Source organism: Loktanella sp. R86503 (assembly GCF_042466455.1).
Lineage (GTDB): Bacteria > Pseudomonadota > Alphaproteobacteria > Rhodobacterales > Rhodobacteraceae > Loktanella.
Map to the genome: position 1 here is coordinate 2,370,551 of NZ_JAXHCI010000002.1, position 55,044 is coordinate 2,425,594.

56 protein-coding genes and 1 pseudogene (2 of these 57 only partly in view) are annotated in these 55,044 nt (G+C 60.2%); 30 read left to right on the forward strand and 27 right to left on the reverse strand.

Going from position 1 to position 55,044, the window contains the following annotated elements; genetic code table 11:
• Positions 1 to 132 carry the final stretch of an adenosylcobinamide-GDP ribazoletransferase gene (gene cobS / locus SJY10_RS12590; RefSeq protein WP_386683102.1) on the forward strand. The gene continues 630 nt to the left of window position 1, outside the view, so only the last 132 of its 762 coding nucleotides appear in the window; the start codon falls outside the window, past its left edge; its stop codon occupies positions 130 to 132.
• Between the two features lie 64 nt (positions 133 to 196).
• Here cobS and SJY10_RS12595 read toward each other — a convergent pair whose 3' ends face one another.
• Both SJY10_RS12595 and SJY10_RS12600 read right to left on the reverse strand, forming a co-directional pair.
• A complete protein-coding gene (locus SJY10_RS12595) occupies positions 197 to 967 on the reverse strand; it encodes an FG-GAP repeat domain-containing protein (RefSeq protein ID WP_386683104.1) in 771 nt (256 codons plus the stop codon).
• Positions 967 to 1,290 carry a 2Fe-2S iron-sulfur cluster-binding protein gene (locus SJY10_RS12600; protein ID WP_386683107.1) on the reverse strand — a complete coding sequence of 108 codons (324 nt, stop codon included), beginning with the start codon at positions 1,288 to 1,290 and terminating at the stop codon, positions 967 to 969. Before SJY10_RS12600 ends, SJY10_RS12595 begins: the two co-directional genes overlap by 1 nt.
• A 154-nt stretch (positions 1,291 to 1,444) precedes the next feature.
• Between SJY10_RS12600 and SJY10_RS12605 the strand changes: the two genes are divergently transcribed.
• On the forward strand, positions 1,445 to 1,951 hold the full coding sequence (locus SJY10_RS12605; RefSeq protein WP_386683109.1) for a peptidoglycan-binding domain-containing protein: 507 nt from the start codon (positions 1,445 to 1,447) through the stop codon (positions 1,949 to 1,951).
• A gap of 60 nt (positions 1,952 to 2,011) precedes the next feature.
• Here SJY10_RS12605 and SJY10_RS12610 read toward each other — a convergent pair whose 3' ends face one another.
• From SJY10_RS12610 to SJY10_RS12630, 5 genes are all read right to left on the reverse strand, one after another.
• Positions 2,012 to 3,469 (reverse strand): Do family serine endopeptidase, encoded by a 1,458-nt coding sequence (locus SJY10_RS12610; protein ID WP_386684671.1) that lies wholly within the window; start codon positions 3,467 to 3,469, stop codon positions 2,012 to 2,014.
• A 198-nt stretch (positions 3,470 to 3,667) separates the two neighbouring features.
• A complete protein-coding gene (locus SJY10_RS12615; protein ID WP_386683112.1) occupies positions 3,668 to 3,865 on the reverse strand; it encodes a DUF2065 family protein in 198 nt (65 codons plus the stop codon).
• Between the two features lie 7 nt (positions 3,866 to 3,872).
• Positions 3,873 to 4,808, reverse strand: coding sequence for a protease modulator HflC (hflC, locus tag SJY10_RS12620; RefSeq protein WP_386683114.1), 936 nt, complete (start codon positions 4,806 to 4,808; stop codon positions 3,873 to 3,875).
• Positions 4,808 to 5,977, reverse strand: coding sequence for an FtsH protease activity modulator HflK (gene hflK / locus SJY10_RS12625; RefSeq protein ID WP_386683117.1), 1,170 nt, complete (start codon positions 5,975 to 5,977; stop codon positions 4,808 to 4,810). The genes hflC and hflK overlap by 1 nt, the downstream gene beginning before the upstream one ends.
• A gap of 76 nt (positions 5,978 to 6,053) precedes the next feature.
• The gene (locus SJY10_RS12630) at positions 6,054 to 7,514 is read right to left on the reverse strand and encodes an FAD-dependent oxidoreductase (RefSeq protein WP_386683119.1); all 1,461 of its coding nucleotides are present in this window, start codon (positions 7,512 to 7,514) and stop codon (positions 6,054 to 6,056) included.
• 311 nt (positions 7,515 to 7,825) lie between these two features.
• Between SJY10_RS12630 and SJY10_RS12635 the strand changes: the two genes are divergently transcribed.
• Both SJY10_RS12635 and SJY10_RS12640 read left to right on the forward strand, forming a co-directional pair.
• A complete protein-coding gene (locus SJY10_RS12635) occupies positions 7,826 to 8,920 on the forward strand; it encodes a carboxynorspermidine decarboxylase (protein ID WP_386683121.1) in 1,095 nt (364 codons plus the stop codon).
• A 38-nt stretch (positions 8,921 to 8,958) separates the two neighbouring features.
• Entirely contained in the window at positions 8,959 to 10,197 is a 1,239-nt protein-coding gene (locus tag SJY10_RS12640) for a saccharopine dehydrogenase NADP-binding domain-containing protein (RefSeq protein ID WP_386683123.1), read from the forward strand.
• Positions 10,198 to 10,346: 149 nt separating this feature from the next.
• Here the strand turns inward: SJY10_RS12640 and rpiA are convergent, their stop codons facing one another.
• Positions 10,347 to 11,135 (reverse strand): ribose-5-phosphate isomerase RpiA, encoded by a 789-nt coding sequence (rpiA, locus tag SJY10_RS12645; protein WP_386683125.1) that lies wholly within the window; start codon positions 11,133 to 11,135, stop codon positions 10,347 to 10,349.
• A gap of 166 nt (positions 11,136 to 11,301) precedes the next feature.
• Between rpiA and SJY10_RS12650 the strand changes: the two genes are divergently transcribed.
• Genes SJY10_RS12650 through SJY10_RS12665 form a run of 4 tightly spaced genes read left to right on the forward strand, consistent with a single transcriptional unit; the run spans position 11,302 to position 15,009 of the window.
• Positions 11,302 to 12,402, forward strand: coding sequence for a type III polyketide synthase (locus SJY10_RS12650; protein ID WP_386683128.1), 1,101 nt, complete (start codon positions 11,302 to 11,304; stop codon positions 12,400 to 12,402).
• Complete coding sequence (locus SJY10_RS12655; protein WP_386683130.1) at positions 12,399 to 12,917, forward strand: isoprenylcysteine carboxyl methyltransferase family protein; 519 nt, start codon at positions 12,399 to 12,401, stop codon at positions 12,915 to 12,917. Before SJY10_RS12650 ends, SJY10_RS12655 begins: the two co-directional genes overlap by 4 nt.
• A 50-nt stretch (positions 12,918 to 12,967) precedes the next feature.
• Positions 12,968 to 13,636, forward strand: coding sequence for a glutathione S-transferase family protein (locus SJY10_RS12660; protein ID WP_386683133.1), 669 nt, complete (start codon positions 12,968 to 12,970; stop codon positions 13,634 to 13,636).
• Positions 13,636 to 15,009: an L-serine ammonia-lyase gene (locus SJY10_RS12665; protein ID WP_386683136.1), complete on the forward strand. Its 1,374-nt coding sequence runs from the start codon at positions 13,636 to 13,638 to the stop codon at positions 15,007 to 15,009. Before SJY10_RS12660 ends, SJY10_RS12665 begins: the two co-directional genes overlap by 1 nt.
• Here the strand turns inward: SJY10_RS12665 and SJY10_RS12670 are convergent.
• Positions 14,990 to 15,670, reverse strand: coding sequence for a thiamine diphosphokinase (locus tag SJY10_RS12670; protein ID WP_386683138.1), 681 nt, complete (start codon positions 15,668 to 15,670; stop codon positions 14,990 to 14,992). The two genes, SJY10_RS12665 and SJY10_RS12670, sit on opposite strands and share 20 nt — an antisense overlap.
• A gap of 139 nt (positions 15,671 to 15,809) precedes the next feature.
• Between SJY10_RS12670 and SJY10_RS12675 the strand changes: the two genes are divergently transcribed.
• Complete coding sequence (locus SJY10_RS12675) at positions 15,810 to 18,053, forward strand: hypothetical protein (protein ID WP_386683141.1); 2,244 nt, start codon at positions 15,810 to 15,812, stop codon at positions 18,051 to 18,053.
• 78 nt (positions 18,054 to 18,131) lie between these two features.
• On the opposite strand, the gene SJY10_RS12680 is transcribed toward SJY10_RS12675, so the two are convergent.
• Both SJY10_RS12680 and SJY10_RS12685 read right to left on the reverse strand, forming a co-directional pair.
• Positions 18,132 to 18,368, reverse strand: coding sequence for a DUF2842 domain-containing protein (locus SJY10_RS12680; RefSeq protein WP_386683143.1), 237 nt, complete (start codon positions 18,366 to 18,368; stop codon positions 18,132 to 18,134).
• Entirely contained in the window at positions 18,365 to 19,660 is a 1,296-nt protein-coding gene (locus SJY10_RS12685) for an adenylosuccinate synthase (RefSeq protein ID WP_386683145.1), read from the reverse strand. The genes SJY10_RS12680 and SJY10_RS12685 overlap by 4 nt, the downstream gene beginning before the upstream one ends.
• A 181-nt stretch (positions 19,661 to 19,841) precedes the next feature.
• Here SJY10_RS12685 and secG point away from each other — a divergent pair, with 181 nt between their 5' ends.
• Both secG and SJY10_RS12695 read left to right on the forward strand, forming a co-directional pair.
• Positions 19,842 to 20,195, forward strand: a complete 354-nt coding sequence (gene secG, locus SJY10_RS12690; protein WP_386683147.1) for a preprotein translocase subunit SecG — start codon at positions 19,842 to 19,844, stop codon at positions 20,193 to 20,195.
• Positions 20,196 to 20,359: 164 nt separating this feature from the next.
• Positions 20,360 to 22,003, forward strand: coding sequence for a CTP synthase (locus SJY10_RS12695; protein ID WP_386683149.1), 1,644 nt, complete (start codon positions 20,360 to 20,362; stop codon positions 22,001 to 22,003).
• Positions 22,004 to 22,195: 192 nt separating this feature from the next.
• Here the strand turns inward: SJY10_RS12695 and SJY10_RS12700 are convergent, their stop codons facing one another.
• On the reverse strand, positions 22,196 to 22,948 hold the full coding sequence (locus tag SJY10_RS12700; protein WP_386683151.1) for a MipA/OmpV family protein: 753 nt from the start codon (positions 22,946 to 22,948) through the stop codon (positions 22,196 to 22,198).
• Positions 22,949 to 23,050: 102 nt separating this feature from the next.
• Between SJY10_RS12700 and rlmJ the strand changes: the two genes are divergently transcribed.
• The 9 genes from rlmJ (at position 23,051) to SJY10_RS12745 (ending at position 31,266) form a co-directional block, all read left to right on the forward strand.
• Positions 23,051 to 23,833 (forward strand): 23S rRNA (adenine(2030)-N(6))-methyltransferase RlmJ, encoded by a 783-nt coding sequence (gene rlmJ, locus SJY10_RS12705; protein ID WP_386683153.1) that lies wholly within the window; start codon positions 23,051 to 23,053, stop codon positions 23,831 to 23,833.
• Between the two features lie 45 nt (positions 23,834 to 23,878).
• Positions 23,879 to 24,313, forward strand: a complete 435-nt coding sequence (locus SJY10_RS12710; protein WP_386683155.1) for a TerB family tellurite resistance protein — start codon at positions 23,879 to 23,881, stop codon at positions 24,311 to 24,313.
• A gap of 43 nt (positions 24,314 to 24,356) precedes the next feature.
• The gene (locus SJY10_RS12715; RefSeq protein ID WP_386683157.1) at positions 24,357 to 25,136 is read left to right on the forward strand and encodes an ABC transporter ATP-binding protein; all 780 of its coding nucleotides are present in this window, start codon (positions 24,357 to 24,359) and stop codon (positions 25,134 to 25,136) included.
• 108 nt (positions 25,137 to 25,244) lie between these two features.
• Positions 25,245 to 25,970 carry a transporter substrate-binding domain-containing protein gene (locus SJY10_RS12720; RefSeq protein WP_386683159.1) on the forward strand — a complete coding sequence of 242 codons (726 nt, stop codon included), beginning with the start codon at positions 25,245 to 25,247 and terminating at the stop codon, positions 25,968 to 25,970.
• 90 nt (positions 25,971 to 26,060) lie between these two features.
• Entirely contained in the window at positions 26,061 to 26,945 is an 885-nt protein-coding gene (locus SJY10_RS12725) for an ABC transporter permease (RefSeq protein ID WP_386684674.1), read from the forward strand.
• Positions 26,942 to 27,748, forward strand: coding sequence for an ABC transporter permease (locus SJY10_RS12730; protein ID WP_386683161.1), 807 nt, complete (start codon positions 26,942 to 26,944; stop codon positions 27,746 to 27,748). Before SJY10_RS12725 ends, SJY10_RS12730 begins: the two co-directional genes overlap by 4 nt.
• 66 nt (positions 27,749 to 27,814) lie before the next feature.
• A complete protein-coding gene (locus SJY10_RS12735; protein ID WP_386683163.1) occupies positions 27,815 to 28,498 on the forward strand; it encodes a type 1 glutamine amidotransferase in 684 nt (227 codons plus the stop codon).
• The gene (locus tag SJY10_RS12740; RefSeq protein WP_386683165.1) at positions 28,495 to 29,847 is read left to right on the forward strand and encodes a glutamine synthetase family protein; all 1,353 of its coding nucleotides are present in this window, start codon (positions 28,495 to 28,497) and stop codon (positions 29,845 to 29,847) included. Before SJY10_RS12735 ends, SJY10_RS12740 begins: the two co-directional genes overlap by 4 nt.
• Positions 29,848 to 29,961: 114 nt before the next feature.
• Positions 29,962 to 31,266, forward strand: a complete 1,305-nt coding sequence (locus tag SJY10_RS12745) for an NAD(P)/FAD-dependent oxidoreductase (protein WP_386683167.1) — start codon at positions 29,962 to 29,964, stop codon at positions 31,264 to 31,266.
• Between the two features lie 20 nt (positions 31,267 to 31,286).
• Here SJY10_RS12745 and phaR read toward each other — a convergent pair whose 3' ends face one another.
• The 3 genes and pseudogenes from phaR to SJY10_RS12760 form a co-directional block, all read right to left on the reverse strand.
• Complete coding sequence (gene phaR / locus SJY10_RS12750; protein ID WP_386683169.1) at positions 31,287 to 31,832, reverse strand: polyhydroxyalkanoate synthesis repressor PhaR; 546 nt, start codon at positions 31,830 to 31,832, stop codon at positions 31,287 to 31,289.
• A 129-nt stretch (positions 31,833 to 31,961) separates the two neighbouring features.
• A complete protein-coding gene (locus SJY10_RS12755) occupies positions 31,962 to 32,408 on the reverse strand; it encodes a Phasin (RefSeq protein WP_386683171.1) in 447 nt (148 codons plus the stop codon).
• Between the two features lie 176 nt (positions 32,409 to 32,584).
• A pseudogene (locus SJY10_RS12760) lies at positions 32,585 to 34,374 on the reverse strand (PHA/PHB synthase family protein).
• A 68-nt stretch (positions 34,375 to 34,442) separates the two neighbouring features.
• On the opposite strand from SJY10_RS12760, the gene phaZ reads away from it, so the two are divergent.
• Positions 34,443 to 35,762, forward strand: coding sequence for a polyhydroxyalkanoate depolymerase (gene phaZ, locus SJY10_RS12765; RefSeq protein WP_386683173.1), 1,320 nt, complete (start codon positions 34,443 to 34,445; stop codon positions 35,760 to 35,762).
• Positions 35,763 to 35,817: 55 nt separating this feature from the next.
• On the opposite strand, the gene SJY10_RS12770 is transcribed toward phaZ, so the two are convergent.
• Both SJY10_RS12770 and SJY10_RS12775 read right to left on the reverse strand, forming a co-directional pair.
• Positions 35,818 to 36,531 carry an alpha/beta fold hydrolase gene (locus SJY10_RS12770; protein ID WP_386683175.1) on the reverse strand — a complete coding sequence of 238 codons (714 nt, stop codon included), beginning with the start codon at positions 36,529 to 36,531 and terminating at the stop codon, positions 35,818 to 35,820.
• Positions 36,532 to 36,662: 131 nt separating this feature from the next.
• A complete protein-coding gene (locus SJY10_RS12775) occupies positions 36,663 to 37,409 on the reverse strand; it encodes an alpha/beta fold hydrolase (RefSeq protein WP_386683177.1) in 747 nt (248 codons plus the stop codon).
• Between the two features lie 199 nt (positions 37,410 to 37,608).
• On the opposite strand from SJY10_RS12775, the gene thrS reads away from it, so the two are divergent.
• Complete coding sequence (gene thrS / locus SJY10_RS12780) at positions 37,609 to 39,555, forward strand: threonine--tRNA ligase (RefSeq protein ID WP_386683179.1); 1,947 nt, start codon at positions 37,609 to 37,611, stop codon at positions 39,553 to 39,555.
• Between the two features lie 33 nt (positions 39,556 to 39,588).
• On the opposite strand, the gene SJY10_RS12785 is transcribed toward thrS, so the two are convergent.
• The 3 genes from SJY10_RS12785 to thyX all read right to left on the reverse strand — a co-directional run bounded on the left by SJY10_RS12785 (position 39,589) and on the right by thyX (position 41,601).
• Positions 39,589 to 39,912 (reverse strand): arsenate reductase family protein, encoded by a 324-nt coding sequence (locus SJY10_RS12785; protein ID WP_386683181.1) that lies wholly within the window; start codon positions 39,910 to 39,912, stop codon positions 39,589 to 39,591.
• A gap of 242 nt (positions 39,913 to 40,154) precedes the next feature.
• The gene (locus SJY10_RS12790) at positions 40,155 to 40,313 is read right to left on the reverse strand and encodes a hypothetical protein (protein WP_386683183.1); all 159 of its coding nucleotides are present in this window, start codon (positions 40,311 to 40,313) and stop codon (positions 40,155 to 40,157) included.
• Between the two features lie 361 nt (positions 40,314 to 40,674).
• Positions 40,675 to 41,601, reverse strand: coding sequence for an FAD-dependent thymidylate synthase (gene thyX, locus SJY10_RS12795; protein WP_386683185.1), 927 nt, complete (start codon positions 41,599 to 41,601; stop codon positions 40,675 to 40,677).
• A gap of 163 nt (positions 41,602 to 41,764) precedes the next feature.
• Here thyX and SJY10_RS12800 point away from each other — a divergent pair, with 163 nt between their 5' ends.
• The 4 genes from SJY10_RS12800 (at position 41,765) to SJY10_RS12815 (ending at position 45,600) form a co-directional block, all read left to right on the forward strand.
• Positions 41,765 to 42,820 (forward strand): hypothetical protein, encoded by a 1,056-nt coding sequence (locus SJY10_RS12800; protein WP_386683187.1) that lies wholly within the window; start codon positions 41,765 to 41,767, stop codon positions 42,818 to 42,820.
• Positions 42,817 to 44,280, forward strand: a complete 1,464-nt coding sequence (locus tag SJY10_RS12805) for a tetratricopeptide repeat protein (protein WP_386683189.1) — start codon at positions 42,817 to 42,819, stop codon at positions 44,278 to 44,280. The genes SJY10_RS12800 and SJY10_RS12805 overlap by 4 nt, the downstream gene beginning before the upstream one ends.
• A gap of 71 nt (positions 44,281 to 44,351) precedes the next feature.
• Positions 44,352 to 44,780, forward strand: a complete 429-nt coding sequence (locus SJY10_RS12810; RefSeq protein ID WP_386683191.1) for a VOC family protein — start codon at positions 44,352 to 44,354, stop codon at positions 44,778 to 44,780.
• A 124-nt stretch (positions 44,781 to 44,904) separates the two neighbouring features.
• Complete coding sequence (locus SJY10_RS12815) at positions 44,905 to 45,600, forward strand: DUF1194 domain-containing protein (RefSeq protein WP_386683193.1); 696 nt, start codon at positions 44,905 to 44,907, stop codon at positions 45,598 to 45,600.
• Here SJY10_RS12815 and SJY10_RS12820 read toward each other — a convergent pair.
• The 3 genes from SJY10_RS12820 to SJY10_RS12830 are packed head-to-tail and all read right to left on the reverse strand — an operon-like array spanning position 45,594 to position 46,838.
• Complete coding sequence (locus SJY10_RS12820) at positions 45,594 to 46,115, reverse strand: MarR family winged helix-turn-helix transcriptional regulator (protein WP_386683195.1); 522 nt, start codon at positions 46,113 to 46,115, stop codon at positions 45,594 to 45,596. The two genes, SJY10_RS12815 and SJY10_RS12820, sit on opposite strands and share 7 nt — an antisense overlap.
• Positions 46,116 to 46,173: 58 nt before the next feature.
• Positions 46,174 to 46,452: a succinate dehydrogenase assembly factor 2 gene (locus SJY10_RS12825; protein ID WP_386683197.1), complete on the reverse strand. Its 279-nt coding sequence runs from the start codon at positions 46,450 to 46,452 to the stop codon at positions 46,174 to 46,176.
• Positions 46,449 to 46,838, reverse strand: coding sequence for a helix-turn-helix domain-containing protein (locus tag SJY10_RS12830; RefSeq protein WP_386683199.1), 390 nt, complete (start codon positions 46,836 to 46,838; stop codon positions 46,449 to 46,451). The genes SJY10_RS12825 and SJY10_RS12830 overlap by 4 nt, the downstream gene beginning before the upstream one ends.
• A gap of 81 nt (positions 46,839 to 46,919) precedes the next feature.
• Here SJY10_RS12830 and SJY10_RS12835 point away from each other — a divergent pair, with 81 nt between their 5' ends.
• Positions 46,920 to 48,122 (forward strand): pyridoxal phosphate-dependent aminotransferase, encoded by a 1,203-nt coding sequence (locus SJY10_RS12835; protein WP_386683201.1) that lies wholly within the window; start codon positions 46,920 to 46,922, stop codon positions 48,120 to 48,122.
• Between the two features lie 72 nt (positions 48,123 to 48,194).
• Positions 48,195 to 48,620 (forward strand): hypothetical protein, encoded by a 426-nt coding sequence (locus tag SJY10_RS12840; RefSeq protein ID WP_386683203.1) that lies wholly within the window; start codon positions 48,195 to 48,197, stop codon positions 48,618 to 48,620.
• Here the strand turns inward: SJY10_RS12840 and SJY10_RS12845 are convergent.
• From SJY10_RS12845 to SJY10_RS12860, 4 genes are all read right to left on the reverse strand, one after another.
• The gene (locus SJY10_RS12845) at positions 48,617 to 49,225 is read right to left on the reverse strand and encodes a DedA family protein (RefSeq protein ID WP_386683205.1); all 609 of its coding nucleotides are present in this window, start codon (positions 49,223 to 49,225) and stop codon (positions 48,617 to 48,619) included. The two genes, SJY10_RS12840 and SJY10_RS12845, sit on opposite strands and share 4 nt — an antisense overlap.
• A gap of 15 nt (positions 49,226 to 49,240) precedes the next feature.
• Positions 49,241 to 50,617 carry an MATE family efflux transporter gene (locus tag SJY10_RS12850; protein ID WP_386683207.1) on the reverse strand — a complete coding sequence of 459 codons (1,377 nt, stop codon included), beginning with the start codon at positions 50,615 to 50,617 and terminating at the stop codon, positions 49,241 to 49,243.
• Between the two features lie 131 nt (positions 50,618 to 50,748).
• Complete coding sequence (locus SJY10_RS12855; protein ID WP_386683209.1) at positions 50,749 to 51,633, reverse strand: NAD-dependent epimerase/dehydratase family protein; 885 nt, start codon at positions 51,631 to 51,633, stop codon at positions 50,749 to 50,751.
• A 14-nt stretch (positions 51,634 to 51,647) separates the two neighbouring features.
• Positions 51,648 to 52,598, reverse strand: a complete 951-nt coding sequence (locus SJY10_RS12860) for a D-2-hydroxyacid dehydrogenase family protein (RefSeq protein ID WP_386683211.1) — start codon at positions 52,596 to 52,598, stop codon at positions 51,648 to 51,650.
• Between the two features lie 83 nt (positions 52,599 to 52,681).
• Here SJY10_RS12860 and SJY10_RS12865 point away from each other — a divergent pair, with 83 nt between their 5' ends.
• Both SJY10_RS12865 and SJY10_RS12870 read left to right on the forward strand, forming a co-directional pair.
• Positions 52,682 to 53,962, forward strand: coding sequence for an alpha/beta hydrolase family protein (locus SJY10_RS12865; protein WP_386683213.1), 1,281 nt, complete (start codon positions 52,682 to 52,684; stop codon positions 53,960 to 53,962).
• 82 nt (positions 53,963 to 54,044) lie between these two features.
• Positions 54,045 to 55,044, forward strand: partial view of a type IIA DNA topoisomerase subunit B gene (locus SJY10_RS12870; protein WP_386683215.1) — the 5' portion only. The gene runs 956 nt beyond the window's last position; 1,000 of the gene's 1,956 nt are visible here — the first part of the coding sequence; the start codon lies at positions 54,045 to 54,047; the stop codon falls past the right edge of the window.

The following is a 55,044-nucleotide window of genomic DNA, read 5'->3' on the forward strand; positions in this document are numbered from 1 at the left end:
ATCGCCCCAGCAACGGCTGCCTGGGCCATCATTGCGCGGCGCAAGATTGGCGGGCAAACCGGCGATATCCTTGGCGCATCCCAGCAAATCGCCGAAATCGCGGCGCTTTTGTCTCTCGCCGCTTTGGCCTGACCACTTCTTCTGGTTAAAAATATCCCGGGGGACGGCACAGCCGGGGGGCAGCGCCCCCTACGCCCTATCGCTTACAGGCAAGGGCTTGCTGGAACGCACCGGGGCCTACCGGGCCCAGATCACGCATCAACGCCTTGCCTGCCTCTATGCGCACCGCCAGCACACGCGACCAGTCAGGCGCAGCGACGATCGCTTCTGTGACACTGTCACATGTGCGAAATCCACCGCTGATTTCTTGCTCGCCAATGCGGTGGTTGGTTAGATCCGGGACGCGGTAAGCCTCGGTCAAGGCCGCACCGTCAAAGCGCCAGATCCGCAAGATCCGTGCCAGATGGGGGCGGTCAATATAGGCCACTTCCATCCGCCCATCGCCGTCGATATCACCTGCGCCAATCGGCGAAAGCCAGCGGTGGGTCTGACCGATATAGGGGGTCTGGTCCAGCAGGACCAAGGCACCGTCCCGTAGGCCATAGACCACCAGTTGCGCGCCTTGCGTTAGGCTGCTGCGCACCGCGATGACCTCACTGCTACCGTCACCGTCCAGATCGGCCAGTCGCGGGGCGGTGTCTTCGAACACATGGCCCGCGCCTGCCGAAACACGGATGTTGCAATCGGCGGCAGTGGCGATACGCAGGGTGGCCGCTTCGATTGCATCGCCAAGAATGCCGTGGTCGTAAATGGTCGTCGGATCGTCATACCACGCATGGCTGATAACGCCGCCGCTTGCCACGACAAGACTGCCTGCAAGCGCTGCAGGCGGGGACGGCTGGCTATCGCAGGCCGCCGCAAGATCTGCATGCATGACCAGCAAACCAGCGGCGACCGCAATGCGCATCAGATCTGCTTTTCAGGCATTTGCACCCGCAGGCCGTCCAGGGCGTCGGATACCTTCAGCTGGCAGGTCAGGCGGGACAGGGCCGGATCCGGCTTATAGGCGAAGTCCAGCATGTCTTCTTCCATCGCGTCTTTCGGCTCCAGCTTGTCGGCCCAGGCGGGGTCTACATAAACATGGCAGGTCGAACACGCACAGGCGCCGCCGCAGTCGGCCTCGATCCCCGGAATGCCGTTGTCACGGGCCCCTTCCATGACTGTCATGCCATTTGCCACGTCGACGACATGCTCTTTGCCGCCGTGCTCTACATATGTAATTTTCGCCATCGTCTTGTCCTTTCGCGCGTGTCAGCATTTGGCCAGATAACTAAGGGAACGGGGCTTGTCCTGCCAGTCACAAATGCAAGCGATCATGCTTGGTGCGACAATGGCGTTTGACCTGCACCGCCGACACTTTATGACGGCAGCAGAAGGAGTCATAATGCACCGCTTTTTACCGTTCGCGCTTTTGTTGTCCGCTTGCACGCCGCCCGCCGATAGCAGCAGCGCTGGCGCGGCACCGATTGTCGTGTCCCTCGGCGATATTGAAACCGATGCAAAAGGCAGCTGTTTTGCGCGCACCGACGGGCCGACGCAGACCAACATCGTCAGCGAATTGATCGAAGTCGCCCCTGAAACGCGCGACGCTGCGGGTGCTGTTATTAATCCGGCCGTTTTTCGCACGATTACCCGGCCGCAAACCGTCAAAGTTGGCGAAGGGACCCGTTTCGAAACCGTCTGCCCGCCGATCTATACAGAGGCATTCGTATCCACACTTCAGCGCGCCTTGTTGATCCGCCGTGCCTATGACGGGCCGATCACGGGGCAATATGACGCAGCCACTAGCCTTGCTGTGCAAAGCTATCAGCGGCGCAGCGGCACCGACAGTCCGCTGCTGGCAACCCATGTCGCCCGCGAACTTGGCATTCTCGCCGTCTCTCGCGGTTAGGCACAAACTTGAAACGCCGCCCCCTTTCAGGGACGGCGCAAGTTTGAAATGTTGCCGGCTTTATTCGCTGCCGGTCATGTCGCCCAGCGCCAGCGCAAGAAAGCGCGGATTGCCGTCGCGGCGGACCAGCAACAGCAAGGATGTCTGGCCGGCCTCGACTGCATTGTCGATGCGCGCCTGCAGCTCTTCGATCGTTGTTACAGGCTCCTGCCCTGCATCGGTGATCAGATCACCCGGCGTCAGTCCCTTGCCTGCTGCATCGGAGTCCGGATCGACTGCGGTAATCACCAGCCCCGGACGATCATCCAGACCGAACTCCTCTGCCAGCTCTGGCGTTACGGGGGACAGGGTCAGGCCCAGCATTTCAGCGCCGGCATCGGCGGGATCAGGGGCATCGTCGGACGCAGGGAAGGCAGTCGCCTCGTCCGTTTCGCGGCGGCCAAGCGTGACCTCCATCGCAGTTTCTTCGCCATTTCGCAGAACTTGCAGCGGAATCGTCGCACCGACAGCAGAGTTGCCGACCATGCGCACCAATTCGCGCGTATCGGCGACTTCGGTGCCGTCGTAGGACAGGATAACATCACCGGCCAGCAGACCGGCATCTTCGGCGGGACCGGCAGGGACGTCGGTGATTAGCGCGCCGCGGGCCGTATCCAGCCCGTCAATGGCGCTGACCATATCAGGTGTGACGTCCTGAATACGCACACCCAGCCAGCCGCGACGGGTTTCGCCAAATTCCTGCAACTGATCGACGACGTTTTTAACCACTTCGGACGACATCGCAAAGCCGATGCCGATGGACCCGCCATTAGGTGACAGGATCGCGGTATTCACGCCGACGACTTCGCCATCCATGTTGAACAGCGGACCGCCAGAGTTGCCGCGGTTGATGGCGGCATCCGTCTGGATGTAGTCGTCATAGGTGCCGGACAGCGCCCGGTTACGGGCAGAGACGATACCGGCAGAGACAGAAAAGCCCTGCCCCAACGGGTTACCCATTGCCATGACCCAGTCGCCCACGCGGGCCCCGACGCCATTGCTGTCGCCAAATTCCACAAATTGCAGCGGGCTGTCATATTCGACCTTAAGCACTGCAATATCCGTGTTTGGATCGGTGCCGACCAGCGTAGCGGGCAGCTGCGCTGCGGGCTGGCCATCGCCGGGGAAAAACTCGATCTCGATCTCGTCTGCGCCTTCAATGACGTGATTGTTGGTGACGATAAAGCCGTCAGCCGAAATGACAAAGCCAGAACCCAGCGCGCTGGACCGGCGCGGCTGACCGCCGGGGCCGTTTTCCAGATCGTTAAAGAAATCCTCAAACGGGGACCCTTCGGGCACAATGCCCTGCGGCATGGTGCGTTCGGCCACCGTGGTTGATGTGGTGATATTGACTACCGACGGGCTGACCTGCGCAGCCAGATCGGCAAAGGTCAGCGGCCGGCCCGCGGCAGCGCCTGGCAGGGCCTGCGTGGTTTCCGCTGTCGTGGTTTCGGGGTTCACCTGCGCAATGCCCGGCATCGCCTGCGACATGATCAGCGCGGTGGTCAGGGCAAGGCCGGACAGCATGTAACGGGGATCGGAGAGTGTTAGAACTTTGGCCTGTGACCTCACGGGGCGGACTCCTTGTTGTGTTGCGCAGGGCAGCGTTGACACTGAACCTAGGGCGCAAACCTGAGAGCGCAAAGTGTCAATGTAAAGGGTGAACGGATCGTGACTTTATGTCCCGATCAGCGCCGCGAGCCACAAAAGCGCAGCGCCAGTCGCCAGCACCGCTAGCCCGACAAGGCGGCGATCGGCCAGGTCCAGCCTGCGCAGGGCGGCCAGCATATCTTCGATAAGCGAAGGGGCCAGTGCGTACACCAGCCCCTCGATCAGCAGAACAAGGCCGAGGCCTGTCAATGCCATTGCAATCATATGCGCGTCAGTTCGACGCGGCAGGTGCCGTCGCTGCTGGTGCAGCAGGCGCCTGAGCCGCAGAGCGGTTCGCGGCCTGACCCTGATCGGATTGCAGATAGTTAAAGAACTCTGAATTCGGCGACAGGACCATGGACGACCGGCCAGATGCGGCAAAGCGCTCGTAAGCCGTCATGGAGCGGTAGAACTCAAAGAATTCCGGGTCTGCGCCAAAGGCTTCGGCAAAGATGGCGTTGCGCTCTGCGTCAGCCTCACCGCGTGTTACCTCGGCCAGACGGTTGGCTTCGGATGTCACCTCGACCACGGTGCGGTCTGCGGCGGCGCGGGTGCGCTGGGCAGCTTCGTTACCGCGCGCGATCTCGTCCGCGGCTTCGCGGTCACGTTCCGCAATCATCCGCTCGTAGGTGGCGTTCAGGTTTTCCGGCGGCAGGTCGGTCCGCTTGAGCCGCACGTCGATCACTTCCAGGCCCAGGCTGCGGGCTTCGGCAATGGCGTTGTTGCGGATCCGCAGCATCAGCGCCGCGCGGTCGGTGGACAGGATGTCATTCGACGCCACGGTACCCAGAACGTTCCGGGTGGTGTCACGCAGGATGCCATCAAGACGCCGCGCTGCGACCTCTTCTCCGCCAGCGCCGACGGCCTGACGGAACTGCTGCACGTCTGCAATACGGTAGCGGGCAAAGGCGTCGACGACCAGACGGCGGTCATCGGACGGCGTCACCTCCAGCGGGTCAAGATCGCGCGACAGGATACGGTCATCATAACGCACGACGTTCTGGATGAACGGGATCTTGAAACCAAGACCGGGGTCTTCCTGTACCTTCACGATCTGACCGAATTGCAGCACCAGCGCCTTTTCACGCTCGTCCACGATAAATACCGAAGAAATGGCCACAATCAGCACCACAACGAAGGCGGGCAGTAGGAAAATGGATTTCCGCATCAGTTCGTCCCTCCGTTCGTTTGGGTCTGGGTCCGGTTTGCGCCACCGCCCAACTGGTTCAACGGCAGATAAGGCACGACGCCCTGCCCGCCTTGGGATTCGTCAAGCAGGATGATATCCAGCTCTCCCAGAACTTGCTCCATGGTTTCCAGATACAGACGCTTGCGCGTCACATCGGGAGCCTTGGCATATTCGCCAAGCACGGCAGAGAAACGGCTTGCTTCACCGGCAGCCTCGTTCACGACCTGCGCACGATAGCCTTCGGCCTGTTCGATGGTCTGGGCGGCCTGGCCGCGTGCTTCGGCCTCGACACGGTTGGCATAGGCGTCAGCGACGTTCTGCAACCGGTCGCGTTCCTGCTCGGCGTCCTGCACCTTGCGGAAGGATGCGATGACAGGCTCGGGCGGGTCGGCCTTGTCAAAGTTGACGCGGATGATGTTCACACCGGACTGATAGCTATCAAGCGTGCTTTGAATCTCGCTTTTCAGACGTTCGGCAATTGCGCCGCGATCCCGGTTCAGGATCGGTGCCAGCTGGCTTTGCGCGATAATTTCACGCATCACGGATTCGGACACAGCTTCGATGGTCTGTTCGGGGTCAGCCAGATTGAACAGGAAAAGCTGCGGATCAAGGATGTTCCACACGACCTGAAAATCGATGTCCACGATGTTTTCGTCGCCTGTCAGCATCAGACCCGCATCCAGACCGGACCGGCTGGTGCCGATATCGATGGACCGCTCGGACGTCACCGGAAGCACTTCGCGGGTCACGATGGGCCAAGGCGCAAAGTTCAGGCCCGGACCGTTGGTGGACATGTAATCGCCCAGCAGCAATTCGACTGACTGTTCCTCTGGTTTGACGGTATAGATAGACGCCATGCCCCACAGCACGGCAGCCGCCAGCACGCCAAGTCCGACGGTGCCGCGCGTCAATGCCGGACCGTTGCCGCCGCCCGTGCCGCCGCCGGTGCCATTGCCACCGCCACGACCGCCCATCAGCACACGCAGCTGTTCGCGGCCCTTGTTCATCAGCTCGTCGATTTCAGGAATCTGTGGCCCCTCGCCCGGACGACGGGGCGGACGCGGCGGAGGGTTGGTCCCATTGCCATCGTTCTTGCCCCGGTTATCATCGCCGCCGCCCCCCCAGGGGCCCCCGTTATTGCCTGCCATCGTGTGTCAGTCTTCCTTGATGTTACGATCCTGTTCGGATCCGTCCGTTCTAAGATCGGGCCATTGGCCCGATAATTCAAGTTGTCCGCACCGGGGACTTCATCGTGACCAGTTCTTCACCCATGGTGGGATGAACAGCGCAGGTGCGGTCGAAATCTTCTTTTGTTGCGCCCATCTTGATCGCGATCGCCACCATCTGAATCATCTCTCCTGCATGGTCCGCGACGATGTGACACCCCAGGATCTTGCGGGTTTCGGTGCTGACGATCAACTTCATCAATACACGCTGCGGCGTATCCAGAAACGCCGTCTGCATCGGGCGGAACGCTGTGGAATACACCTCTACGCTTTCGCCGCGGGCGATGGCGTCGTCCTCGGTCTCTCCGATGGTGCCCAGTTCAGGCTGGGTAAAGACAGCGCTGGCAATTAGTTCGTGATCGACCGGCGTCGGGTTGCCCTTAAAGACGGTTTCGACAAAGGCCATGCCTTCGCGGATCGCAACCGGCGTCAATTGCACGCGGTTGGTCACATCCCCGATGGCATAGATTGATGGGACATTGGTCTGACTGAACTCGTCCACCACAATCTCGCCGTGGCGGCCGACGTCGACGCCCGCATCTTCCAGACCCAGACCTTTGGTGTTGGGTGCGCGGCCTGTCGCGAACAGCACGTGGTCGAACACCTTTTCGTCGCCGTTTGTGGCGCGGGTCCACACAGGACCCGCCGCGCGGGCATCGGTAAAGCTTTTGGGGTTATCGCCCAGCGGATTGGTGCCCCCCGCGGCCGCGTCAGATCCAGCCGGCATCCGGCCCTTGGGGGCCTGATCGGCGGGGCATAGTTCGGTAATGGTCGTGCCGGTGTGCAGATCAATACCGCGGTAGCGCATTGATTCCGCCAGCAGCCCGCGCGCTTCGTCGTCAAAACCCTTAAGGATCTGTGCGCCGCGGTGGTACATTGTCACCTTCACGCCAAGGCCGGCCATGATGCATGCAAATTCGCAGGCGATATAGCCGCCGCCCACGATCAGCAGCGTTTCAGGCAGCTTTTCGAGCAGAAACATGTCGTTGGATACAAGGCCCAGATCGCCGTTTTCCATGTCGGGGCGCACGGGATGCCCGCCCGTGGCGATCAGAATATGCTTGGCGGTGACGGATTTGCCGTCCCCCAGCTTGACCGTATGCGCATCTGTTACAGTGGCCCGGCAATCGTGGATTTCCACGTCAGAGCCGTTCAGCAGCTTGCGATAAACGCCTTCCAGACGGTCCAGTTCGGCGTGCAGCTTACCGCGAAACGTGTCCCAGCTGAAATCGCCAATGGTGGCGTCCCAGCCATAGCCCTGTGCTTCTTCGATCTTTTCGGGATAGCTGGATGCGTAGACCATCAGCTTTTTCGGCACGCAGCCGCGAATGACGCAAGTGCCGCCCATGCGGGATTCCTCGGCCAGTGCGACCTTTGCGCCTGTCTGCGCGGCCACACGGGCCGCCCGCACACCGCCAGAACCGCCGCCAATAACAAAAAGATCGTAATCGAAAGACATGTGCAGGCTCCGCATTGCAAATTTCACAGGCAACCTAGCCGCAACCAGACCGAAAGGCCAACGCCCCCTGCCGGAAAAGTGAGCACAGTGCAGATCAGTTCGACAGATCAGGAACTGGCAGCCCACCGACACTGTCACGCGGCAGGGCTTTCAGCTCTGCCATCCCGGTCGCCACCGCCGGTTCAGCCGCGGATATTTCGAAGCCCGTGATGCAATCGCCCCATGCACACCGCTGGCGCGGCCTGCTTGTCTCTGATCTGTCATCTGATTATACGACAACGTTCCAGTGTTTCCGGCGAAAGGCCCCCGCAATGCAGACGCCTTATTATTTGATCGACAAAAGCCGCCTGCTGCCGAATCTGCAAAAGATTGCCTGGCTGACCGAACATTCGGGGGCCAAAGCGCTGCTTGCGCTTAAATGCTTTGCGACCTGGTCCGTGTTCGATCTGATCTCTGAATACCTAGACGGTACCACATCGTCATCCTTGTTCGAGGTCAAGCTGGGCCGCCAACATTTTTCAGGCGAAACCCACGCCTATTCCGTGGCCTGGGCGGATCACGAGATTGATGAAGTCTTGCGCAACTCTGACAAGGTGATCTTCAACACCATCGGGCAGTTGTCCCGTTTTGAGGCGGTGTCGCACGGGCACACCCGCGGCCTGCGGGTCAATCCCGGCGTGTCGACATCGACCTTCGATCTGGCCGATCCGGCGCGCCCCTTCAGCCGCCTTGGCGAACACGACCCCGCCGCGATTGACGCGGTCATCGACCAGATCAGCGGCTTCATGTTTCACAACAACTGCGAAAACGGCGACTTCGACCGCTTTGACGCGATGCTACAAGGGATTGAGGAACGCTTTGGCCACCTGATCGCACAGATGGACTGGATCAGCCTTGGCGGCGGCATACATTTTACCGGCGAAGGTTACCCGCTGGACAAACTGGCCGCGCGGCTTAAAGCCTTTGCCGATACTTACGGCGTACAGGTCTACCTCGAACCCGGCGAAGCGGTCATCACCAATTCCACCACGCTGGAAGTCACCGTGCTGGACACGCTGCACAATGGCAAAAACCTGGCCATCGTCGACAGCAGTACAGAAGCGCATATGCTTGATTTGCTGATCTACCGCGAAAGCGCCAAGGTCGCCCCGAACGAGGGGCGCGAAGAATGGATGATCTGCGGCAAATCCTGTCTTGCGGGCGATATCTTTGGCGAATTCAAATTCCCCGCCCCATTGGCTGCTGGTGACCGCATCAGCATTCAGGACGCGGCTGGCTATACGATGGTCAAGAAAAACTGGTTCAACGGTGTCCAGATGCCATCCATCGCGATCAGGGAACTGGACGGCACGGAACGCCTTGTCCGCGCGTTCACCTACGACGATTTCGCCGCGGCGCTGTCCTAAGCGCCCTTCACCCACCCAGACCACAGGGGATGTAACCGATGAAAAAGAACGTTCTAATTATTGGCGCCGGCGGCGTGGCGCAGGTTGTGGCGCATAAATGTGCGCAGAATAATGATCGGCTGGGCGATATCCATATCGCAAGCCGCACGGTGGCAAAGTGCGACGCGATCATCGCCTCAGTCCATGAAAAGTCCGCAATGAAAGTTGACGGCGTGTTGCAGTCTCACGCCCTTGACGCTCTGGACGTTGCTGCCACCTCCGCCCTGATTCAGGAAACAGGCAGCCAGATTGTGATTAACGTCGGCTCTCCTTTCGTGAATATGTCGGTGCTGGACGCCTGTATTGCCACCGGTGCCGCCTACATCGACACCGCCATCCACGAGGAGCCTGGCAAGATTTGTGAAACGCCGCCGTGGTATGGTAACTACGAATGGAAAAAGCGCGAGATTTGCGCGCAAAAAGGCATCACCGCGATCCTTGGCGCAGGCTTTGATCCGGGCGTTGTCAACGCCTATGCCCGCCATGCCATTGACACTTATATGGATACCGTGACCGCCATCGACATCGTCGACATCAATGCGGGCAGCCACGGCAAATACTTCGCCACGAACTTCGATCCGGAAATCAACTTCCGCGAATTCACCGGCACGGTCTATTCTTGGCAGTCCGGTGCCTGGCAGGAAAACCAGATGTTCGAGGTAGGCCAAGACTGGGATCTGCCCGTCGTCGGCACCCAGCGTGCCTATCTGTCCGGCCATGACGAAGTGCATTCGTTGTCCGCCAACTATCCGGGTGCCGACGTGCGGTTCTGGATGGGCTTTGGCGAACACTATATCAACGTCTTTACCGTGCTGAAAAACCTTGGCCTGCTATCCGAACAGCCCGTCACGACCGCCGAAGGGCTGGAAGTCGTACCTCTGAAGGTCGTCAAGGCCTGCCTGCCCGACCCCGCCTCGCTCGCTCCAAACTACACCGGCAAAACCTGCATCGGTGACTTCGTCAAAGGCACGAAGAACGGGCAGCCGGTTGAAGTCTTCGTCTACAATGTCGCCGATCACGCAGAAGCCTATGCAGAGGTCGGCTCGCAAGGAATTTCCTACACCGCTGGCGTGCCGCCCGTGGCTGCCGCCCTGCTGGTCGCCGACGGTACCTGGGATGCAAAAACCATGAAAAACATGGAAGAGCTGCCACCCGCCCCGTTCCTCACGCAACTCGACCGCTTGGGCCTGCCCACCCGGGTCAAGGACGAAAACGGCGACCGCCCCTGGAACGCTTGAAATCGTACAGGGGGCCGACCGCGCCCCCTGACACACTCCCAAGAACGCCAGCCCCCCCCGCCGGTCCCTTCTTCTGGTTCTAAATATCCTGGGGGTTTGGGGGCAAAGCCCCCAAGCGGTCGCCAAAGCACTGCTCAGGCGAAACCAGCTTAGTCCCCGTTGTCCGCAAATATATTCCCGTCATCCAGAAAATCGTAGCGTGTTTCGTCAACTTCGCCTTTGTTGATGTCATGCACTTCGACCCGGCCGTCGCCGTAACCGGTAATCACGATATCGCAGATATCAATAAAAAGTCCGTTTTCGACGATGCCCGGAATCTGGTTCAGCACGAGGCTTAGCTGACGTGCATTTCCGATACGGTTCAGATACAGATCAAGGATGTGATTGCCTTCGTCGGTGATAAAAGGCGCCTGACCATTCATGCGCAGGCTTGTTGTGGCACCCATAACATCCATGCCCACCAGCGCTTCTTCGACTAGGGCTTTGGATGTCTGCCAGCCAAAAGGGATCACTTCGATCGGCAGCGGGAAAGCCCCCAGCGTCTCGACTTTCTTGGATGCATCAGCGATGACGATCATCTGGTCGCTGGCGGTCGCCACGATCTTTTCCTGTAGCAGCGCGCCGCCGCCGCCTTTGATCAGGTTCAGCGCACCGTCATATTCATCCGCGCCGTCGATCGTCAGATCCAGCCAGCGGGCCTCGTCCAGGGAAATCACTTCGATGCCGACGTCGCGGGCCAGTTGCGCCGTGCGCGTTGATGTTGGCACGCCTTTGATTTTCAGGCCCTCGTCCCGCACCATCTCGCCCAAGCAACGTACCAGCCATGCGGCGGTGGACCCGGTGCCAAGGCCCAATTTCATCCCTGATTCGACATAGTCGCAGGCGCGTTTTGCGGCGACGTATTTCGCCTTGTCGATAGGTGACAGATCAACGGGCATGGCAAGGCTCCTTTAAAACACGGGCAGGTTATAGGCGGCGCGGTGCTTTCATGACAGGGGGCATTTACGCTGTTACCGCAAACACTTGATGCGCAGGTCTATGAGGCTGCATGGAACTTTTCCCGCCAGTCATCGTTCTACACAGAACGTTTGAAAGGTTCCAATTATGTTGCAAGAGCCCGCGACGCGCCGCCGCGCCATGAACGGGGCGTGCAACACCACGGTCCTGAAGGGAATTGGAACAGCCCTGCCCCCGCACGAGCTGTCGCAATCCGACGTGCTTGAACAGGCCCGCGCGCTACTGGCCCCCAAATATCCGTTCTTTGAAAAACTAGTGCCTGCGTTTGAAAATGCGGGCGTTGATCGGCGCTACAGCGTCATGCCGCTGGACTGGTTCGCTGCGGATCACGGCTGGGCTGACCGCGGCGCGGCTTATATGACCGGGGCCAAGGCGATGTTCATCGCTGCCGCCTCTGATGCGCTGCATGCTGCCGGCATAACAGCTGATCAGGTCGACACCATCGTCACAGTCTCCTCCACCGGCATCGCGACCCCCACGCTAGAGGCGCAGGCCCATGCAGAGATGGGCTTTCGCCGCGATGTGCGGCGCGTACCGGTATTCGGTCTGGGGTGTGCAGGCGGCGTGTCGGGCCTGTCCATCGCCCGCCGGCTTGCCGCCGCCGATCCCGGCAGCACTGTTCTGATGGTCGCGGTCGAGGCATGTTCACTGTCTTTCCGGTCCGACCGCCTGCAAAAAGCCGATGTGATCGCAACCGTGCTGTTTGGCGACGGCGCGGCAGCGGCGGTGATCGGTGCAGGCTCTGGCACAGCAGGCGAAGTCATTCTGCACGACGGGCACGAGCATCTGTTTCCGGACACCCTGCCGATCATGGGCTGGGACGTGGATGAAACCGGTCTTGGCGTGATCTTTGACCGCTCAATCCCCAGTTTCGTCACCGATGAATTCCGCCCTGCCATCACGACGATGCTGCAAGCCGCGCAGCTGGACCTTAGCCAGATCGACCGCTTCGTATGCCACCCCGGCGGCACCAAGGTGGTGGAGGCGATCGAGGCAACGATGGACCTGCCCGCAGGTGCGCTGGACGCGGAACGCGCGACCTTGCGTGACTATGGCAATATGTCCGCCCCGACTGCGCTGTTCGTGCTTAAACGTGTGCTGGCCGCTGGGCAGACAGGCAAGCTGGCGCTTTGCGCGCTGGGGCCGGGCTTTACCGCGGCCATGATGCCGCTTACGGTCGCACCATGACGACCGGCACCTTTCTGTTCCTTGCCTTCATCGTGGTGCAGCGGCTGGGCGAGCTGGTGATTGCCAGGCGCAACACTGCACGCCTATTGGCCCGCGGGGCATATGAAGTCGGCGCGGGTCACTATCCTGTCATGGTCGCCCTGCACTCTGCTTGGGTACTGGCGCTGCTAGTCTTTGGCTGGAACCAGCCGCTACACATGGGCTGGCTGGCGCTTTATGCTGTATTGCAGGTGTTTCGTGTCTGGATCCTTGGCACCCTGGGGGCGCGCTGGACCACGCGGATCATCGTGCTGGACGAACCGCTTGTCTCTCGCGGCCCGTTCCGGCTTATCCCGCATCCCAATTATACCCTTGTCGTACTGGAAATCATCGCAGCGCCGATGGTGCTGGGCCTGACATGGGTGGCCATCGTCTTTACCGTGCTGAATGCCGCGATGCTGTATCACCGCATCGGCGTCGAAGACGGCGCACTGCGCGGCAAGGGGCGGCATGCGACTGGCCCTGCCCGTCCGTAAAGCGTCGCTTTCAGGCTGACGCGGGCGGCGGCTTTGGATAGGGTCGGTACATGGAATCTGTGTGCCTTCATTATGCCCCTGACAATGCCTCGCTGTGCGTACGGCTTGCTTTGGAATTTGCAAACCGGCCGTATCGCACGGCTCTTGTGGACCGCGCGGCTAGTGCCCAGCGCAGCCCCGCCTATTTGCAGCTGAACCCGGCCGGTCTGATCCCCGCACTGGAAACACCAAGCGGTCCGATCTTTGAAACCGGTGCGATCCTGCTGTGGCTGGCGGATACCGCCCCCGGTACCTTAATGCCTGCGCCGGACGCCCCCGGGCGCGGCGCGGCGCTTAGCTGGCTATTGTGGATGTCCAACACGCTGCACCCGACCCTGCGGACGCTGTTCTATCCTGAACAATACCTGCCCGCCGCCCCATCTAGTCTGCGTCACGCGGCAAAGCATCGCCTTGCCAGCCATCTGGATCTGCTTGAAAAGCAGTGGTCGCCCGATCATGTCGCGCAGATGTGCTATCTTGCACCAATGCTGCGCTGGCCCGCGCTTTATGGCGGCCCGGCGGGGTGGTACGATCTGGCGCACTGGCCTCGCCTGTATCTTTTCGCGCAGGTGTTCGAACAGATGCCCGCCACCAAGCGCGCTGCCGCGGCAGAGGGACTGGGTGCCACGCCGTTTTCCGCGCCGCACCACCCCAACCCGCCAGAAGGCAGCCCCACCTGATGTTCGTTTCCGTCTTCGACATGTTCAAAGTCGGGGTCGGCCCGTCATCGTCTCATACGATCGGCCCCATGGTCGCCGCCGCGCGGTTCCTTGATCATTTGCGCGCCCAGCCCTTTGCGGTGGCGGGCGTGCGGGTGTCGCTTCATGGATCGTTGGCCTTTACCGGCATAGGCCATGCCACCGACCGCGCCGTGATCCTTGGTCTGACCGGTATGCGCGCCGATGATTACGACGCAGAGGCAGCAGAGGCCGCCTTGGCGCAGGTCAGGCAAAGCGCGCGGATCACACCGGACGGGCTTGGACCTTTGCGCTTTCACCCGAAGGATGACTTGATCTTTGACTACGGCCCCGCTTTGCCCGGTCATGCGAACGGCATGATTTTTAAGGGTTTGGATAGCCAAGGTGATACCGTTACCCAAATAACTTACTATTCTATCGGCGGCGGTTTTGTGCTGACAGAGGCAGAGCACGCCGCGGGGCGGGGCACCGACATCGGCCCGCCCGTCCCCTATCCGTTCAGTACCGCCACCCAAATGGTGCAGATGGCTGAACGCAGTGGCAAATCCATCGCCCAGATGAAACGCGACAACGAACGCAGCCGCCGCACCAGCCCCGACCTTGACGCGGGCCTGCGACATATCTGGTCGGTCATGTCTGATTGCATCGACCGCGGACTTGCCACGGATGGCATCCTGCCCGGCGGGTTAAGCGTGCGCCGGCGGGCGCGCGGTATTCATGAAGCCCTGATGGCCGAACGCGGGATGAACCAGCCCGCCCCCCATACCATCAACGACTGGATGTCCGCCTATGCCATGGCGGTGAACGAGGAAAACGCCGCTGGCGGCCGTGTTGTCACTGCCCCCACCAATGGCGCGGCGGGGGTTATTCCCGCGACGATCCGCTATTGGCTGGATCATGTGCCGGGGGCCAGCGCGGCCGGCGTGCCGGATTTCCTGCTGACGGCTGCGGCGATCGGCGGGCTGATAAAGTACAACGCCAGCATCTCCGGCGCGGAATGTGGCTGCCAGGCAGAGGTCGGCTCTGCCGCGGCCATGGCTGCAGCGGGCCTGTGTGCGGTGCTGGGCGGCAGTCCGGCGCAGATCGAAAACGCAGCAGAGATCGCGCTGGAACATCACCTGGGCATGACCTGCGATCCGGTGCGCGGATTGGTGCAGGTGCCTTGTATCGAACGCAATGGTCTTGGCTGTATCAAGGCGGTCAGTGCCGCCAGCCTTGCCCTGCGCGGGGATGGTGTGCATCTGGTGCCTTTGGATGCCGCAATCGAAACAATGCGCCAGACCGGCGCGGATATGAGCGACAAGTATAAGGAAACCGCTTTAGGCGGCCTTGCCGTCAATGTGCCGAACTGCTGACCTGCGCCAGAACGCCAGCGATCAGCGACTTTGACGCAGATAGCGGCAAGGTCAGCAAGACCGGACCGGCAACATCAAAGCTGACCTGCGCCTGCTTTACCGCGTTCGAACTGCTGACAAGGCCATCGGGGGCCAGCTTGCTGTCGGCAAGGTCCCAGACAAGGCCATTGCTGCTGACTGTCGCATGTCCTAAAGGCAAAACGCCCGCTCGCAGGCCGGGCGATAGCTGCCACATGCTGTGCCCCTGCGGCAGCAAGACGCACACATCGTCTGGCGAAACCAGGATCACGTGATGCGCCCGCAGCCGTGCCAGCGTGCCCAGCACCGCAAGCGTGTGATCCAAACGCCCGCCCAGAAAACCCGCAGCCATGATCAGAGGTGCTTTGATACGGGTCAGGCACTTTTCAAAATCCGTACTGTCCTGCTCTGCCACATGATGCAGCGCGTCGGCAAAGGCCGTCCGCGCCTTGTTGCTAAGCGAATCCATGTCGCCGATGACCGCGACAGGCCTTAAATCATGGCGCAATGCATGATCGGCCCCTCCATCGGCCGCGACGACGGATGGCGCAACCTTTAGGCAAATGTTAAGTTGACTGTTGTCTGTATCAGAACCACCAAGCAAAGTGATTGGGGATGAGGCGTGAACAATCGGTTCAAACATGGCATATTGTCTTCATTTGGGGTGCCTGCCTTGAAAGTGCCACGAAATGATCGCGTCATTACCGCCGGACTGTTCCGGTTTGCGAACCAATTGCTGGTAAACAGGCTGTCACTAGGACTGGCAAAAAGCGAGCGAAATCATGGTTGAGTCGAGCAAGATTCTTACCGTTTCCTATGGCACCTTTTCGTGCACGTTGGAGGGATTTGAAGATTCCTTCTCGACGATGAAGGCGATTGCAGAATATTTCCGCGATCTGGCCGCAGGGGACCGTTATTTCGGGGCTGAACCCCCGACCCCCGACGCAGAAATGCTGACACGCATCGCAGAGCGCGAAATTTCGCGCCGCGTTGATGTACGGTCAAGTGATACCGGTATTGTCTTGCGCGCCTCTGAACCGGCGGCAGTACCCATGCAGGTCGCCGCGCCGTTGACCGCGGCCACGCCGGCCCCCGCAGCGCCAGCTGCCACCGCTGATCCGGCACCGGCACCCGCGCAGGCCGAAGCTGCAAAGCCGGATGTTGCGGATACAGCGCCAGTGGATACCGCCGCAGCGGATGAAGCCCCTGCACCCGATGCGGCAGAAGATGACGAATCGCCCGTCATGCCGCCCGCGCCGCGCCGTCCGGTGGAAACCGACAGCATGCGTGAAAAGGCAATGGCCGCAGCCCGCGATGCAGCCCCGGTCGAAGCCGTGGCACAGCCTGCCGCCCCCCGCACCGAGCCGCCAGCGCATCCCGATTCGGAAAGCGTGGCTGCGAAATTGCAGCGCATTCGTGCGGTTGTTGGCGGTGTGAATCCTGCCGCTGCCCCCAACGCCTTTGTCGAAGACCTGGAAGAGACGGTCCCCGTGGCCGGTGCCCCGGAAAACCCTGAAGTCGAAGCAGGCGCGCCTGCTGCGGACGACGCACTGGACGCAGACACCAGTTCAACAGAGGTTACCGCTGACGCCGATTTGTCGCAGGACGATGCAGCGCCTGTGGATCAGGATGATGCGGAACCGGACACAGCGGCAACCGCTGCCTCTGCGCCTGTTGTGGCTGAAGAGTCAGATGATGCACCCACCGCTGCCGCGGAAGAAGACGAGACAGACGACCAGATCGACGCCGTTCTGCGCAACTTGCAGCGTGCAGGTCTGCGTGCCCCGCAGGTAGAAGAGCCCGCGGCAGAGGTTGCAGCCGACACGCCGCCGGCGGCACCGCGCGGCCGTATCCTGCGCGTCACGCGCCGGCAGCGCCCGACTGATGACGCGGCCGATGCCGTCGCAACACTGACCGCTGCGGATATTGCTAAGCTGGCCGCCGAAAAAGCGGCCGTGTCGGCCCCCGCCTTGCCAAAGCAGGAAAAAGACACGTCTGCTGCCTCGACCTCGGTTGCGGCGCTGATGGCTGAAACCCAAGACGCACCGCAAGTGGCTGCAGATGAAAAGCCGCAGGATGATACCGCTGCTGATACCGTTGATGATCACGGCAATGCGGACCTGTCCGCGGATCTGCTTGACGCGGACGATTCGGTGGATGTCGATTTGCCGGATGTTGGCAGCACCCTGTCTGACGACGACGAGGCTGATCTGCAACGCACCCTTGCGGCCCTGCGCCAAGAGGACGACACCGATGCTGCACCGCAGGATGCTGCGCCTGAACAGGCAAAAGCACCGGACGCAGACGCCGCTGCACCTGCGCAAAAGCTGCGGCGCGACCCGCTGCCTGACACGACAGAGGCAGAAATGTCGCGGATCATGTCACAGGCCAATAACGAATTGGCCGACCCCGAAGCAAGCCGTCGCCGCAACGCGATTGCCCAGTTGAAAGCCGCTGTTGCCGCAACGGAAGCCGCGCGTCAACTTGGCGAGACTGGTGACAAACGGGCCGAGACGGAGGATGCCTTCCGCGAAGATCTGGATCAGGTTGTCCGCCCCCGGCGTGCACCGCGCCCCGAAGGCACATCCGATCGCGGCGAACGCGCCCGCCCTGCGCCGCTGAAATTGGTGCCAAGCCAGCGCGTCGATCTGGAAAAGGAACTGGCTGAAGCCAAATCCGACGGTCCGGTTCAGCCGCGCCGCGTAGCGACCGCAGCCGCGGCCCCCGCGGCAGAGGCTGGCAACTTTGCCGAGTATGCGGAGAATATGGGCGCAACCAGCCTGCAAGACCTTTTGGAAGCCGCCGCTGCCTATACCGCTTTTGTGGAAGGGTCCGAAGACTTCTCTCGCCCACATATCATGCAAAAGGTGCGCCAGACCGTGTCAGAAGATTTCAGCCGCGAAGACGGGCTGCGGTCCTTTGGTACCCTGCTGCGCCAAGGCCGGATCGAACGCGTCCGCAACGGTCGCTTCGCCGTATCGGAACGGATCCGGTTCAAGCCGGAAGCCCGCGCAGTCGGCAGCTGATCCGGCAGACAAGATGCACAAACAAAAAGGCGGGGGTGAAAGCCCCCGCCTTTTTCATATGCAACCCTTAGACCTGACCTAGTCCTTTTCATCCGGATCGGGCTGGCCGATCCCCTTGAAAATGCTGCGGAACGGATAGGCCCACAGCACACCAAGGCCGACATAAATCGCAAGTTCCAACAAGAACGACGGGCGATCCAGCGTCGACGTGATTGTCACTGCAACAATCAGATAGGCCGGCAATCCCAGCACCAGGATCAGCAACGCCCAGCGTTTACGTGCCTTGTAGCTCAGGTTGGCGAACCAGCCGTTCATCGCGCAGCGAAGGGGTCGGTGACAAGGATCGTGTCCTCCCGTTCTGGCGATGTCGACACCAGTGCCACGGGGCAATCGATCAGCTCTTCGATACGGCGGACGTATTTAATCGCCTGTGCGGGCAGATCATTCCAGGACCGCGCTCCTTCGGTCGATTCGGACCAACCGGGCATTTCCTCGTAGATCGGCTTGCAACGCGCCTGCTGGTCTGCGGCGGTCGGCAGATAGTCCAGAACGGTGCCATCCAGATCGTAACCGGTGCAGATTTTCAACGTCTCGAACCCGTCCAGCACATCCAGCTTGGTCAGGGAAATCCCCGACACGCCAGAGGTCGCGCAGGTCTGGCGCACAAGCGCCGCGTCGAACCAGCCGCAGCGCCGCTTGCGACCTGTGGTGGTACCGAATTCATGGCCGCGCTGACCCAGCTTTTCGCCGTCATCATCCAGCAGCTCGGTGGGGAACGGCCCTTCACCCACGCGGGTGGTATAGGCCTTGACGATGCCCAGCACGAAATCAATCGCGCCCGGCCCCACGCCCGTCCCCGTCGCAGCCTGACCTGCAATCACGTTTGAGGAGGTGACGAAAGGATAGGTGCCGAAGTCGATGTCCAGCAGCGCGCCCTGCGCGCCTTCGAACAGGATCCGCTTACCTTCTTTACGTTTGTCGTTCAGCACTTTCCACACAGGAGCGGCATAGGCCAGAATCGCTGGCGCGATCTCTCTCAACTGGGCCAAAAGATCGTCACGGTCGATCGGCTCCAGCCCCAGCCCCCGACGCAGGGCATCATGATGCACCAAGGCGCGGTCAACGCGCAGTTCCAGCGTTGCGGGATCAGCCAGATCGGCAACGCGGATCACGCGGCGCCCGACCTTGTCTTCGTAGCAGGGGCCGATGCCGCGGCCTGTCGTACCGATCTTGGCAACGCTGGCCTGATTTTCCCGTGCCCGGTCCAGTTCCCCGTGGAACGGCAGGATCAGCGGTGTATTTTCCGCAATCATCAGCGTTTCAGGATTGATATCAACGCCCTGCGCGCGGATCGTTTCGATTTCCTTCAACAGGTGCCAGGGGTCAAGCACGACACCGTTGCCGATCACGCTAAGCTTGCCGCCGCGAACAACGCCGCTGGGCAGCGCGTGCAACTTGTAAACCTTGCCGTCGATCACAAGGGTGTGGCCAGCGTTGTGCCCCCCCTGAAAACGGGCGACGACATCGGCGCGCTCGCTTAGCCAGTCAACGATCTTGCCTTTACCTTCGTCGCCCCACTGGGCGCCAACGACGACAACGTTTGCCATGATACTTGTCCTATTACGGAAAATTCCGCTGACCGCTATATGCCCCTTGGGGCAGGCATGAAACCGAAAAAGCAAGGCGACACGCCAATGCACCCTCCGCCGCGCGGCCTTTGGGGTTGCGGCAAGAGGACCAACGGCATAGATAGCGCCGAACCGCAGACAACCCGCAGGCCCGTCCTACATGGAAAACGTCGTCCTCGTCATTCACTTGATCCTAGCACTGTCGCTGATCGGCACAGTCCTTTTGCAACGCTCTGAAGGCGGCGGATTGGGCATCGGCGGTGGTGGCGGCGGTGCAGCCACCGGGCGCCCTGCCCCGACAGCCATGGGCAAGGTCACATGGATTTTAGCAATCGGCTTTATCGCGACATCCATCGCGCTGACGATCATCGCAGCTGAAAATGCAGCAGGTGCATCGGTTGTCGACCGCCTGCAGGATGCCCCGGCTGCGGATGCTCCGGCATCGTCCGGACTTGGCGACAATCTGTTGCCGCCTTCGGCAGGCGACGCGCCGCTGGTGCCGTCGGGCAACTAAGCCACTGATACCACAACACTTGGCCGGCCTTCGGGCCGGTTCACCAAAATATTGCGTCACGGGTTGCACGTGAGGGCCTGTTTCGGCTATCCGTAAATCCCGTGATGATGCGATCCGATGCTGGATCGTATGTCTGAATTCTTGACACACACGGGGGCCCTTCCATGGCACGTTTCATCTTTATCACGGGCGGGGTTGTGTCGTCGCTGGGCAAAGGCCTGGCCTCTGCCGCGCTGGGATCGCTGCTGCAGGCGCGTGGCTATACGGTCCGCCTGCGCAAACTGGACCCTTATCTGAACGTTGATCCAGGCACGATGTCACCATTCGAACACGGCGAGGTTTTCGTCACCGACGATGGCGCGGAAACCGACCTCGACCTTGGTCACTACGAACGCTTTACCGGCGTGGCCGCCCGCATGACCGATTCCATCAGTTCCGGCCGGGTCTATTCCACGGTGCTGGAAAAGGAACGCCGCGGCGATTACCTTGGCAAGACCATTCAGGTCATTCCCCACGTCACGAACGAGATCAAGGATTTCATTTCCATCGGTGAAGACGAAGTCGATTTCATGCTCTGCGAAATCGGCGGCACGGTCGGCGATATCGAAGGTTTGCCCTTCTTTGAAGCGATCCGCCAGTTCGCCCAGGACAAACCGCGCGGGCAGTGTATCTTCATGCATCTGACCCTGCTGCCTTATTTGGCCGCAAGCGGAGAGCTGAAAACAAAGCCGACCCAGCACTCTGTCAAGGAATTGCGCAGCATTGGCCTGGCCCCCGACATTCTGGTGTGCCGGTCCGAACATCCGATCCCGGAACGCGAGCGGGAAAAGATCGGCCTGTTCTGCAATGTGCGCAAGGACGCGGTCATCGCGGCCTATGACCTCAAATCCATCTACGAGGCGCCCCTCGCCTATCATGCGCAGGGCCTTGATCAGGCTGTGCTTGATGCTTTCGGCATCGCCCCCGCGCCTGCACCGAACCTGACAGTCTGGCACGACGTCGCCGACCGCATCCACAATCCCGAAGGCGAGGTGCGCGTTGCCATTGTCGGGAAGTACACACAGCTGGAAGACGCCTACAAATCCATCGCAGAGGCGCTGACACACGGCGGCATGGCGAACCGCGTGAAGGTGCGTATCGACTGGGTCGATGCAGAGCTTTTCGACCGCGAAGATGCCGCGCCCTACCTCGAAGGCTTTCATGCGATCCTCGTCCCCGGCGGCTTTGGCGAACGCGGCACCGAAGGTAAGATCAAGGCGGCGCAATTCGCCCGCGAAAAAGGCGTACCCTACCTTGGCATCTGCCTTGGCATGCAGATGGCCGTCATCGAAGCCGCGCGTAATGTCGCCGGTCTGACTACCGCCGGATCAGAAGAGTTCGACCACGAAGCCGGCATCAAGCGCTTCGAACCTGTGGTCTATCACCTGAAGGAATGGGTGCAGGGCAACCAGACTGTCGCGCGCAAAGCCAGCGATGCCAAAGGCGGCACCATGCGCCTTGGTGCCTACAATGCGACCCTGCGCGAAGGCTCAAAAGTTGCGCAAATCTATGGCACTACCGCGATCGAGGAACGCCACCGTCACCGCTACGAAGTCGATACAAAGTATCGCGATCAGCTCGAGGCGACCGGCCTGTGCTTTTCCGGCATGTCGCCCGATGGCAAACTGCCAGAAATCGTCGAATGGAAAGACCACCCCTGGTTTATCGGCGTTCAGTTCCACCCCGAACTGAAATCCAAACCCTTCGCGCCGCACCCGCTCTTTGCCGACTTCGTCCGCGCCGCCGTCGAAAACTCGCGCCTCGTCTAAGGCGCGGTCCCTTTCTTCTGGTCTTAAATATCCTGGGGGTATGGGGGCAAAGCCCCCATGGATCGGCCCGGCGCAGCCGGGTCGATCCCAAACCGCCGCATCAAAAGCTGCACCAGTCACAATGAAACACTAGTCACAATAAAAAAGGCGCGCCTCGCAAGGCGCGCCTTTTTCAATTCGAATATCGCAGCTTCAGAAGCTAAAGCGGCGCGTCACCACCAAGCTCGCCGTGGTCGCATTGTCGCTGCCCTGCTTTACAATCGGGCTATCAGCCGCGTCATTGGCATATTCTTCATAACGCACGGTGCCGGTCACGCCCCAATCTTCGGAAAAGGCATAGGATGCGCTTGCCTCAACCCCTTGGGACAGGAGGCCGCCCTTAGCGTCATAGGCCGTCAACGTATTGCCGTTACCGGCCTCGGCGGCAGTCACGCCGAAATACTGCTGGGCGTATTCGTCATCCCCGAAAAAGAACCGTGGTCCAACACGCAGCTCAACCGGGGCCGAAGGGCGATAGATGGCGTCTGCACCAATTTCACCGACAACCGCGTCATGACCGGTGACACCCTTGCGCGCCACTGCGAAGACATAAAAGTTCTCGGCGGTGTAAGTCAGGCCGCCACCAAGCTCCAGCGCAGCGTCAATCGTTTCTGTGCCAGCCAGTTCGGAATATTCGGCACCGCTGCGCTCTCCGATATAGCGGATGGATGCGGCAAAACCGAAACCCTGCGCTGTGCCGCCTTCGGATCCACCAAAGCGAAGAGGGCCAAAGCTCAGCTGCTGGATGCTGAAATTGCCGGTCACGTTTCCTTCATTCTCCGACGATCCGAAATAGGCGGGGGCAGACTGGGGGCCAAGCCCGATCGAAAGGGTATTTTGTGCGGCGGCCGCGACGGGCAGAAGGGCCGTTATCAGTGCGGCAGACAGCAAGCGAGAAGAAGACATGCGAAAACTTTCCGGGAAAGAGATGTATTTGTCCCCATTCTAGCATCAATGCAATGTGCAACAAGGCTTCACGGCACCATCCGAACAGGTTAGGTCAATGTGATGCTTTCATATCAACACGCCTATCACGCCGGAAACATGGCCGACGTTCACAAGCACGCACTGCTTGCCTGGATGCTGGACTATATGATCCGCAAACCTAAACCGCTGTCCTATCTGGAAACCCACGCCGGGCGTGCGATCTATGATCTGCGCAGCCCCGAAGCTGTGAAAACCGGCGAAGCTGCTCAAGGCATCGCGCTGGCCCAGGACTGGTTTGCCAAGGATCATCCCTACGCCCGCGCGTTGGCCAAAAGCCGCGAACGCTACGGTGCGCATATCTATCCCGGCAGCCCGCAAATCGCCCTGGATACGCTGCGCTTCGAAGACAACATGACCCTTGCCGAACTCCACCCGGCAGAGGCGGAAGCCCTGCGCACCGCCCTGCCCGGTGTCACCGTCAGCCAGACCGACGGCCTTGCCATGGCGCTGTCACGCTGCCCCCCCGATCCGCGCCGCGGCCTGCTCCTGTGCGATCCCAGTTGGGAGGTTAAGACCGAATACGAAGATATTCCTGAATTCCTGCGCAAGCTGCACCGCCGGTGGCCCGTGGGTATTCTGGCGTTGTGGTATCCGGTGCTGACCGATGCGCGGCACAAACCGATGCTACGCGCACTGCACCGACAGTTTCCGGACGCCATATCCCACACTGTAAACTTCCCCCCCGCACGGCCAGGACACGGCATGGTGGGATCGGGCATGTTCGTCGTCAATCCACCCTACGGATTTGTCGACGAAGCCAACGCGCTGTCACGGCTTTTTGCGCGGGTGCAGCCACAGACCTGATCGCTCACCCTTTCCGAACACCTGTGCCGGCCCTATAACCAGCCCATGTTTGCAGATCTGATCCGGCGCATGACCGCCCCCGCCCCCGACCGCATCCCCGACGCCGACGCCCGCCTGGCCCTTGGGGCCTTGCTGGTGCGACTAGCCCGCGCCGACGGCCACTACGACCCCGTGGAAAAATCCCGGATCGAGGCGATCCTTGCCCGCCGCTATGGCCTCAGCGACGCCAGCGCATTGCGCATGCAATGCGAGGCGCTGGAAGCCGAAGCCCCGGACACCGTCCGCTTTACCCGCGCGATCAAAGATGCGGTTGATTACGAAGACCGCCTCGCGGTGATCGATGCCATGTGGCAGATCGTGCTGGCCGACGGCGAACGCGACGCGCAAGAAGACAGCATCATGCGCATGGTTGCCCCGATGTTGGGCGTCACGGATCAGGACAGCAACGCCGCGCGCCGCAGAATCGAAAACGCGGGCTAAGGCCCGTTGCATTCTGGGGGGTTTTGCGGCCATATCACCCCCCATGAATACCGCACAAACACCTGTCATCTCGATCCGCAACCTGCACAAGGCCTATGGCAACCTAGAGGTGCTGAAGGGCGTCGATATCACCGCACCCGCCGGTCATGTCGTGTCGTTGATCGGATCGTCCGGATCAGGGAAATCCACCCTGCTACGCTGCGCAAACCTTCTGGAAGACAGCCAGCAAGGCGAAATCGTCTTTGATGGCGAGCCAGTAAAATGGAAAGGGACGGGACTGAACCGCCGCCCGGCCGATCATGCCCAGATGATCCGCATCCGGACCAACCTGTCAATGGTGTTCCAGCAGTTCAACCTGTGGGCGCATATGACGATTCTGCAAAACGTGATGGAAGCGCCGCTGACTGTCTTGAAACGTGACCGGGCAGAGGTGGAGGACGCCGCCCGCCGCTATCTGGACAAGGTCGGCATCGGCGACAAGGCGGATGCTTATCCCGCCATGCTATCCGGCGGCCAGCAACAGCGCGCCGCCATAGCCCGCGCCCTGTGCATGGAACCCAAGGCGCTGCTGTTTGATGAACCCACATCCGCACTGGACCCGGAACTGGAACAGGAAGTCGTGCGTGTCATTCAGGCCCTCGCCGAAGAAGGCCGCACCATGCTGATCGTGACCCATGATATGCGCATGGCAGCGGACGTCTCGGACCACGTCGTATTCTTGCACCAAGGCCTGATCGAGGAACAAGGCACCCCCGGCGATCTGTTCACCAACCCGCAAACCGACCGCCTGCGCGGTTTTCTTTCCGCAACCTTGCCGGCCTAGCCCGCTGACCCTGCGTCAGCCTATTCAGGCTTGCCATTTTACAGGTTTCGCATAACCCTCTGGCCGATCATCGAGGCGCAACGCCGCCTCATCCAACGGGAGACGACAATGAACAAACTGACACTCACCACCGCAGCCTTCGCGTTGCTGGCCGGATCCGCCATGGCACAAGACGTTGTGCGCATGGGCACTGAAGGGGCCTACCCTCCGTACAACTTCATCAACGACGCCGGTGAAGTTGACGGATTCGAACGTGTTCTGGGTGACGAACTCTGCGCCCGCGCCGAACTCACCTGCACCTGGGTCACCAACGACTGGGACAGCATCATCCCGAACCTGGTTTCGGGCAACTACGATGTCATCATGGCCGGCATGTCGATCACGCCGGAACGTGACGAAGTCATCGACTTCTCCGACCCCTACACCCAGCCCGATCCCAGCGCTTTTGTCGCAATGACCGACGGCATCGATCTGACCACCGCCGTCATTGCCGCACAGACCGGCACCATTCAGGCAGGCTACGTTGCCTCCGAATTGCCTGACGCGGCCCTGCTTGAATTCGCAACCCCGGAAGAAGCTGTTGCAGCCGTGCGCAATGGCGAAGCTGACGCCGTGCTGGCCGACAAAGCCTTCCTTGCCCCTATCGCAGAGGCAGAAGCTGAGCTGAACATCATGGGCGACGACGTCCTGATCGGCGGTGGTATCGGCCTTGGCCTGCGCGAAAGCGATGCTGACCTGAAGGCAAAGTTTGACGCAGCCATCCAGTCCATGAAGGCCGACGGTTCCCTGAACACGCTGATCACCGACATGCTGCCGGGCTCCGCCACGTTCTAAAAACCGCGCGCCGCGCCCTTGCACGGGGGCGCGGCGCATCCCATTCATCTGGCTGAATAAACTCAAATACCAACGTCAAGGATCGGCGCCATCTTTAGCTATTGCACAGATCCCGCCAGCCTGTCTGGCCTGACGTGGCTCTCTTGCTACCTGACGACAGGCAAGCATATGGGCATCTACTGGTCCGTCGGGACGGTCCTGCTTCTTCTCGCGATTACCGCCCCTGTGGCGTTGCTGTTCGGCTATGGCGGTGCGTCCGCCGCGCGCAGCCAGATCGCACCGGTCCGCTGGTTTGGCAAAACCTATATGGCGGTCGTGCGCGGCGTGCCGGATATCGCCTTTTTCCTGTTCTTCGTCATCGCGCTGGATCAGGGCATCGAATACCTGCGACACAAGATGTTGTGCCCCGGTTGGGACCAGCCGGTGCGGCAAGGCAACGACTTTGTCGTGTGCCAGCAGGCCAAGATGCCACTGGGCAATGCGGCGCAATGGGTTCACGAAACCTACGGTTTCGGCCTTGCCGTTCTGACCTTTTCCATCGTCTTCGGTGCTTTTGCCGCCAATGTCATGTTCGGTGCCATGCGCGCCGTGCCCCGCGGCCAGCTGGAAACGGCAGAGGCTTACGGCATGACCCGCCGCCAGGTCACCCGCCGCGTGCTGGTGCCGCAGATGTGGGTCTATGCCCTGCCCGGCCTGTCGAACCTGTGGATGGTTTTGATCAAGGCAACCCCGCTGCTGTTTTTGCTGGGCGTCGAAGATATCGTCTATTGGGCGCGCGAGCTTGGCAGCACCAAGACCCCTAATTTCACCGATTACCCCCACAGCGACTGGCGCATGTGGTATTTTGGCGCGCTCTTGGTGTTCTACCTTGCGCTGACCAAGGTATCCGAAATTATCCTGAGTCGCGTTATGTCCCGCCTGACCCGCGGGCAGGCCACAGCAGGCGGTGAAGCGCAGCGAAAGGCCGCAGGATGAGCTGCATTCAAACCATCGCCGACTACGGCCTGCGCAGCCTTGGCATCGGAGAGCGGCTTTTGCCCCGATCCGATTTCACCCTGTGCCAACAGTTCACGCTGATCGGCTCTGGCATGATCTGGAACATCTATTTCGGCATCTTCGCGCTGGCGGCAGGCTTTGTGCTGGCGACGGCGCTGGCGCTTGGCAAAGCCTCGAACCGGACGGTGCTGCGCAAGGTGTCGGAATGGTTCATTTTTATCTTCCGCGGCTCGCCGCTGTTCATCCAATTCTTCTTTGCTTATTTCCTGTTCCTCTCGCTCAAAAGCGTGGCACCGGTCTTTGGCCTGTTCACATCCGCCTGGGCCGGCGCGCTGGTTGTGCTGTTTTTCAATACTGCAGCCTATTCCGCCGAGATTTTTCACGGCGCGCTGCTCTCGATCCCCAAGGGCGATACAGAAGCGGCAGATGCCTACGGCCTGTCCGGCTGGACCCGCTTTCGCCGGGTGGTCTGGCCAACGATGCTGCGTCTGGCCTGGCCCGCCTACACGAATGAGGCGATCTTTCTGTTTCACGCAACCACGCTTGTCTACTTCTCTGGTTTTCCGGCGCTGCAACAGCGGGGCGACGCGCTGTATTATGCCAATTACTTTGCCGACAAGACCTTTAATCCCTTCGTCCCCTACCCCATCCTTGCAGGCTATTTCATCATCCTGACGCTGGTCGTGATTACGTCATTCGGCCTGATCAACGCCCGCCTGAACCGCCACCTGCCGCAGGAAAGGCGCAAGCGCCTGCGGATCCGGCCCCAGATTATCCGCTGAACCAACGCCCCGCTTGCGTGGGCGGGCACAGAGTCCTAGATTGCCGCTATCAATAGCAGGTGATCCATGAAAATCGGAATTTTGCAGACCGGGCACGCACCAGATGCGATGCGACCGGACACGGGCGACTACGCGGATCTGTTCAAGCAGTTGCTGGGCGATCAGGGGTTCGAATTTGAAACCTATGATGTTGTGGATATGCAATTCCCGGCGGACATTCACGCCGCCGACGGCTGGTTGCTGACCGGATCAAAGCATGGTGCCTACGAAGATCACCCGTTCATCGCGCCGCTGGAAACCTTTATTCGCGATGCCTATGCGGCCGGTGCGCCGATGGTCGGCATTTGCTTTGGTCACCAAATTATTGCGCAGGCCCTTGGCGGCCGTGTCGAAAAATTCCCCGGCGGCTGGGCTGTCGGGCGTCAGACCTATGACTGGCAGGGCGACACTGTCGCACTGAACGCCTGGCATCAGGATCAGGTGACGCAGCGCCCCGAAGGGGCTAAGATCGTGGCTACCAACGACTTTTGCGAGAACGCGGCGCTGGTTTACGGCAACCGTATTTTCACGGTGCAGGCACATCCGGAATTTGAAAACGCCTTTACCAAGCGCCTTGGCGACGAACGCGGCGAAGGTGTGGTCCCCGCCCCGCTGCTGACCGCTGCCCGCGCCGCCGCGATGATGCCGATCGACAACCACCGGATCGCAAATCAAATGGCCCGCTTTTTCAAAACCCGGAGCCTGACATGACCTGGCTTGACGCAATTCCCGAAGCGGCGCGCATGTATCTGGAAAACAACCGTCTGGATGAAGTCGAATGCGTCATCGCCGATCTGCCTGGCATCGCCCGCGGCAAGGCCGTGCCAGCGTCCAAGTGGGAAAAGCAGGCGCATTTTCATCTGCCCAATTCGATCTTTTTCCAGACGATTACCGGCGAATGGGGCGAAGCTGCCGGGCCAGAGGGATTTCTGGAACCTGACATGATCCTGCGCCCCGACATGTCCACCGCGACCGCCGCGCCGTGGACAAAGGACGGCACCTTGCAGGTCATCCACGATGCCTTTGATCAAAAAGGCCGCCCAGTTGGATGCAGCCCGCGCAACGTGCTGAAACGTGTTGTCGATTTGTACAAGGCCGAGGGCTGGACACCGGTCGTGGCACCGGAAATGGAATTCTATCTAGTGGGCCGCAACATCGACCCCGCCAAACCTATCGAACCGATGATGGGCCGCACGGGCCGACCCGCTGCGGCGCGGCAGGCCTATTCCATGTCCGCCGTGGACGATTATGGCCCGGTGATCGACGACATTTATGAATACGCCGAAATCCAAGGCATCGAAATCGACGGCATCACTCAAGAAGGCGGTGCCGGTCAGCTTGAAATCAACCTGCGCCATGGCGATCCGGTCAAGCTGGCGGACGAGGTGTTTTTCTTCAAGCGCCTGCTGCGCGAGGCCGCGTTGAAGCATGACTGCACCGCGACCTTTATGGCCAAACCAATCGAAGGCGAGCCGGGCAGCGCGATGCACGTCCACCATTCGGTTCTGGACCGCAAGGGGCGTAACATCTTTACCGGCCCGCAAGGCGGAGAGACCGACGACTTCTTCCACTTCATCGGCGGATTGCAAGAACATATGCCGTCGGTCATCGCCGTGATCGCACCCTATGTGAACAGCTACCGCCGCTATGTCCGCGACCATGCCGCCCCGATCAACCTTGAATGGGGCCGCGACAACCGCACCACGGGCATCCGGATTCCCATTTCCCCGCCAGAGGCGCGTCGCGTGGAAAACAGGCTCGCGGGTATGGATTGTAACCCCTACCTGTGCATCGCAGCGTCGCTGGCTTGCGGCTATCTGGGCATGAAAAACGAAATCTGGCCGGACAAGCGGTTCCAGGGCGACGCCTACGAGGCCGAAGACGCGATACCGCAGGGCCTTTATGCCGCGCTGGAATTGTTTGACGATGCCAAGGACATGCACGCCGTGTTGGGCGAGGAATTCGCCCGCGTCTATTCAATCGTCAAACACGCGGAATATAACGAATTTCTGCAGGTAATCAGCCCTTGGGAACGCGAACATCTGTTGCTCAATGTCTGACCGGATGAAACGCAACCTGCTTGCGGCGCTTGGCTTCGTGTTCTGCTTGGGCGCGATGTCACTTGCGGTCGCGACGACATGGGACAAATTTCAAAGCCAGCAGATAGAGGCCGAATGAACCCGCTATATCGCAATGATACCGCCGGCAAATTTCCGGCCAGCTGGTATGCCGCGACGACCAACCTGCCGCCGCAGCGCCCGTCACTGCGCGGCAACCGCGATGCCGATGTTTGTATCATCGGTGCCGGCTATACCGGCCTGACAGCGGCGCTGCGGCTGGCGCAAGCCGGGCGCAAGGTCATCGTGCTGGAAGCGCATCGCGCGGGCTTTGGCGCATCGGGCCGCAATGGCGGTCAGGTCGGATCGGGCTATAACTGGCACCAGATCGATCTGGCGAAAAAGTTGGGCGATGGCGCGGCGCGGGCGCTGTGGGACTGCGCAGAGCAGGCCAAGGCCGATTTGCATGATTTGATCGCGGCCCATGCACCGGATGCGAAATGGACGCCGGGCGTAGCCTTTGGCACCTATTCTGACAAGGGCCGCAAGGATCTGCACGCCGAAGCCGAATTTCTGTCGCGCACCTATGGCTATGACAAGATCGCGCCGCTGGACCGCGCCGGGCTGCGCGATCTGGTCCGAACGAACGCCTATGCCGGCGGCTGGCTGGACAACGGTGCCGCCCATATCCACCCCCTGCGCTATGCCGTTGGCCTTGCCGCCGCGGCAGAGGCTGCGGGCGCTGTCATTCTTGAAGGGTCAGAAGTTCACGGCATCCAGCAGGGTACGCCTGCCCGCGTGCAGACCGGGCGGGGCGTGGTTACGGCGGATCACGTCATTCTGGCGGGCAACGGTTATCTGCCCGGCATCAATCGCAGGGTGGCCGCCCGCGTGATGCCGATCAATTCATTTATCGGCGCGACAGAGCCGCTGGGCGATCTGGCGGACGAGGTCCTGACCCGCGATATTGCGGTGGCGGATTCCAAATTTGTGGTGAATTACTATCGCCTGTCCGAAGACCGCCGCCTGCTGTTCGGTGGCCGCGAAAGCTATTCCATCGGTTATCCCAAGGATATCGCACCTGCGCTGCATGCGCGGATGATATCGCTGTTTCCGCAGCTGGCGCAGGTCAAGCTGGACTACGTCTGGGGCGGCACGCTGGGCATTACGATGACCCGCCTGCCCGCGCTGCAACGCGTCGCGCCGAATATCATGTCGGGGGCTGGCTTTTCCGGCCACGGCGTTGCCTTGTCCGGCTTTACCGGCCGCGTTATGGCAGAGGCGATCCTTGGCCAGAGCGGGCGCTTTGATGTCATGTCCGCGCTGCCGGTGCCGAACTTTCCGGGCGGCGCGCGTTTCAGTGCGCCGCTGCTGACACTGGCCATGACGTGGTATGCGTTGCGGGACCGGCTGGGCGTCTGACCCCGCCTGCCCCGCCCGCGTCATTTTCCGAGCTTTGACAGTTTGTCCTGCATTTCAGCAAGCTGCGCTTTGATCGTTTCCAGATCATCCGCCGGCTTTGCCTTTTCCGGCTCGCGCGACACACCGGGGATCATTCCGCCGGTCATCGCCTTGAAAAAGGCGGACTGCTGACTGCGCATCGCCTCGAACCCCGGCATATTCAGCAGCGGGTTCGATTTTGTCATGTTGTCCATGGCCTTGCTTTGCCCGTCGCGCAGCATCTCGAAGCTGGCGGTCAGGAATTGCGGCACGACTGACACGGCCTGGCTGGTATAGCCGCGCACCAGGTCGGTCAAAAGATCGACGCCCAGCACGCTTTCGCCGCGGCTTTCGTGTTCGGCAATAATTTGCAGCAGGTATTGCCGCGTCAGGTCATCGCCGGATTTCAGATCAACGATCTGCACTTCGCGGCCTGCGCGGATGAAAACAGCGATATCTTCCAGCGTCACATAGTCGCTGGTTTCCGTGTTATACAGGCGCCGGCTGGCGTAGCGCTTGATCAGCAGTGGTTTATCGGTGGCGGCCACGGTCTGCCCTCCCAAGCATGATGCAGTGCAGCAATGCTATGCCGCGACTGCAAGACAAACAAGAAAAACTCTGAACACAAAAAGGCGCACCCCAAAGGGCGCGCCTGATCGTCTGAAGCCGGGTCTGGCTTACTTGGCGGTTGTCGCCTTCTTGGCGGCGGCGGTCATTTCGTCGGATGCCTTTTTCGCAGCGTTGGTCATGTCCTCGGACATGTCCTTGCCTGCGGCCATCATCAGTTCCAGCGTCTGGGTCTGAACCTTTTTCGCAATCTCTGCAAAGGCGGCCATATGCTCGGCTGCGGATTCTGCAGTGGCGGATGCGAAATCGGTCATCGACTTAGCGTAATCGGCGGGCTCTGCCTTGGCTTTCGTCATGTCCTGCATCTTGGTCAGGGTATCCTGCGCCCACTTGGCGGACAGCTGTGCGGATTCCTGTGCAGCGGACAGCGACACGGTCGACAGCTTTTCGGCCAGGGTTGCCTGGGATTTGTAGGCATCTTCCATCGACTTGGTGTCAACGGGGAAAGAGCCCATCAGGTCTTTGAAAACGGCTGTGAAGTCTTGGGTCTTCGCCATGGTATGCATCCTTTGCTATGGTGGCGAAGGTCTGTTCCATCGCCCTTATCTGCACCAACAATCTATATGCTGCACTGCAGCATTGCAAGTTTTTTCCGCAGTGCAGCATTTTGAGTTTCTGCAACTGCGCAATACTCTGATTTGTCGATACAATTCATACGGGAACTAAACTTCCCCTAGGTCACATATGTTCCCGGTGCCGGGCAAATCGGTGGAAATTTGGGCGAACCCGGTGTGCGGGGGGAATCATATCGCCTGATTTTTCTGCAAGCCATGCCTGCCAGTGCGGCCACCAGCTGCCCTCTTGTTGCTGGGCCGCGTCCTTCCATGCCGCAGGATCAAGCGAAAGATCGGAGTTCAGCCAGTGACCGTATTTGTTCTTTGCGGGCGGATTGACGATGCCCGCAATGTGACCAGAGCCCGAAAGGATAAAGGTCTTGTCAACCGAGCCCATCTTTTGCACGCCGCGATAACTGCTTTTCCAGGCTGCGATGTGATCGGTTTCGCAAGCAATGGCGCAGATAGGCTGCGTCACCTGTTCGATCTGCACAGTTGCACCGGCAACATCAAACCCCGCACCGGCAAATTTGTCATCCTGACACAATCCGCGCAGATACTGCTGCGCCATCTTGCCGGGCAGGTTCGTGGCATCCCCGTTCCAATACAGCAGGTCAAAGGCAGGCGGGGCTTTGCCCAGCATATAGCTTTTGATCGCCGGCCCATAAATCAGGTCATTGGACCGCAAAAAGCTGAAAGTCCGCGACATGTAGTATTTGTCCAAAATGCCCGTCTTGCCGACCTCAAGCTCGATCCCGTTCATGAAGTCTTCGTCCAGAAAAACTCCGACCTCTCCGCGATCGGAAAAGTCGGTCAGCGCGGTGAACAAGGTAGCCGATTTGACCGATGTATCACCGCGCTGCGCCAGCAGGGCCAGCGTCAGTGACAAGGTCGTCCCGGCGATGCAATAACCGATGGCGTTGACCTGCGGCACGTCGCAAATCGCCTTGACCGTGTCGATCGCCTGCAAATAGCCATCCTGAACATAATCGGTCATCGATGTGTCGGCATAGCTGGGGTCCGGGTTGACCCAAGACACCACGAACAAAGTATGCCCCTGATCGACAATCCACTTGATCAGCGAATTTTCCGGTTTCAGATCAAGGATATAATATTTGTTGATCCAGGGCGGAAAGATCACCAGCGGCACCGCATGCACGGATTTGGTGGTGGGCGCATATTGGATCAGCTCGAACAGGTGGTTGCGAAAAACCACCTCTCCGGGTGTGGTGGCCAGGTTTTCGCCGACGGTAAAAGCATCCTTATCCGCGAGCGTGACGACCAGATCACCGTTGTTCGCTTCCAGATCGCGGACAAGATTTTCTAGTCCCCGAACAAGGGATTCCCCTTCTGTCTCGACCGCAAGGCTCAGGGCTTCTGGATTGGTGGCCAGAAAGTTGGTGGGGCTGAACATGTCGATGATCTGCTGCCCAAAATAGCGCAGCCGCTTCTTTTCGGCAGGGTCAAGCGCTTCGACATCATTGATGGCCTGCGTGATCGCCTCGGCGTTGATCATGTATTGCTGTTTGACGAAGTTAAAGAACGGATTGGTGCGCCACAATTCGTGGGAAAAGCGGCGGTCGCTCGGGGTTTTGTCCTCTGGCGCGGCGATATGGCCCTGCGCCAGAAGCGCCTGCGCTTCTACGAAATGGGTGACGGATTTGGACCAGAACGACAGTTGATGCTCGATCAGCTTGGCCGGATTGTTGACCATCTGGGCCCAATAGGCCCCCGCCGCCTTGGCATAAAGTTCCTGACTTGGGCCTTGCAAGGCCGCCGGCACCTGCCGTGCCTTGGACAGCGCCGCCACAAGACGCTGCGTCAATGCATCAACACGCGCCAGATTTTTTTCAAGATTGTCAAGTTCTTTACGGCTTGGTTCACCTTCGTGCATATCAATAGTTGTCATATCACTCCCCCCGGCCTACCTTCGCAGTTGCAGCATTCATTGCGCGACCACATCAGGAACGTTCCAACATGAAGTATATGATGACCTACGACATGATGGAAAGCATGCGTAACACGAACCAATGGCTTGGGTCGACAGCGCGTGCTTTTGCCAGCTATCCCGCCATGGCGATGACAGCCAATCCGTTCATGGACTGGCTTGGTGCCTGGGGCGAAGTGACGGAACGGGCGTTCAGCCGGATGGTCGTCAAACCGGACTGGAACATTCCGGTGCAAACGGTCGATGATGGCACGGATCATATCGTGCATATCGAAACGGTTTTGCAAAAGCCGTTTGGCGATTTGATCCATTTCAACGTCGGCGGACGCGCACCGAAAAAGCGCCGTGTGCTGCTGGTCGCCCCCATGTCGGGCCACTATGCCACGCTTGTCCGCAAGACGGTCATTTCCTTGCTTCCCGATTGCGAGGTTTATACCACCGACTGGCACAATGCCCGCGACATTCCGGTCAGTGCCGGCAAGTTCGATATCGAGGATTATACGCTCTACCTAGTCGACTTTATGAAAGAGCTGGGCAGCGATCTGCACGTCATCGCTGTCTGCCAGCCCGCCCCCCTGACCATGGCTGCCGTGGCCTATCTGGCTGCCGAAGATCCCAGCGCGCAGCCCCGGTCCATGACCTTGATCGGCGGTCCGATTGATCCTGATGCCAATCCGACATCGGTGACGGACTTCGGCCATTCTGTCAGTATGGGCCAGCTGGAACAGCTGATGATCCAGCAAGTCGGCTTTAAATTCAAAGGGGTGGGCCGCAAGGTTTATCCCGGCTTGCTGCAGCTGTCGTCCTTCATTTCCATGAATCAAGAGGCGCATACCACCGCGTTTCGCAACCAGATCATCGCGACGGCCAAGGGCGAAGCGTCGGAACATGACAAGCATAACGAATTCTATGACGAATACCTTGCCGTCATGGATATGCCGGCTGAATTTTACCTCTCGACCGTCGAACGCGTTTTCAAAAACCGCGATATTGCCCGCAACGCCTTTGTCGTCGCAGGCAAAAAGGTCGATATCGGTGCGATCACCACAGTTGCCGTAAAGGTGGTAGAGGGGGAAAAAGATGATATTTCCGCCCCCGGCCAATGCCTTGCCGCCCTGGCCCTGATGACGGGCCTGCCCGACAGCAAAAAAGCCGCCCATCTAGAGCCGGGTGCCGGTCACTTCGGCATTTTTGCCGGTGGCAAATGGCGCAAGAACATCCGCCCGCTGGTGCTGCGTTTCATCGACGACAATGCGGATGCGCCGCAGCCAGAAAAGCCTGCCAAAGCTCCGGTTAAAGCCAAGGCCAGCAATGTCACGGCCATGCCGTCCAAGACTGCTGCGAAGTAAGCAGCTACTGTCAAACAGCCCCGCACGGCTTCGCCCGGCGGGGCTGATTGCTGACCTATCGCAAAACGAGCGGTTGCTGCATCCAGGCGCGAATGACTGCCAGGGTTGCCTCTGGTTGTTCCAGCGTCGGCAGGTGGCCGGCACCCTCAATGACTTCCAGTCGCGAATAGGGAATCATTTCCGCCATGAATTCATGGCGCCGCACTGGATAAATCGTGTCCTCGGCCCCGCAGATGACCATGGCCGGCTGGCGGATCTGGCGCAGGGTGGCCGATTGGTCCCGGCGGCGTTGCATGGCGCGGGCCTGGCTGACGTAACGCTCTGCCCCTGTTGCCCAGGCCATGTCGGTGACGCATTCCATTGCCGCGCGGCGGTGCGGGCCATCGGCAAAGCAGGCGGCAGGCATTTCCTGCGCGACGACATCCTTAAAACGGCCGGCACGGGCGGCGACGATCAGCGGCTCTCTTTCGGCGGCCGTTTGCGGCGTTTCGGGCTGGGCTGTGCAGTTCATCAGCGCAATGCGCAGGACCCGTGTCGGCGCGCGGCGCGTTACCTCTAGCGCGACAACGCCGCCCATCCCCGCCCCGAGCAAGGCAAACCGTGCGGGCGCGCAGTCTAGAATACGACTTGCGATATCTTCGATCCGGTCGCCCCCGGCCGTCGGCATGATACAGGTCGCGTGATCCACCGACATTGCGGCTGTCAGCGACGCGAAAACGCGGGCATCGCACAGCATTGGCGGAATCATCACCAGCGGTTCGTACGCCATTATCTTGCCCTGCTCTTTCGTGTTTTGCCCGTCATCGCACCGGGGGCAAAGCGGTGCAACCCCAAGCGGGCGGCGCTGGCGGCGGCTTGCCATGACACGCCCGCCGCTACCGCAAAAGCCTGGCTGGCAGATTAGCTGCCGATGCGGTCCAGCACCTGCTGCACGGCCTGTGTCATCAAAGCCAGACAATCGGGATCGGAAAAGCGGTGGTCCGCGCCCTTGACCAGCGTCAGCCGCACATCGTTCCCGGTCACATGATCCAGCAACCGCATCGCGACACTGACGTCGACATCCATATCCGCGGTTCCCTGCAGAAAACGCACCGGGAACGGCAGATCCAAAGGGTCGCGCAGGACAAGCTGGTCGCGTCCCTCCTCGATCAAGCGGCGGGTGATAATATAAGGATCGCCATAATCAGAGGGCAGCGCAATCTGCCCGTCGCGCATCAGGGCATCACGCTGGTCCGCGTCAAAGCTGGCCCGCATGCTGTCTTCGGTGAAATCCGGCGCAGCGGCGATGGTGATAAGGCCCGCAATTCGTTGCGGCATCGCCTTGGCGCAAAGCAGCGAAATCCACCCCCCCATGCTGGACCCGACCAGCACCAATGGCCCATCGATCATGGCCAGCACTGCGCGGGCATCCGCGCACCAATCGCCGATGGCACCATCGGTAAAGGCTTCGCTGCTTTCACCATGGCCGGAATAGTCAAACCGCACGAAGGCACGGCCCTGGGCCTGCGCCCAGGCTTGCAGGTGCACAGCCTTTGTGCCGCCCATGTCGGATTTGAACCCGCCAAGGAATACGACCGTCGGACCCTGTCCGGCAGTGTCGTGAAAGGCAATCCGTCGCCCCTGCGGTGTTGTCAGCATATCTGGCATCGGCCTGCACCCCTTTTGACTTTGCGGCCCACCACATCACGGCAAACAGGTCAATGACAAGGGGTGGTGCGCGGCCGGGCGATGCTTGCGCGACCGGTGTCGCCCCCTTGACCGCGCGCGCACCAGACGGCATCTAGGCGCGACACATATCCCGCAACCGGGCGTTCCGTGGGCGCCAAACCGATGAGGAGCCAGCATAATGGCCCAGATCACCCTTACCTTTCCCGATGGCAATGCGCGCAGCTACGATGCTGGCATCACCGCTGGTGACGTCGCCGCTGACATTTCGTCCAGCCTGCGCAAAAAGGCTATTTCCGCAACTGTGAACGGTCAGCACTATGACCTGCAGTGGCCGATTGAAGCTGATAGCTCTATCGCGATCAACACGATGAAAGACACGGTTCCGGCGCTGGAACTGGTGCGTCATGATCTGGCCCATATCATGGCCCGCGCCGTGCAGGAAATCTGGCCCGACACGCAGGTCACCATTGGCCCGGTGATCAAGGATGGCTGGTATTACGACTTTGACCGCAAGGAACCCTTCACCCCAGAAGACCTTGGCGTCATCGAAAAAAAGATGAAAGAGATCATCAACAAGCGTGATGATGTGCGCACGGAAATCTGGGACCGCCCCAAGGCGATCCAATATTATCAGGACCGCGGCGAGCCTTATAAGGTCGAGCTGATCGAAAGCATCCCGGGCAACGAGCCCCTGCGCATGTATTGGCACGGCGACTGGCAGGATCTGTGCCGCGGCCCGCACTTGCAGAACACCGGCCAGGTGCCTGGTGACTGTTTTAAACTGATGTCCATTGCCGGTGCCTATTGGCGCGGCGACAGCAACCGCGCAATGCTGCAGCGCATTTACGGCGTGGCCTTCACGAACAAAGAAGACCTGAAGGCCCACCTGCACATGCTGGAAGAGGCCGCCAAACGCGACCACCGCAAGCTGGGCCGCGAAATGGACCTGTATCACATGCAGGAAGAGGCCCCCGGTCAGGTGTTCTGGCACCCGAACGGCTGGACAATCTATACCGAACTGCAGGACTACATGCGCCGCAAACAGCGTGCTGACGGCTATGTCGAGGTCAACACCCCGCAGGTCGTGAACCGCGTCCTCTGGGAAAAATCCGGTCACTGGGACAATTATCAGGACCACATGTTCATCGTCGAGGTGGACGAGGATCACGCCCGCGAAAAGACAGTCAACGCGCTTAAGCCGATGAACTGCCCTTGCCACGTGCAGATCTTTAACCAAGGCCTGAAATCCTACCGCGACCTGCCGCTGCGCATGGCCGAATTTGGATCGTGCAACCGGTATGAACCGTCAGGCGCGCTGCACGGCATCATGCGCGTGCGCGGCTTCACGCAGGACGACGCGCACATCTTTTGCACCGACGACCAGATCGTGGCGGAAACTGAAAAGTTCATCAAGCTGCTCGCCTCGGTCTACGCAGACCTTGGGTTCAACAACTGGACGATCAAGCTGTCCACTCGCCCTGAAAAGCGGATCGGTAGCGACGAAAGCTGGGACCGGGTAGAAGCCGCGCTGGGCGACGCCTGCAAGGCCGCCGGCTATGGCTTTGAGCTGCTGCCGGGTGAAGGTGCCTTTTACGGCCCCAAGCTGGAATTCACGCTGACCGACGCGATTGGCCGGGAATGGCAGTGCGGGACCCTGCAGGTGGACCCCAACCTGCCCGACCGTCTGGACGCCAACTATGTGGCTGCCGACGGTGACAAGCATCGCCCCGTGATGCTGCACCGCGCCGTGCTGGGCAGCTTCGAGCGTTTCATCGGCATCCTGATCGAAGAACACGCCGGTAAGCTTCCGTTCTGGCTGGCCCCGCGTCAGGTTGTCGTGGCCACCATCGTATCCGACGCAGACGATTACGCCCAAGAAATCGTCGCGGCACTGCGCGCCAGGGGCATCCGCGCCGAGGCGGACACCCGCAACGAAAAGATTAACTACAAGGTCCGCGAACACTCTGTCGGTAAGGTGCCGGTCATTCTGGCGCTGGGCGGGCGCGAGGTTGAAGAGCGTACCGCCTCTGTCCGCCGTTTGGGCGAACAGCAGACCAAAGTCATGGCGCTGGACGAGATCGTGGCGGAACTCGCCCTGTCCGCGACCGCGCCCGACCTGCGCTGACCTGACAGGCGGCCTGCCGAAAAGCGGGCCGCCTTACAGATGCGCGGCCTGCGCGTCTGCCTTCCAGCCGATCGTCCACACGTCGCCGTTCTGGATCACCGGACGTTTCATCAGCGTCGGATACAGGGTCAGCAGACTGGCCACGGGCTGCGCCTTTTCCCCGTCTTCCAAATTCCGCCAAGTCGTCGATGACTTGTTGATCGCCGCTGACCCGAACTGGCCGATAATTGCCTCACGGTCGGTATCGGTAAGACCATCTGCACGCACATCGATAATCTGGGGGTCATGCCCCGCGTCGCGCAGCGCCTTGATCGCTTTTTTGCAGGTGTCGCATGACTTCAGACTGTAAACTTTCATTCGATCGGGAACCTTTCAATTGAAACACCCCTTTAGGGGTATACAAACGGTGTCGCCACCGCCCTGCCCGCAGCGTGACAGGCACATCCCGAACAATAAAGCCCGCTATCGCACTTGCGAAGCGGGCTTTAAAGCACTTGGAAACACAAAAATCGTCAACATCGCGTGGTGACTTGCGCAGGGCTGGCAGGCCCATCCAGCGCATCAGTCAGGTGACTGAACGCGCGGTGCGCATCATCACATTACCATGGCAGCAAACGCGTCCAGCGCAGCACGCGGCGAGTTTTGCGCGGCTGTGGCGCTGCGGCAAGCCGGTCGGCCTGTTGGGATAACCGGTCCAGAATAGCCATCTGGATTTCAGGAAAGCTGGCAGTCGTAGCAGAACGTTTTGTAGCGTGCATTTTTTGCCCCCCGAGGCATTTGTCATTTCTAGGACAAATTACCGAATGGGCAGAACACCCACTATGGGAACACGAGGCAACATTTCCCCGAAATGTGTTAATTTTATGAAATTCCATTAAGGCCTAAAGGCTTAGGTGCCTTTGCCTGATAACTGGACGTAGCGTCACATGCCTGATGTTCGCGCAGAAAAGCGGCCAAACTAAGGCCAGATCGGTTCGAATCGTCACGGCGCGGGGAAAGCACGCGGCCTGCCAGCCTGATTTGCATTGACCTGAATTTGCAGATTGATCCGCTCAGGGGTGTTGCCCTGCCCGGCCATAAACGGCCCGGCAGGACACCCCGATAAGTTTGATAGGGCTGCTACGATGAAGCCAGCACGCTTTCGAACTCGCGCCACTCACCCTTGCTCATCCCTGATGTCTCTTGCGTGACCTCTTCGCCTTTCAGCATACGTTGCAGGCAAGCTAATCCCTTTGCGCTAAGGACGGCGCCGCCCAGACGGTAGTCGGCAAAAGCATTGTAAGCTGCGGGAACCCAGTCAGCCACGATGTTGCAAATTGCATCGGCATAGACCCGGATTTCATACTGCGCATGGGCATCGGCGCGCAGACGCAGGAAGTGGAACAGATTGTGCAGATCAACCTTCCAATACCATTGCGTATAAATGTTTGCAGGCAGGTTCATGCGGGCCAACTCTCTGGCAAGGCCCTGCTTGGGTGTGCCGTCGGGGCCTTCTTCGGCAATCATTTCCGCATAGTGGTCATAGGTTTGCGCGGCGTCGCCCTTCAAAATATCGAGCACACGGGCGGATTCGTCAGGTGTCAGGCTGGCACCCCGACCCTGATTGTTGATGGTGCTTTGCGCTGCCAGCTGGGATGGGTCCGGCATATAGAATTCACGATCAAGGATCGAATAACGCGCGGAATATTCGTTCACGTTTGCTGTGCGGTGGCGGATCCACTGACGCGCCACAAAGACAGGCAATTTGACGTGCAGCTTAATCTCGCACATCTCGAACGGTGTGCTGTGCCAATGCCGCATCAGATAACGGATCAGACCTTCGTCGTTCTGCACGGATTTGGTGCCCTTGCCGTATGACACGCGCGCGGCCTGACAGATGGCTGCATCATCGCCCATGTAATCGATCAATCGGACAAATCCGTGATCCAGTACAGGCTGGGCGGTATACAGATGCTTTTCCGCGCCTTCGGACACGGCCCGCAACGTCTGGCGGGGGGTGGCGCGCAGGGCATCGATTTCGGCCTGTTGGTCCGGGGTTACGGGCATGGGCATGGTCCTTTTGTCTCGAATCGCTGCACTTTAGGCGGGGCGTGGCAAAACCTCCATAAGTGGTGAACAAAGCAGTTGCGATCCGGCAGCGCGGATTGACTCGGCCCCGCACCCCCAAGACAGTGGCGTTAACTAGAAAGTCATTCCAGAGGACGATTCCATGATCCGTTTAACTATCGCAAGTTCCCTGCTTGCCTTGCTGACAGCCTGCGGCGATGGACAGCCCTTGTTTGACGAAACCACGACCGACACTGATACAACCGACACCGATACAACTGATGACGGTGAAGATAGCGATGGCGGCATCGATAACGACGGTGCCGTGACCGTTCTGCCCGGCACGACGAATGCCAGCTCTGATACCGGAATTTTCCGCTTTGAAGAGGCAGTCGATGGTGGCGGCCTTGTTGAAGCCGTCGCCTATGACAGTGCCACCGATACCTTTACCGTCGACGGCATCGGCTTTGACGGAGAGAATGTCTATACCCGCATGCCCGGCACGCTGGCCACCGTCGGGACGGCCCGCGTCTTTGGTGCCAGCTCCTCGGTCACCGATCCTTTGACGGGGACCCCGGTCGATCAGGTCACGCCCTACCGCGCGCTTTACGGTGTCAGCAAAAATCAGGCGGATGGTCAGCCGATCACTAGCTATGCAATCGTGCGGACAGGCGGCTACGTTCCCTACGGCTTTGGCGGTTTCGTGTACCAGCGTGACGGCGGTGTTACGCTGCCGGAAACTGGTCAGGCCACGTTCAGCGGCGATTATTCCGGCATCCGCGTTTTCAACAACCGGGGCGGCCTTGAATACACCACAGGCGATATGTCGATGCAGATCGACTTCGAAGACTTCAACGCCAATGATGCGGTCAAAGGGCGCCTGACGAACCGCATTGCCATCGACCAGTTTGGCAACGAAATCGAACTTGGCACCGAAGATGGCGATCTACAGCTTCCCGATGTGACCATTTCGATCCAAGAAGGCAGCCCGTCCATCGATTCCAACGGCGAGATTTCGACCGACATGGGATCCTATATCTCGAACGGTGAAGGTGGGATCGAGGTCTACGAGACAGGCACCTTTAATGGCCTTGTCGCGGGTGACGCCACCAATCTACCGGGCGGAGAGATCGTCGGCGTAATCGTTCTGGAATCGACCGACCCGCGTTATACCGATGTGACTGTGCAGGAAACTGGCGGCGTGATCCTGTACCGATGATCCGGTTGCACCTTGCCACGGCGGCCCTGGCGGCATTCAGCCTCGGGGTGACCCCTGCCGCGTCACAGACCGGGCCAGCCTCTGCGGAACAGGTGCAGGGGGCGGCATCGCTTTCGGCAGAAGATATGCGCGTGCTGGCGCAGCAACTGCTGAATGCCGGGCGGGCAGCGGATTCGGCGCAAGTTTTGACCGCATTGCTTGACCGCGACCCGAATGATGCGGCGGCCCTGATCTTAGGGGCTCAGGCGGCATTGGATCAGGGGTTGCCGGCGCAGGCCACCGGACTGGCGCAGCGCGGCTACCGCGCGGCAGGCGATGATACGTCCCGCTATGTCGCGGCGCGACTTGCAGCGCGGGCGCATGCAGAACAAAAGCAGGACACACGCGCCCAGTTCTGGCTGCGCCGTGCGCGGCAGGTTGCACCTTCGGCGCAAGGGGCCGAGTCTGTCGCGCAGGATTATGCGTTCTTGCGCAATCGCAATCCGTTGTCGTTCAACCTTAGCTTTGGGGCATCGCCGTCCAACAACATCAACAACGGCTCACGCTCTGATACGGCGACGATCGGACCATTCGTCACCGTACTAAGCGAGTCGGCCAAACCTTTGTCCGGCATCCAGTTCGATGCGGCCTTGTCTGCAAGATACCGGGCGCATGAAACGAACCGCTCTCAGCTGTCGTTCGGGGTCGATCTGCGGACAACGACCTATGCGCTGAACCAGTCTGCAAAGGACGCATTGCAGCGCGATATCGACGCCAGCTTGACCGCCACCAGCGACCTCCCCCGCAACGGCAGCGATTTTTCCTATTCAGAGGCGTCATTCAGCCTCATCCAGAAACAAATTTTCAAGGCGGGCGCACGGCCAACGACCATGTCGGTTCAGATTGGCAAATCGTGGTATGGCGGCGATCCCTACCAGCGGTTCGTTGCCCCTGCGGTGTCGCATACCTTTGCCTTGGGCCGCACCGACCAGTTGCGTCTGGACGGATTTGCAAGGCTTAACCAGTCGGACCGGGAAGAGCGGACCGATGATTTCGGCGCCCCGATCAATGATCCGGACATCCTGAATTACGGCCTCGGCGTCACCTATTCGACGCTGCAAGCCTCTGGCGACGTTGTCAATTTAGGCTTGGCGCACCGCATCAGTCGTTCGGACAGGGCCGACAATGATTTTTCGGCCTGGCGGATTAGTGCAGGGCTGGATCTGGCAGAACCGATTATGAATGTGAAATTCGGCTTCGGCTTTCAGATGGAAGAGCGTGACTACGGCGATTCAATCTATGTCGACGGGACCCGCCGTGACCGCATTGTAAATGCCCAGGTTGCGGCACAGTTCGACAATGTCGAATATTACGGGTTCATTCCCGTCATGACACTGGGCGTTGGTCGCACATTTTCCGCGGCAGAACGTTTCGATACCGAATACGCGACGATCGGAATGGATCTGCGGTCGGCGTTCTGATTACGGGTTGGCGGCGGCACACTGCATGCTAGGTCTGGGCGCAGATGTACCCCGATAAAGGAATGACAGCAATGTCCTTGAAATATCTGCACACTATGGTCCGCGTGAAGGATCTGGAAAAGACGATGGCGTTCTTTAACCTGCTTGGTCTGAAGGAAACCAAGCGGCGCGACGACGAAGGGGGCAGGTTTTCGCTCATCTTCATGGCGGCCGAAGGCGATGAGGATTGCCCGGTCGAACTGACCTATAACTGGGACGGCGACGAAGGGCTGCCATCCGACAGCCGTCACTTTGGCCATCTGGCTTATGAAACCGACGACATCTATGCGCTGTGCCAGCATCTGATGGATAACGGCGTCACGATCAACCGCCCGCCACGTGATGGCAACATGGCTTTTGTGCGCTCTCCTGACAATATCTCGGTCGAGCTGCTGCAAAAGGGCGAGGCCCTCGCCCCCGCTGAACCATGGGCGAGCATGCAAAACACCGGTCATTGGTAAAATCATGACGCGGGCTGGCAGGTGCAGCGCGGCGAGCAGGTGCGCCGCCCCCGCATTGCGCCAGCCGGCCCGCACAATCTGGCCAAACCTGCGCGTCGGCCATATCGGGCCAATGCGGCACATCATGGCAATTGCGGCTTTCGCCGTCTTACTGGCCGCCCCTGCTGCCCAGGGGGCGTGCCGTCAGGCCTTGGCGCTTGGGCTCGATATATCTGGATCTGTCGATGCGCGCGAATACCAGCTGCAGCGTCAGGGGCTTGCCCAAGCCTTGGGCGCGGATGACGTGGCCCGGGCTATCCTGCAGCAACCAAGCGCCCCCATCCGGCTTAGCGTTTATGAATGGAGCGGCCCGCGCGCGCAGACTGTCATTCTGCCTTGGACAACGATTACCGGCGCAGACCAGTTGGATGCCGTACGCCAACAGATCCTGACGGCCCCGCGCAGTGTTCAGGACCAGACCACGGCCCTTGGCTCAGCCCTGTTGACGGGATTTGCCATGTTGGACACGCAGCCTGATTGCTGGGCCCGCACCCTTGATCTATCGGGGGACGGCATTGCGAACACAGGGCCGCGCCCACAGGATATCGCCCGCAGCCGCACGCCGCAGGGCGTGACAGTCAATGGATTGACCATTGCGGCTGACGAGGGGGCAGGCGCGGCAGAGGTTCAGGAACTGTCAGCGTACTTCCGCGCCTACGTCATTCGCGGACCGGGTGCCTTTGTCGAAACGGCGCTGGGATTCGAGGATTACGCCGCAGCGATGGAACGCAAGCTATTACGAGAGTTACAAAGCCTCGCCCTGTCTGACGCCCGTCAATAGATATAGCGGATTTGTTCGGTCCAGTACCGTTCCATTCGGCGCAGTGATCCGGTGATGTCTTCGATACCCTGCTGATCCATGACCCCGCGGGACAACAGACCATCGGCATGTGTCGCAAACAATGTTGAAACGATCAGGCGGATATCCCGCCCCTTCTGGGTCAGGCGCACACGCACGGAACGACGGTCGATTTCGGATCGTTCGTGATGCATGTACCCGTTATCCACCAGCTTTTTCAGGTTATAGCTGACATTGCTGCCTTGATAGTAACCGCGAGATTTCAGTTCGCCGGCAGTGACTTCGTTTTCGCCGATATTGAACAACAGCAGTGCCTGGACTGGGTTAATTTCCAGCACCCCCATGCGTTCGAATTCATCCTTGATCACGTCCAGCAGCAAACGGTGCAACCGTTCCACCAGCAAGAGTGAATCCAGATAGGTCGCCATAAAGGCCGCGTTGGCCGGTGACATCGCAGTGCCATCGGTTTTCGTGTTCAGTTTGGCATGCAAGGTCATTGCAGTCTCCGTTCCAGCTGTCTGAGCAGGAGACTGCAGTAAATTATGAAAAATTTCGTTAAGTGGCGTGCGGCCGCGTCAGGCCTTCTGCACCGACCGTAATGTCACCGACCAGTGCTGCGAACTTGGCAGGTGCCGCGCTTTGGCCGCTGACCCAGTGATAGATGTCCAGATCGCTTTCATCCAGCAACGCTTCGTACAGGGCCAGCTGGGCTGCGTTGTAGCCGCCCAGTGCGCGGCTGGCAAAATCGGACAGGATCAGGTCCATTTCCTTGATGCCACGGCGCATGGACCGCATCGCCAGACGCTTGCGCGTAATTTCAACTGTTTCGGTCATGCTTCATCCTTCAGCATTTCACGCAGCCGCTTTTCCAGACGAGCCAGCTGATCGGCGCTTGCCGCCATGGACAGGCGCAGGTCGCGCAGTTCCGTCAACAGGGCGCGGGCGTTCGTGTCGGCGGGTGTCTCCTCTCCCGGGGGGGGCAGACCGTCGCCCTGCCCCGTCAGCAGCCAGGTAAGGCTGACGCCCAGCATGCCTGCCAGCATTTGCAGGCGGTTCGCCCGGGGTTCCTTGACGTCCTGTTCCCACCCTTCAAGGGTAGACACCTTGACGCCCAGCCGCGTGGCCAGTCCGTTCAAGGACAAATCTGCAGCTTCGCGCGCCGCTGTCAGGCGGTCGCCAAAGGTGGCGGCTTCGTCGCTGTACCAATCGGAATCGGGCATATAAACCTTCTGATCGCTTGCGTGGACTTGGGTCATCATCCTATGACACAGGCAACGCCCTTTGACCACAGGATGCCCCCGATGACCTTTCTGTCTGCGACGCTAGACCGCGTCAAACCATCCCCCACCATCGCCGTCACCACCCGCGCAGCAGAGCTGAAGGCGCAGGGGCGCGATGTCATCGGCCTTGGCGCAGGAGAGCCGGATTTCGATACGCCCGACAACATCAAGGCCGCCGCCACGCAGGCGATCAAGGACGGCAAAACGAAATACACCGCTGTCGATGGCATCCCGGAGCTGAAAAAGGCGATCTGCGACAAATTCAAGCGCGACAACAACCTGTCCTACATCCCCGCGCAAATCAGCGTCGGAACGGGCGGCAAGCAGGTGCTTTACAACGCGTTTATGGCGACGCTGAACCCCGGTGACGAAGTTATCATCCCCGCCCCCTATTGGGTCAGCTACCCTGACATGGTGCTTTTGGGCGGCGGCACGCCCGTCTTTGTCGAAGGCGAGATGGAGCGCGGCTATAAGATTACCGCAGACCAGCTAGAGGCAGCAATCACCCCGCGCACCAAGTGGTTTTTGTTCAATTCGCCATCCAACCCCACTGGCGCAGGCTATAGCTGGGACGAGCTGAAGGCGCTGACCGATGTTCTGATGAAGCACCCCCATGTCTGGGTGATGACGGACGATATGTATGAGCATCTGGCCTACGGCGCCTTCACCTTTTGCACCCCCGCAGAGGTAGAGCCGGGTCTGTATGACCGCACCCTGACGGTCAACGGCGTCAGCAAGGCCTATGCCATGACCGGCTGGCGCATTGGCTATGCCGCCGGGCCAGAGGTGCTGATCAACGCCATGCGCAAGGTGCAGTCGCAATCCACGTCCAACCCCTGCACCATCAGCCAATGGGCCGCGGTCGAGGCGCTGAACGGCACGCATGAGTTCATCAAACCTAACAACGAGATGTTTATCCGCCGCCGCGATCTGGTCGTCGATGCGCTGAACGATTGCGAAGGGATCACCTGCCCCCGGCCCGAAGGTGCATTCTATGTCTATCCGTCCATCAAGGGGTGCATCGGCAAGACCAGCGCCGGCGGCACCTTGATCGACACGGACGAAGCCTTTGCCACCGCCCTGCTGGACGAAACCGGTGTTGCCGTTGTCTTTGGCGCGGCCTTTGGCTTGTCACCGCATTTCCGCGTCAGCTATGCCACAGCCGATACCGCGCTGGCAGACGCCTGCGGGCGGATCAAGGCGTTCTGCGCGGACCTGACCTGATGCCAGCTACCGCCCGCGGGCTTGATCGCCTCGGGCGGTTCGCTATCGTGACGCAAAAAGGGGCAACCATCCATGGGCGCTGATCTTCCAGACTATTACTTTCGCATTCGCGAAAATGGGGCGGCTGTCTTTCGCGTCGATACGGAAAACCGCCATCGCCGGATCGAAATGGACCAGATTGCCGTTGTGAACGTCCGTAACGGCGAAGTGAAGCCGCAAGGCGACCGCAGCCTGACCGAAGCGGATATCGCAGCCATTCAGAACTGGCTGAACGATCGGGTGGCCCTGCTGGCCCGGCGCGATATCGATGATATCCACCGCGCCGTTGATTACCTGAATATCACGACTCAATGGGTACAGGCCAAAGCCTCTGACGCGCAGCTGGAGGACGTGACAGACGCCCTGTTGCTGGCCATGCATGACCTGCGGTCCGTGCTAGTTCGCAAGAAAGCGGATCGCCTGATGGCAGAGGATCAGAAAACCGCGGCCAAAGACTAGGCGTTGCGGCGGTCAATTATCTGCCGCGCAACGCGGTACAGATAGGTGATGGCAATGGCGGCCAGGATCAGGTTCGTGATCGGGTTCAGATAGTCCACGACCCGGTCGTATTGCGACTGCAACAGATACCCCGCCGCAATCAGCGCCATATTCCACAATGCGCTGCCTGCTGTGGTATAAATCATGAACCGCGTCATCGACATATGTGCCAGCCCCGCGGGAACAGAGATCATGGTGCGCACGCCGGGAATCATGCGTCCGAAAAAGGTGGCCGCCTTGTCGTGGCGGTCAAACCAGTCGATGGCGTTTTGCACATCATCCTGACTTAGCGTCAGCCAGATACCATATTTGCCAATGAACTGCTGCAGCCTCTCCAAGCCGACACGACGGCCAGCCTCGTACCACAGCCATGCCCCCAGTACGGTACCGACCGTGCCCCAGACAAAGACCGCAAGCAGCGACACGCTGCCCTGCGCCGCGTTAAAGCCTGCCAATGGCATAACCAGTTCCGACGGGATCGGTGGAAACACGTTTTCTAGGAACATCACGACACCGACGCCGAACGCGCCCATCGTGTCGATCAGATTGGTGATGAAATCAAACATATGGCCCAACCCAAGCTATGGGCCAGCGGTTCCATGCGTCATCGGATGCCTGAACCGCCTGCGCCAGAACCGCGACGTCAGAGCGACAGCCGCGACCGTCAGGCCGATCACCATCCCAAGCCAAAGCCCCTGCGCGCCCCAGCCCAGTACGAAGGCCAGCAGGTATCCAGCGGGAATGCCGATAACCCAATAGCTGACAGCGGCGATGATCATCGGCACAGCGGTGTCCTGAATACCGCGCAGCAGGCCCAGCGCCATAACCTGCGCCGCATCGACAAGCTGGAACAGTGCGGCATAGGCCAAAAGGATGACACCAAGGGTGATTACCTCTGCCCGTACGGGCGAATCCACATCGACGAAAAGGGCGATCAGCGGTTCCGGAACGGTCAGGAAAACCGCAATCGTCATCGCGACGAAAAGCCCCGACAGCGTGGTTACGGCAATGCCGCCGCGCCGCAGCGCCGTTTCATCAGCCCGCCCGACAGCACGCCCGGCCCGCACTGTTGCCGCTTGGCTGAGCCCGATATGCACCATGAAAGTCAGGCTGGTGATCTGCAGCGCAATGCCGTGGGCGGCCAGCGGGATCTCTCCGATCCAGCCCATCATGATGGCAGAGGCGGTGAATAACCCGCCTTCGGCCAATGACGTTAGGCCGATCGGCACCCCAAGGCGGAATACGCGGGCCATGATCTGCGGATCAGGTCGCAGCGGATTGCGCATTAACTGATAGTCCGGCAAGCGCCGCAGAACATAGCCCCCTAGTACAAGAACGGTGGCAACCTGCATCGTGACAGAGGCGATGGCCGCACCTTGAATCCCCAGTTCCGGCGCACCGAAGTTGCCGAAGATCAGCACATAGTTCAGCCCGATATTCAGCACGGCAGCCACCACAGTGGACCACAGGATCATCGCCGTCATTTCCAGCGCGACAAGGAAGGATTTGAGCACCATGACGATCAGCGCCGGGATCATACCCAGCGCAATGATCCAGAGGTAGTCCGCCCCTTCTGCCGCGACGGCGGGCGTCTGGCCGATGGCAAGCAAGATCGGCTCTGCCACGAAAAACGGAATCATAACGATGCCGCCATAAATGATCGACAACCACACCGCCATGCGGGTCGCGCGCCGGGCAGTGGTGATGTCCCCCGCCTCTGCCGCCGCGGCGACAATTGGCGTCACCGCCTGCGCAAAGCCCGCACCCACGATAAAGATCACAAAGTACAGGCTGCTGGCCAGAGTGGCGGCCGCCAGCGCCGTCACGTTGTACCACCCCAGCATCAATGTATCGGTCATGTGGATCGCGAATTGCGCCACGTTCGACAGCGTCAGCGGCAGCGCGAGTTTCAGCGCGGCGCGGATGTGTTGCGGAAAGGTTTGGGCAGGTTGATCCATGGGGACTCGATTAGGGGTGTTTCGGGCATTGGTCCAGCGCTGGCATCGCGGGGCAAGAAGGGGGGCCAGCCCCCCACCGCTTGCGGCGGCCCCCCCGGGATATTTTCGACCAGAAGAACGGGGACCCGGGGTCAGGGTTTCAGGACATCGCGCCAGCTGTGTTTAGGGGCAAAGCCGAGCATGCGCTTGGCCTTGTCGTTGGCATAGAAGGTTTCATATTCGCCCATATCGCGGGTTGTCGGCACGCCTTGATAGAAGCGGTCGATGACCTCTTGTGTTGTCAGGGCCACGCTGAGGTCGTCATTGGCGACGTTAAAGACCTGATAGCCCAGACCATCGGTTGCAAGGCAGCGTTCTACCATATGCGCCAGATCGCGCGCGTCGATATAGGCAAAGATGTTGCGGCGGCGCTTTTCGGGGTGTGCGATGAAGTCGGGAAAATTCTGCGCATATTCAAGCGGTTCAATCACGTTGTTGATGCGCAGGGCATAGATGTCGCTGCCAGAGCGCGCCTGAAAACTGCGCGCCGTCGCCTCGTTTACGACTTTGGACATGGCGTAGCTGTCCTGTGGCACGGTGGGATGGTCTTCGTCGATGGGGATATAGGCGGGCTTGACCTCTCCGTCGTAGAAGCAGACGCCATATGTGGTTTCCGAGCTGGCAAAGATGATCTTGGGCACGCCCGCCTTCACGGCGGCGTCGATCACATTGTAGGTCGACATGGTGTTGATGCGAAAGGTTTCGTTGTCAGGGACGATCATGATACGGGGCACGGCGGCGAAATGGACGACGGCGTCATAGCGCGGCACGCCCGTGCCCGGGTCAAGTTCGTCGAAATCCGCATAGGCCTGCATCGCGCTGGCGACCTGACCTGCATCCGTCAGATCGACCCGCAAGCTGCGGCCGTCGGCGGGGGCGTCCAGATCGACATTGGTGACAAGGTGGCCAAGATCGCGCAGATGCTTGACCGCATATTGCCCGGCTTTGCCGCTGCCGCCGGTGAAAAAGATACGCATCGGGGTCATCCTTCTTACAATTCTCTGATCGGGGTTCCGGCCTGATAGGCGCGGATCGCCTCGACCGTTTGGTTATAAAACAGGCGAAACGTCGCATCTGTCGTGTAGCCAAGGTGGGGCGTCAGCAGCAGCCGGCCAGACGTGATCAGATCCTGATCGCGCAGGGGATCGTCCAGCGGCAGGGGTTCGATGTTAAACACATCAAGCCCTGCCATCGCCGGTTTGCCAGCACGCAGGCCCGCGAGCAACGCGTCTGTATCGACCAGTGGCCCGCGCGAGGTGTTGATGAACACCTGTCCTTGCCTGGCAGCCGCAAAAGCCGCGGCATCCAAAAGGCCCCTGCTGCGATCCGATAAAACCATATGGACAGAGGCCACATCCGCCCGCGCCATCAGGTCAGCCAGGCTTTCTGCCCGCGCGGCACCAAGTTCAGTACAGCGTGCATCGGTAAGATTTGGCGACCAGGCGATGATATCCATCCCCAGCGCCTTGCCGATCACCGCCATCTGCGCGCCGATGTTGCCCAGCCCGATCAGCCCCAGCGTCAGCCCTGCCACATCCCGGCCAAGGCCGCTTTGCCAGCCGCCGGCCGCCAGATTCGCCGCCTCTGGTATCAGGCGGCGGTTCAGGGCGAGCATCAGGAGCGTCGTCAGCTCTGCCGTTGTTGTCTTGCGGCTTTGGGTGCCGCAGACGGTAATTCCGGCGGCGCGGGCAGCGGGCAGATCGATGCTGGCATTGCGCGGGCCGCTCGTCACGATCAAACGCAGGTTTGGCAGCTGTGCGATCAGATCGGCGCCCACAGGCGTGCGTTCGCGCATTACGCAGATCACATCGAAAGGGTGCAGGCGCCTTGCCAGATTGGGGCCTGTGATGGTGTCCTGAAATACAGTCACATCGCCCAGTCCCGACCAATCTGCCAGACGCTGTGACGCAAGGGCATAATCGTCCAGAATTGCGATCTTCATTGTTTCCCCTCCACCGGTCCGCTCTACCTAGCGTAGACATCCGGCATGGCCAACACAGCCGGAGCATAAGTGGAGGAGAAACCATGAAACGAATACTGCCTGTAGCCTTGATGGGACTTGCCGCATTGCCAGCCGCCGCCCAGAACCGGATTGACGTGATCCGCCCGGACGCCCCCGCGCTTGCTGCTTATGGCGATTACAAGGTCGGCGTTCAGACTATGACATTTACCAATATGGGTCAGGTCGATGTCGTGAACACGCAAGCCGAAGGTGATATCCCGACCTATGACCGGCCGCTGACCGTTGAAATCTGGTACCCTGCTGCCGCAGATACCACCCCTGGCGGCAGCTATCAGGCAATGATGCGCGATGGCACAGACGTGACATTGCAAGGTCAGGCCGTGCGCGACGCTGCTGCGCTGACCACCGAATCCTTTCCGCTGGTTGTGATCAGTCACGGCTATCCGGGCAACCGCTGGCTGATGGGGCACCTCGGGGAAAACCTGGCGTCCAAAGGTTATGTTGTCGCCGGCATTGATCACACAGACAGCAATTACGACGACATGGGGAATTTCGGCTCTACCCTGTATAACCGCCCGTGGGACCAGAAATTCGTCATCGACAGCATGGAGTCGCTGGATGGTGATCTGGGCGCGATCACAGACGCCAGCAATACGGCCGTCATCGGCTATTCGATGGGCGGCTATGGTGCGCTGATTTTGGCAGGTGCCGGCCTGACAGAGGCGATTGCGTCGTCCGATTTCGCCCCGCCGCAGGGCCTGCTGGACCGCAATGTCATGGGCAGCGATACCCATGCGGAGCTTGAAGACGACCGGATCAAGGCCTTTGTCGCCTTTGGCCCTTGGGGCAACAACCGCGGGTTCTGGGATGCGGATGGTCTGGCAGGCATCGACAAGCCGCTGCTGCTGATCGCAGGCAGCGTTGACGATGTGTCTGAATATGACGCGATCCGCGGCATCTTTGACGGGGCGGTGAACAGCGATCGCCACCTGCTGACCTATCTGAACGCCAACCACAACGCCGGTGCCCCGATGCCATCGCCCGAGGAAGGCTATGCGATCAATCCCGATCTGGGCTGGGCACCGTTCGAACACTATGGCGATGCGGTCTGGGATAACGTGCGCATGAACAACATCGCCCAGCACTTCGTCACCGCCTGGGTCGATCAGAACCTGAAAGGCGCTGACATGTCCGCCTATTTCGATCTGACGCCGAACGCCGCTGACGGCGTCTGGGCTGTGGATGACGCAGGCGAGCCGACGGCCGACAACACCTATTGGACTGGTTTTGCCAATCGCACCGCCGTTGGCCTGACCTTTGAATCCAAGCCCGCCGGGGAATAACCGCACCTTGGGGCGGGGCGAGGCATTGCCCCGCCCCGCCCCGCCTGCCAATATGCGCCAAACCGTGAAAAGAGCAGCGCATATGTCCGATCTCCTCTCCGGGGGCTCCCCCGATTCTTATAATGCCTCGTCCATCCAGGTGCTGGAGGACATGGAACACGTCCGCCTGCGCCCCGGTATGTATATCGGTGGCAAGGATGACCGCGCCCTGCACCACATGGTGGCAGAGATTATCGACAACTCCATGGACGAAGCCGTCGCCGGCCACGCCACATGGATCGAGGTCGAATTGCACGCCAACGGCCATGTTACCGTGCGCGACAACGGGCGCGGTATCCCGATCGGGCCGCACCCCAAGGATCCGACGAAATCGGCGCTGGAAATCGTCTTTTGCACCTTGAACGCAGGCGGCAAGTTTTCCGGCGACAGCTATTCCACGTCCGGCGGTCTGCACGGCGTGGGCTCTTCTGTTGTAAACGCTCTGTCCGACCACCTGCGGGTCGAGGTCGCGCAGAACAAAGAGCTGTTCGCGATGGAATTTTCCCGCGGCGTCCCGCAGGGCAAGCTGGAAAAGATCGGCGCAGCCCCCAACCGGCGCGGCACATCGGTGACGTTTCACCCCGACGCCGAGATTTTTGGCCCGCTGCAGCTGAGACCGGCCCGCCTGTTCAAAATGGCGCGGTCCAAGGCCTATTTGTTCAGCGGTGTCGAAATCCGCTGGAAAACCGAAATCGACGACGGCGAAACGCCCGCCACCGCAACGTTCAAATTTCCCGGCGGTCTGGCCGATTACCTGAACGAAACCTTAAGCGGCTCTACCACCTATTCCGACACCCCCTTTGCGGGCAACGTCAGCTTTACCGAAAAGTTCGGCGTGCCAGGCAAGGTGGAATGGGCGATCAACTGGACCCCTGCCCGCGACGGCTTTATCCAGTCTTATTGTAACACTGTCCCCACGCCAGAGGGCGGCACCCACGAGGCCGGCTTTTGGTCCGCGATCCTGAAGGGCATCAAGGCCTATGGCGATCTGACCAACAACCGCAAGGCGGGCAATATCACGCGCGAGGACCTGACCGCCGGCG

What these genes read in the sequence shown, in the direction of transcription:
- SJY10_RS12595 (WP_386683104.1), bottom strand. Translation starts at nt 967, where the DNA reads ATGCGCATTGCGGTCGCCGCTGGTTTGCTGGTCATGCATGCAGATCTT.
- SJY10_RS12600 (WP_386683107.1), bottom strand. Translation starts at nt 1,290, where the DNA reads ATGGCGAAAATTACATATGTAGAGCACGGCGGCAAAGAGCATGTCGTC.
- SJY10_RS12605 (WP_386683109.1), top strand. Translation starts at nt 1,445, where the DNA reads ATGCACCGCTTTTTACCGTTCGCGCTTTTGTTGTCCGCTTGCACGCCG.
- SJY10_RS12610 (WP_386684671.1), bottom strand. Translation starts at nt 3,469, where the DNA reads ATGCCGGGCATTGCGCAGGTGAACCCCGAAACCACGACAGCGGAAACC.
- SJY10_RS12615 (WP_386683112.1), bottom strand. Translation starts at nt 3,865, where the DNA reads ATGATTGCAATGGCATTGACAGGCCTCGGCCTTGTTCTGCTGATCGAG.
- hflC (WP_386683114.1), bottom strand. Translation starts at nt 4,808, where the DNA reads ATGCGGAAATCCATTTTCCTACTGCCCGCCTTCGTTGTGGTGCTGATT.
- hflK (WP_386683117.1), bottom strand. Translation starts at nt 5,977, where the DNA reads ATGGCAGGCAATAACGGGGGCCCCTGGGGGGGCGGCGGCGATGATAAC.
- SJY10_RS12630 (WP_386683119.1), bottom strand. Translation starts at nt 7,514, where the DNA reads ATGTCTTTCGATTACGATCTTTTTGTTATTGGCGGCGGTTCTGGCGGT.
- SJY10_RS12635 (WP_386683121.1), top strand. Translation starts at nt 7,826, where the DNA reads ATGCAGACGCCTTATTATTTGATCGACAAAAGCCGCCTGCTGCCGAAT.
- SJY10_RS12640 (WP_386683123.1), top strand. Translation starts at nt 8,959, where the DNA reads ATGAAAAAGAACGTTCTAATTATTGGCGCCGGCGGCGTGGCGCAGGTT.
- rpiA (WP_386683125.1), bottom strand. Translation starts at nt 11,135, where the DNA reads ATGCCCGTTGATCTGTCACCTATCGACAAGGCGAAATACGTCGCCGCA.
- SJY10_RS12650 (WP_386683128.1), top strand. Translation starts at nt 11,302, where the DNA reads ATGTTGCAAGAGCCCGCGACGCGCCGCCGCGCCATGAACGGGGCGTGC.
- SJY10_RS12655 (WP_386683130.1), top strand. Translation starts at nt 12,399, where the DNA reads ATGACGACCGGCACCTTTCTGTTCCTTGCCTTCATCGTGGTGCAGCGG.
- SJY10_RS12660 (WP_386683133.1), top strand. Translation starts at nt 12,968, where the DNA reads ATGGAATCTGTGTGCCTTCATTATGCCCCTGACAATGCCTCGCTGTGC.
- SJY10_RS12665 (WP_386683136.1), top strand. Translation starts at nt 13,636, where the DNA reads ATGTTCGTTTCCGTCTTCGACATGTTCAAAGTCGGGGTCGGCCCGTCA.
- SJY10_RS12670 (WP_386683138.1), bottom strand. Translation starts at nt 15,670, where the DNA reads ATGTTTGAACCGATTGTTCACGCCTCATCCCCAATCACTTTGCTTGGT.
- SJY10_RS12675 (WP_386683141.1), top strand. Translation starts at nt 15,810, where the DNA reads ATGGTTGAGTCGAGCAAGATTCTTACCGTTTCCTATGGCACCTTTTCG.
- SJY10_RS12680 (WP_386683143.1), bottom strand. Translation starts at nt 18,368, where the DNA reads ATGAACGGCTGGTTCGCCAACCTGAGCTACAAGGCACGTAAACGCTGG.
- SJY10_RS12685 (WP_386683145.1), bottom strand. Translation starts at nt 19,660, where the DNA reads ATGGCAAACGTTGTCGTCGTTGGCGCCCAGTGGGGCGACGAAGGTAAA.
- secG (WP_386683147.1), top strand. Translation starts at nt 19,842, where the DNA reads ATGGAAAACGTCGTCCTCGTCATTCACTTGATCCTAGCACTGTCGCTG.
- SJY10_RS12695 (WP_386683149.1), top strand. Translation starts at nt 20,360, where the DNA reads ATGGCACGTTTCATCTTTATCACGGGCGGGGTTGTGTCGTCGCTGGGC.
- SJY10_RS12700 (WP_386683151.1), bottom strand. Translation starts at nt 22,948, where the DNA reads ATGTCTTCTTCTCGCTTGCTGTCTGCCGCACTGATAACGGCCCTTCTG.
- rlmJ (WP_386683153.1), top strand. Translation starts at nt 23,051, where the DNA reads ATGCTTTCATATCAACACGCCTATCACGCCGGAAACATGGCCGACGTT.
- SJY10_RS12710 (WP_386683155.1), top strand. Translation starts at nt 23,879, where the DNA reads ATGTTTGCAGATCTGATCCGGCGCATGACCGCCCCCGCCCCCGACCGC.
- SJY10_RS12715 (WP_386683157.1), top strand. Translation starts at nt 24,357, where the DNA reads ATGAATACCGCACAAACACCTGTCATCTCGATCCGCAACCTGCACAAG.
- SJY10_RS12720 (WP_386683159.1), top strand. Translation starts at nt 25,245, where the DNA reads ATGAACAAACTGACACTCACCACCGCAGCCTTCGCGTTGCTGGCCGGA.
- SJY10_RS12730 (WP_386683161.1), top strand. Translation starts at nt 26,942, where the DNA reads ATGAGCTGCATTCAAACCATCGCCGACTACGGCCTGCGCAGCCTTGGC.
- SJY10_RS12735 (WP_386683163.1), top strand. Translation starts at nt 27,815, where the DNA reads ATGAAAATCGGAATTTTGCAGACCGGGCACGCACCAGATGCGATGCGA.
- SJY10_RS12740 (WP_386683165.1), top strand. Translation starts at nt 28,495, where the DNA reads ATGACCTGGCTTGACGCAATTCCCGAAGCGGCGCGCATGTATCTGGAA.
- SJY10_RS12745 (WP_386683167.1), top strand. Translation starts at nt 29,962, where the DNA reads ATGAACCCGCTATATCGCAATGATACCGCCGGCAAATTTCCGGCCAGC.
- SJY10_RS12755 (WP_386683171.1), bottom strand. Translation starts at nt 32,408, where the DNA reads ATGGCGAAGACCCAAGACTTCACAGCCGTTTTCAAAGACCTGATGGGC.
- phaZ (WP_386683173.1), top strand. Translation starts at nt 34,443, where the DNA reads ATGAAGTATATGATGACCTACGACATGATGGAAAGCATGCGTAACACG.
- SJY10_RS12770 (WP_386683175.1), bottom strand. Translation starts at nt 36,531, where the DNA reads ATGGCGTACGAACCGCTGGTGATGATTCCGCCAATGCTGTGCGATGCC.
- SJY10_RS12775 (WP_386683177.1), bottom strand. Translation starts at nt 37,409, where the DNA reads ATGCCAGATATGCTGACAACACCGCAGGGGCGACGGATTGCCTTTCAC.
- thrS (WP_386683179.1), top strand. Translation starts at nt 37,609, where the DNA reads ATGGCCCAGATCACCCTTACCTTTCCCGATGGCAATGCGCGCAGCTAC.
- SJY10_RS12785 (WP_386683181.1), bottom strand. Translation starts at nt 39,912, where the DNA reads ATGAAAGTTTACAGTCTGAAGTCATGCGACACCTGCAAAAAAGCGATC.
- SJY10_RS12790 (WP_386683183.1), bottom strand. Translation starts at nt 40,313, where the DNA reads ATGCACGCTACAAAACGTTCTGCTACGACTGCCAGCTTTCCTGAAATC.
- thyX (WP_386683185.1), bottom strand. Translation starts at nt 41,601, where the DNA reads ATGCCCGTAACCCCGGACCAACAGGCCGAAATCGATGCCCTGCGCGCC.
- SJY10_RS12800 (WP_386683187.1), top strand. Translation starts at nt 41,765, where the DNA reads ATGATCCGTTTAACTATCGCAAGTTCCCTGCTTGCCTTGCTGACAGCC.
- SJY10_RS12805 (WP_386683189.1), top strand. Translation starts at nt 42,817, where the DNA reads ATGATCCGGTTGCACCTTGCCACGGCGGCCCTGGCGGCATTCAGCCTC.
- SJY10_RS12810 (WP_386683191.1), top strand. Translation starts at nt 44,352, where the DNA reads ATGTCCTTGAAATATCTGCACACTATGGTCCGCGTGAAGGATCTGGAA.
- SJY10_RS12815 (WP_386683193.1), top strand. Translation starts at nt 44,905, where the DNA reads ATGGCAATTGCGGCTTTCGCCGTCTTACTGGCCGCCCCTGCTGCCCAG.
- SJY10_RS12820 (WP_386683195.1), bottom strand. Translation starts at nt 46,115, where the DNA reads ATGACCTTGCATGCCAAACTGAACACGAAAACCGATGGCACTGCGATG.
- SJY10_RS12825 (WP_386683197.1), bottom strand. Translation starts at nt 46,452, where the DNA reads ATGACCGAAACAGTTGAAATTACGCGCAAGCGTCTGGCGATGCGGTCC.
- SJY10_RS12830 (WP_386683199.1), bottom strand. Translation starts at nt 46,838, where the DNA reads ATGCCCGATTCCGATTGGTACAGCGACGAAGCCGCCACCTTTGGCGAC.
- SJY10_RS12835 (WP_386683201.1), top strand. Translation starts at nt 46,920, where the DNA reads ATGACCTTTCTGTCTGCGACGCTAGACCGCGTCAAACCATCCCCCACC.
- SJY10_RS12840 (WP_386683203.1), top strand. Translation starts at nt 48,195, where the DNA reads ATGGGCGCTGATCTTCCAGACTATTACTTTCGCATTCGCGAAAATGGG.
- SJY10_RS12845 (WP_386683205.1), bottom strand. Translation starts at nt 49,225, where the DNA reads ATGTTTGATTTCATCACCAATCTGATCGACACGATGGGCGCGTTCGGC.
- SJY10_RS12850 (WP_386683207.1), bottom strand. Translation starts at nt 50,617, where the DNA reads ATGGATCAACCTGCCCAAACCTTTCCGCAACACATCCGCGCCGCGCTG.
- SJY10_RS12855 (WP_386683209.1), bottom strand. Translation starts at nt 51,633, where the DNA reads ATGCGTATCTTTTTCACCGGCGGCAGCGGCAAAGCCGGGCAATATGCG.
- SJY10_RS12860 (WP_386683211.1), bottom strand. Translation starts at nt 52,598, where the DNA reads ATGAAGATCGCAATTCTGGACGATTATGCCCTTGCGTCACAGCGTCTG.
- SJY10_RS12865 (WP_386683213.1), top strand. Translation starts at nt 52,682, where the DNA reads ATGAAACGAATACTGCCTGTAGCCTTGATGGGACTTGCCGCATTGCCA.